The organism is Paenibacillus sp. TAF43_2, from assembly GCF_052113545.1.
Classification (GTDB): Bacteria; Bacillota; Bacilli; order Paenibacillales; family Paenibacillaceae; genus Pristimantibacillus.
On sequence record NZ_JBFRDK010000002.1, the window covers coordinates 1 to 57,671 of the forward strand.

Genomic DNA, 57,671 nt, shown 5'->3' on the forward strand with positions numbered 1-57,671 from the left:
GTTTAACTCTAAAAGCTTACATATGAATTGGTTTAAATGTTAATTTCTTTTAAGGTTGGTTACAACGTCCTAATTAAGATTTGATAAGTTGCTGCCCCGAATATGAACCTTCGTTGCGGGAAAACCGAGTACAATAGTCCTTTCATGTATATGTGGTAGGTCGCAGGTGAGCAAGGCGTGTCTTTCTATTCCAGCCCTGCTCTTTTTACCGATGAATGAAAAAAAGGGTCGAACTCATTAATACTATTAATGCGTGCGCCTTTTGGGTTTTCTTTTTTAGGTATTAAATTTAATTGAACAATATTAATTCTCTAATACTTGTTTTGTTTATTAAATGAACTTGCGGGGAATGAACAGTTACAAGTTAAATTAATATAGAGATAATCAGTGAATCTAATTGGATAATAAGGGAGAACTGGATGTCGTAGTTAGAAGGTACGCTAGATAAATTGTGGGAAAAGGGGTTTGAGGTCTTTTTAGTGAGATTTATAGATTGATTGAAAGGTTTATATAATAGGAAGAAACTCTGTATAGGGTAATTAAATCAAGAATATTTATTCCGCATTTGGTTGTTAGATTGAATAAATATTCCGAGGTGATTATGAGAAGTGGATACAATTTTAGTGGTTTAGTAGTTGGTTGGAAAGGTGAATGATTTCCAATTAAGTACTAACTTACTAAATAACTTTTCAAGGAGTGTTACAGGCATGTATATGAGAATAAAAAGATTGATAGATGTTATTCTTTCTCTAATTGGACTTATAGTTTTGTCATCAATTTATTTATTTCTAATTATTGCTATTAAGCTAGATTCAAGAGGCCCGGTGCTGTTTAGGCAAAAACGTATTGGCATCAACAAGACACATTTCAATATATTGAAATTCCGAACCATGAGAATAGATACACCGAAGGACACTCCAACTCACTTATTAGATAACCCAGAGCAGTATATCACAAAGATGGGGAAATTCCTGAGAAAAACTTCGCTTGATGAGCTTCCTCAGATTTGGAATATATTTGTGGGGCATATGAGTATTATTGGGCCAAGACCAGCACTATGGAATCAGTATGACCTGATTGCTGAACGGGATAAGTATGGTGCCAATGATGTCCCACCCGGTTTAACTGGTTGGGCTCAGATTAATGGAAGGGATGAGCTTCCTATCGAGTTTAAGGCAAAGTTAGACGGCGATTATGTTGAGCAGTTTAGCCTTTGGATGGATGTTAAGTGTTTCTTTTTGACCATTGTAAGTGTTTTGAAGAGTGATGGTGTTGTTGAAGGTGGAACTGGAACGAAAAAAGCTGATATAGAGTCAGTGAAACAATACGTGGGGATCTCAAAATGAACATTACAACTATGATTCATAATGAGAAAGATATGTCATCGCATAACTCTCCTAAGGTATCAATTATTGTAGCAACTTATAGACGAAAAGAAGCACTGAAAAAAGCTTTACAATCTTTAATTACACAGACGTACTCTAATTTTGAAATTATTGTGGTTGATGACAATGCTGATGTTGAATGGAATACTGAAATCGATAATATTGTTAACAGTATGAAGATCTCAGACAATGTGGAAATTATATATATCCAGAACAAGAATAATAAAGGATCTGCAGAAACTAGAAATATAGGAATTATGGTAGCTACAGGCGAGTATGTAACTTTTTTAGATGATGATGATATTTATTTACCCGACAAATTAAGGAAACAAGTTGAGCATATGTCTAAAGAAGGTGCAGACTTTTCACTCACAGACTTATGGCTCTATGATGAAAAAGATAAGCTGATTGAAAAACGCGTTAGAGACTATATCAAAGATTTTTCATCAGAAAGTTTGATGAGATATCATCTAATGTATCATATGACAGGAACAGATGTCATGATGTTTAAAAAGAAATATCTGATAGATATTGGGCTGTTTTCTCTAATTAATGTTGGAGATGAGTTCTATTTAATGCAGAAGGCAATAGACGGGAAAGGGATTTTTAGTTATTTGCCTGGATGTGAGGTTAAAGCTTATGTACACAGTGAAACAGACGGGTTATCTAGTGGGGATGGAAAAATAAAAGGCGAGAATCAACTTTATGAATATARAAAGAAATACTTTGATAGATTAACACAAAAAGAACAAAGGTATATAAAAATGAGACATTAYGCTGTATTAGCTTTTGCGGAGCTCCGAAGAAAAAGGTATTTTTATATGATCAAAAACTTAAGTCTTTCTTTGATATTTTCTCCTACAAAACTTATAAATCTATTTTTAAATAGGAAGTAGCGAAGAAGATACGTTAAATATCACTTAGTAACAAAACTTTATCCACAGGTAGAACTTGAAATTAGCGTATTCTGTTGAATTGCTGAATATTAAGTAATGAATCATACGACCGAAACAGATACTATGTTATTTTTGAAAATATCATACGGAAAATGGTGGATTTGATGCAATTGACGTTGAGGGGAAATTTGATTTAATGTTAAAGGTTATAAAGACAGGGGCGAATTCTCTTATCTTCTGAGATGAGATAGTGCATACAGGTGAGGGTATTCTATCAAGCGGAGATGGAAAAATAGAGGGTAATAATCAGCTATTAAATTTAAATAAAATTTTTTTGTTGAATTGATTATCAAGAGGAGAAAGCTATGAAAAAAATTGGGATATCTACTGTACACACTGGATTTAATTATGGTTCGGCATTGCAGGCATATGCAAGTAAGGTGATTTTGAATGAACTGGGATATCAGGGAATTAATATTTCATTAATAGGTAGTCTTATCAAAGGTAGGGATGTAAGACTAAAGAAAGTCGCTGTTATCGCTATTAGGCTTTTGAAACAACCGCATAATATTAGAAAAAGAGTTAACGTTTATAGTGATAACATGAGTAAACCCTATTCTGAACACTCAAAAGAGTTATTCAAAACTTTTAGACTAAAAAAAATTCAACCATATTACTATACATGGAATCAATTAAAGCGCCTTGCAAAGAGTAATGATTTTAAGGCGTTTTTGTGCGGAAGTGATCAGATTTGGAATGCAGAAGCATTATATGTAGATCCTCAGTATTACTTAAGATTCGCGCCTAAAGAAAAAAGAATTGCATTTGCCCCAAGTTTTGGAAGAGATAAAATTGCTTATTACAATAAGAGTATTATCACAAAATACATTAAGGATATCCCGAATCTTTCTGTGCGAGAAGAATCTGGTGTTTCAATAATTAAGGATTTGACTAATAAGGATGCTGCTCATTTGATTGATCCTACGCTGTTGCTAGATGGAACAAAGTGGGATAAATATTTGAAATTAAAAGAAGACGTGTCAGACAGTGAAAAGTATATATTAGCGTACTTTTTAAATGAACCATCTGATTACGCAATAGAGTGTATCAAGAAATTAGCTCAAAATAATAAACTGAAGGTAATAGCCCTTCCTTATCAAAGGAAAGTGACCGATTGGTTCGATATTGCACCGGATGCCGGACCTGTTGAATTTATCCAGTATGTTAAAAATGCACTTTACGTTTGCACGGATTCGTTTCACGGGACAGCATTTGCCGTTAATTATAGAGTACCTTTTTACACATTTGAAAGACAGTATGGCTCTGCTGGAAAACAATCATCCCGATTGGTTTCATTTCTGAAATTGGTGTCATTAGATGAGCGATTTAATCCAACCATGGAGTTATTAGATTCACCGATTGATTTCAGTAATAGTAAAGTTGTCCTTGAGAAAGAAAGGATGAAATCTGTGGAGTTCCTTATAAATGCGCTACGGTAGATGGAGGGGGAAAATGGTAGGTAATCATGATAATGAAACTTCAAAGTTCCTGGTTTCGATAATCATTCCAGCATATAATGTGGGCAAGTATATAGAAAAGTGTCTTTTATCCATATTAGATCAAACCTATACAAATATTGAAGTAATTGTTGTGGATGATGGATCAACAGACGAAACAGGACAACTTATAGATTGTGTTTCGCAACAAGACAGCAGAATTCGTGTTATACACAAAAAAAATGCCGGGGTTAGTGCTGCAAGAAATAGTGGCATTGAAATATCGACGGGAGATTATTTGGTTTTTGTGGATGGAGATGATTATATTGCACAGGATTATGTTGAGTACATGCTTAGTCTAATTGAAAATACAGGCTCGGAATTCTGCCTTTCAAAATGTTGCTATACCAAGAGTGGTGAGAAGCAAACTGAAAGCGAATATATAAAGAAATTACAATCAGAAGATGCGACAGCACTACTTATATCACCAGATGTTATTGTGGGTTGTTGGAATAAAATTTTTAAACGAAGTTTAATAGTTGACAACAATATATGGTTTTCGACTAATTTATATTATGGAGAAGGACTGACCTTTATTATCACTGTTTCACAAATATCTAAATCTGTTGGTGTAGGAAATCGCAAAGTTTACTATTACAGACGAAACAATGAAGCATCAGCAACAACAAAGTTCGATATCAATAAGTTATATAACGGTGAAAAAGCATTAAACAACATTAGAAAGCAAGTTATATTAAACAGCTCGAAAGTCAAGACAATGCAAGATTTGCATCTCTGTCTTTTTTACTTAGGGGCTGTAGYGAAAATTAAGAAATACGATTTGGAAAAGAAGCATCAGAAAGATTATAAAAAATGGAGCTCTTACTTAAGGCGCAACACTTTTAGACTCATGACAAAAAGGGAAATATCACCTTATAGAAAAATGATGTTGCTTGGTGGTTGTGTAAGTCCTTGGATAATGATGAAACTAGATACTTATAGAAGGCGACAGATATCAGAAAAAAGCGTTGAATAGATGTGAGTGTGAAAAAATTACTAACTCATTTATCTAACAGTAAAATAAAGGGGAAATTCGGAGGTGCATATGCTATCAATTCAAATATTGGTATCAACGATGAGACAAAAAGACTTTTCGTTGATTGAGAAAATGAATATACAAACTGATGCAATAATTATTAACCAATGTGAACACTATGAGTATCATGAATTTAAAAAAAACAATTTTACAGTTAAGTGGTTTGATGTGGCAGAAAGGGGGCTTTCTCGTAGTAGAAATGTGGCACTGTCAAAAGCAACGGGAGATATTTGTCTTTTAGTTGACGATGATGAAATATTGAAAGATGGGTATGCTGATGTTATATTATCCGAGTTTAAAAAAAATCCGATGGTCGGACTATTTACGTTTAATCTTAAATCAATAGGTAATGTGAGTAAGCGGTATATTAATAAGCAAAGGAAAAGATTGCGTTTCTTCAATATTATGAGATACGGATCTGCAAGAATAGCCTTTAGACGTTCGTCAATTATTAATAGAAGGATATGTTTTGCACCAAATTTTGGGACTGGTGCTAGTATTTCGTGCGGAGAAGACTCTTTGTTTTTACATGATTGTTTACAAAAAGGAATAATTGCATATTCATCGCCTGAATATGTTGCGGAAATAGATGATGGGGATGGAAATTCAAGTTGGTTTACAGGCTATACGGAAAAATATTTTATCGATCTAGGAGCTGTTTTTACAGCTATGTCTCCTAGCTTTTGTTATTTATGGATTTTGCAGTTCGTAATTCGTCACAGATCCAAAACTAGCGAATTAGGATTTTATAAGTGTTTGTCGTTGATGATGAAAGGCAAACATTTATATAACAGTATGATTATTGACGAGGTTAATAATATATGATAACAGTATTGACTCCGACGTACAATAGAGGCTATATCCTGAAGAATGCTTATGAGTCTTTATCTAGCCAAACAAATAATGACTTTGAGTGGGTGATTGTGGATGATGGATCAACCGATGAAACTTCACTATTAGTAGAAACTTGGATAAAACAAACACATGATTTTAAAATTTATTATTTTAAGCAACCTAATGGTGGAAAGCATAGAGCTGTTAATTTTGGGGTTTCAAAAGCCAAAGGAGAATATATATTAATACTAGATAGCGATGATTATCTTACTTCTGATGCAATTGCATTTGTTTCAAGTCATTTAAAAGAGGTTGCTGGTAACGATTTCGCGGGGATTTCTGGGTTAAAAGGCTGGAGTAATAGTCATAGTGTAATTGGCGATCAAGATAATGATGATACTTTTATAGATGCTACTAACATAGAAAGAACAAAAAAAGGATTAGAAGGTGATAAAGCAGAAGTGTATAAGAGAGACATTTTATTAGAGTATCCATTTCCTGAGTTTCAGGGGGAAAATTTTTTGAGAGAATCCGCATCATGGGATCGGATTGCTTTGGACGGATATAAGATACGCTGGTATAATCATGTGATTTGTAAGTGTAATTATTTAGATGACGGATTAACCCAAAAAAACAATGTTGAAATGTATGTCAATAACTATCAGGGATTTATTTATTGTACTCAGTTATCACTAAAAACTGCTAGTTTTCCTTATAATTTGATAAAAATAGGTCAGTTTGAAGAAGTGGCAAGGGCCAGTGGTAACTCAAATGGTGAAATTTGTAAAATTTTGAACATTGGGTACTTAAAATTAATAAATGGGATTATATTGTTCAAAGCTAGAAAGATAATTATGACAATCTTAAATAAATAATGCGTGATTATTGGTTACTTAAAATCACTAATTAAAATAATAGCCACGATTTGTTTTGCGGTTTAATTCGCCAGTGATCTTGCATGTAATCTGGACAATAATCCAAAAGGTTGATTCAATTATGAAAATAGACAAAAGTATAGGTATAATAATTACGTATATCCTTATTATTATACCGTTTATTGGAATTGGTGGAATAAACGTTTTATTTAGCAGTGCTATTTTAGATGGGTTTAAAGTATTATCAGTATTTATTTCTATTATATTACTGTTTCGTAAGGGCATTATAAAATTTGACTTCTTTTCAATCTGTTTTGCGTTGTACCAAATGGAAATATTTATGGTAACAACTTACAATCAGGGTTTTAGCTTCGGAGTTATGACGTCGTGCCTGGCTGCTTCGTTATTTGTGTTTTTAATGATTAGGGATTGGGAAAACATATTAAAAGCTATTTCTGCTATTACTGCTGTAATAGTTATTATAAATTTTATTTCAGTTCTACAAATTGGTAGAGACGATTATGCAATGTATTTTGTTGGTACAAAGAATAGACTTTCTATGGTTCTGATTCCCGCGATGCTTCTTCGGGTTGTTTACTCAATAAATAAATATGGTAAGATTAACAATTTTACTATAATACTCTTTATTTTGGCGGCACTTTCAGTAATTATTGCAGGAAGTGGAACAGGAATTGTTGTAGCAGCAGTAGCTGTTATCTTAGCCTTACTTTTTTATAGATTTAGAGTAAATAAAATGATTGTATTATACGGTACTTTTTCTTTTTATTTTCTATTGCTAGTGTTTACTAGTATTTTAGCTCAGAATCAATATTGGATTGAGTTTACTACGTTATTGGGCAAAGATAGCAACCTAACTTATAGGACAGTTATTTGGCAAGGTGTTTTTGACTATCTAAGTAACAACCCATTATTTGGGTATGGAAGAGGTGCAGAAATTATATTTCCGAATGCTTATGGCGGATATAATATTGTTACGGAGGCCCATAATTTTGTTGTGGAAATTTTTTTAGAAGGCGGAATATTGGCTTTCCTTTTGTATATCCTTGGATTTTTTAAAGCTATAAGCCATATCAATATAAAAGATTTAAAAGGGAAATATGTTTTATTAGCTGTCGTAATGGTACTTGTTAATGGATTAACAGAATCAATTAATAATCATATTTTAGTTGTTCTCACAATAGCGTTAGCGAATTGTTATGTGTATGTGAAATCAAAAGATACTGGACAGTCAAAAGTTCTAAGCTTTAAGAGGCCAGCGAATCAGCGTGGCTATCAGTGATTTCCTGCTATGCTTGAATTATTTGGGTTATGGATAAATGCGGGTTGCGAGCAAACAAACGAAAAATACATTTGGGCAAATAAACCATGACCGTTGCTTCGGGGACAATGGTGTTGGAAGGCGTTCTCAGATATCGGAAAAATAGGCTTGGAACGAGGGACGAATAACGTACTGCGACCAGTTGCAACGGGCCCATGGCAATGCAACTGCACATGACGTATCCTTTAATAGCTTTGACAGTTAATCGAAAGTTTTCCTTATCCCGCTCATCGGTTACGGACTCCAGAGGAGGTTCTCCCTTTCTCAAGTAGCGCTTCAGCTTCGGCATAGATTTGCTCCAGAACTGGTAGCTGAATCCGCCGATTACCTGTTTCATTTCACGGAAGGTGCATTCGATCCTGAAGCGGTATCCGTACAAGCAAATGATGTCCGTCCCTCCCAAAGTCAGGACGGTACTCACGAGGATGGACAACTGGTCACCAAACCGAACCAGGACAAAACGCAGTTCCTGGTACAGCCCCTGTCCCCACAGCATATCTAGACACATGTATTGGATGGTTTCTTCCTTCCCATAAATCGTCACTGTAGCTGTTTTAAACTCTGCAGCACGGCTCTGAAACACAGGAAATAGCGATCCAACAGGAACAGGGCTTTCCCGAGTGTCTTGGCAGCCGAAAAGCCCTGTTCGATCATCTGTACAACATACGAATCCTGCGATTCAGAGGGTTCGTTCTAGCTGAATATAGTTTTCACGCCATCCTGCAGATTCATGAACAACGGCAAGCAAAACCACTTTTATGGTGTTCCCATAAGAATGCCAACAGCGCCAAACAGATGACCAAAGATGTATTCCGCCTTGGAGAAATTCTCAGATTCCTRATGAAGTTTCTTGACACCAGGCATCCGCCGAGCTTCCTTTGTCTGCTTCATCCCATCGCCGATAAGTACAGCCATTCCGTTAACATAAAGGAGTGGGGTCATTCGCATCACGACCTGAAGCCACGTTAACCGAAGAGACACTAGAGACCACGCTGAAGAACGAAAGAAATGGATAAGGCACTCATAGTAACGGGGCTGCAAAGACAAATCACGGATGAAGGAGGTCACACCCAGACGATCTGAGCGCAACATGTTGCCGATGGTGGTAACAACAAGCCATTGGTAAGCAGCTCCTCTGGAGCAGCAAGGGCGAAATTGATACAAGATGGAATCGATATATTTTAACATGGTTTGGTGAATCGCTTAAGAATCAGGTAAACTACTAAATGTAATCCTTTTAGCGATTGATCTCCTTTTTTGGTGTGGCAACCTTAGGTTATCATGTCTTCGCTTAATTGGGTTATTTTTCTATGAGAACTTCCCACTGTCCAGAAAAGATAGTAAACATTATGTTTAGATGCCATTATGAGCATTTAGATCACATTAATAGTCTAAGTTGTAGATTCTACTGAAACAAGCTAAAGGGAAAGGTAGGTAAAAAATTGAGGCTTAAACGATTTATAAAAACCGCATTGGTTTTTTTAACTGGTAATGTTCTTATTAAGCTTGTTTCATTTTTGTTATTGCCGTTATATACAAATAATTTAAGTCCTGATCAGTTTGGATCCTATGATTTTGTAATGACCATTATCAATTTGATTGCACCTATCGCTTTCTTTCAAATATGGGATGGGATGTATAGATATGCGTTTGATTACGACAAGAAACAAGATAAACAAAATGTAATTACTAATTCAATTGTCGTATGCTTATTCGGTTGTGTTATCTATTTTTCTTTATTTTCTTTGGTACAACATTTTTTTGAATTCCAGTATTTTGAGTATATTATTATTTATGGTTTGTTGTATGCTCTAAATTATTTGTACACATACACAGCAAGAATATTCTTGGAAAATAAGCTATTTGTGTTTTCAGGCGTTATTGGAACTTTAACAACAGCCTTGCTGAACATAGCGTTTATTGTTGGCTTAGGTTGGGATATTAAATCTATTTATGTTTCATCAATCATTGGTATTATTATTCAATTACTCATAATAGAATTGAAAGTTGGAGTACTGCGCCATTTTAGAATAGGCAAAACGGATTATGCACTAATAGTGCAAATGATTAAGTTTTCATTCCCCCTTTGTATTGCAACGATTTCATACTGGCTTTTGAGCGGATATACAAAGTTTTTAATCATAAATTTTAATGGGGATTCTGCAAATGGTATATATGCAATAGCAAATAAGTTTTCATCTATGATTACACTGCTTGTATCCGTTTTGCAATTTGCCTGGAATGAAACTGCGTATTTAATGACCAATGAAAGTGAACGGAAAAAAAATTATCCTATATTTATAGATATTATGACAACGGGTGTGGCATATGGAGTCGCAGTTTTTATCCTTGTATCTAAAGTTATTTTTCCGTATGTAATAAGCGATCAATATCACGAGGCTATATATCTAGTTCCTGCAACTGTGATAGGAGTAGGTGCAAATTCTTTGGCAGGTTTTTTAGGAACATTATTTATGACAGAAAAGAAAACCAACTACATCCTCATAAGTACACTGCTTTCAAGTTTGGTTAATATTATATTAATGTTTGTTATCAGTATGCGTGAATACTTTAGATATATTAAAAATTTGATTTTACCCAATAAAAGGGGTGAGTAAAATATGTTAAGAGATATTAAAAAAATGATGAAATATATTATAAAGGTTTTTTTACTTTCGATATATAACAGAAAAGCAGGAACAAAGATTTATAGTACAAGAGCTAGTCTTAAAGCAACATACGGAAAAGGAGTATTGATAGCAGAAAATTCTATAGTTACTGATGATGTATCAATAGGAATGAATAGTTATATAAATAAAAATGCAAGTGTAGAAAACTGTGAAATAGGTAACTACTGTTCAATTTCCAGTGGTGTATATATTAATCCCTTTGAACATGATCTTTATAAAAGAACAACGCATCCTTTTGCTGGGGGACCTACAGAAAAAAGAAATAAAGTTAAAATAGGACACGATGTGCTGATTAGTCTTAATGCAATTGTGTTAGAAGGAGTAAACATTGGTAATGGAGCGGTAATTGCAGCAGGCGCAGTTGTAACTAAGGATGTTGAGCCGTATGAGATTGTAGGTGGAGTACCATCTAAGCACATTGGTTGGAGATTTACTGAAGTTGAGCGCAATAAAATCATGCAAACGAATTGGTGGTTTGATGATATTGAAGTGTTAGGAAAGAATTTGGAGTATTTCAACTGTAAAATTAGTGATTTTAAGACTAGGATATAGCTGTAAAAATAATATACGAGGATTATTCTATTAGTTTTGATGTGTTTTGATAGTTGAGTGCTCTTTACAAAAATGGCGGGAAAATGATTTGGAGGAGAGAAATTGATACCTAAAATAATACATTATTGCTGGTTTGGTGGAAGCCCATTGCCAGAAAGTGCCTTAAAATGTATCGAGAGTTGGAAGAAATATTGCCCGGATTATGAAATCATTCAATGGAATGAGACAAATTATGATGTTACCAAAAACAGATATATGTATGAAGCTTATCAAAATAAGAAGTATGGGTTTGTTCCGGATTATGCAAGATTAGATATAGCCTACACCCATGGGGGTATTTATTTAGATACGGATGTTGAATTATTAAAACCGTTTGATGACTTGCTGAAATTGGACGCGTTTTGTGGAGTAGAACAAAATTCTAAATATGTTGCGCTTGGACTTGGTTTTGGTGGTACCATTGGGAATAAGACACTAAAATGTATGCTGGATGCATATAACACGATGAGTTTTATTAAGGATGGGGAGCCTGATTTGACTCCAGCCCCTAAAATTAATACAAAAGCATTGTACTCCTTAGGATATAACTATAAGGAGGGTGTGTTTAATTGTGGAGAACTAACAGTATTCCCTAGTGAATACTTTTGTCCACAAGATTTTGAAACGGGTAAATTAACTATTACTGCTAATACGCATACGATTCATCACTACGATTCTTCATGGTATTCGCCTGTAGAGACATATGCTTTTGATTTGAAAAAGAAAATTCCGAAAATATTACCGAAACGTTTTTCTGGTTATATGGCTCATTTCATTGCACAATGTAAATATAATGGAATAACTTACGCATTTAAAAGGGCGATAAAAAAAATAGTTGCTGGGACCAGATTAAGAGGTCATCGTTGACATGAGGTTTGCCGTGATATTACCGTGTCATAAAGTAGGTGAGATTCCCGCTGAAAAATGTTTAACAAATAACTCATAGCAAGTCTTGGACACCATCGTGTAACTTATGATGTTAAGCTTTGAAATTAGATAGTAGACGGGAAGCGTAAATGGCTAGGTGCTTTATTTGCTATGGGAATTCTGGGCCATTGGTACAATAACGTATTAAAGTGCTAAGCAATAAGTTTTTTGAACGGGGGGATGATTTCGTGAATATATTAGTAACCGGCGGCGCCGGATATATAGGGTCACATACCTGTATCGCTCTTTTTGAAGCAGGACATTCAGTGATTATTGCCGACAATCTTTGCAATAGTAAGCGTGAGACTGTAATGAAGATCATGGATATAGCTGATAGAGAAGTTACTTTTTACGAGATTGATGTAACAGATGCAGAAGCTGTTGAAATTATTTTCAGAAATTACAAGATTGATGGGGTTATTCATTTTGCTGGCCTTAAGGCAGTAGGTGAATCTACAGAGAAACCGCTGGAATATTATTACAATAATATCGTAAGTACAATGGTTCTTACAAAAGCTTGTCAAAAATATGGTGTAACTAGATTTGTCTTTAGCTCATCCGCAACAGTTTACGGGGATAATAAAGTTCCATTTGTCGAGACTATGGATCTTCTACCAACGACTAATCCTTATGGTGAAACGAAAGCAATGATTGAGCGAATCTTAACTGACATAGTCAAAGCAAATCCTGCTTTCTCAGTTTCACTCCTACGATACTTTAATCCAGTAGGAGCCCATGAGAGCGGATTAATTGGTGAAGCTCCTAATGGAATTCCAAATAATCTTATGCCGTATGTAACTCAAGTGGCAAAAGGTAGACTTGAGAAATTACGTGTGTTTGGAAATGACTATCCAACAGTAGACGGTACAGGAGTTCGTGATTATATCCATGTAATGGATCTGGCTGAAGGGCATGTTGCTGCATTGGAAAACCTAACTGAAGGTGTCCATGTTTATAATTTGGGAACCGGAAAAGGTACTAGTGTACTAGAATTAGTGAAAGCTTTTGAAGAAGCTAATAATATTGAAGCCCCTTATGAAATCGTGGATCGGAGACCTGGGGATATTGCTTCATGCTATGCAGATGCTTCAAAAGCAAAGCAGGAACTAGGCTGGACAGCAAAGCGTGACATTATTGCTATGTGTCGGGATGCTTGGCGATTTGAAAAGGGATATGGGGAGTAGTGTGTCTTATTGAATTACCCGCTGGGCCGTCTTATTTGACAACTTGGTGTGTGCTTTTTTCGACTTTATATTTCAATGCGTTAATTTAGTTATGTAAACAAAAGTAAATAGTTTGATAAGTAGGGGGGCAGAATAATATATGACTCAATATCCTACAACATTATATTTAATAGGTAAAGGTTTTGACCTACTCCATAAAGTTAAATCCGGCCTATTCTATGTTCAGGGATTATCTCAAGAGGCGAGATAGGGCACTAAGCCTCGAAATGGATACTTATCTCGAATGAGAGAATTTTTGGTGTGATTTTAAAATAACCTGGCTTTTCTTTCTCGTGAAATGGTTATGGAATTAGTAGATACAATGCTCGATACTTATATGGAAACATTCGATGAGGATGATGACGACTTCTCTTATGCCGATTATTTTGCAGCTATTGAAATGGGGACTCAAGTTATTCCTGATCTGCTCGATAGTTTGTCCCGACGGTTTAAATAATGGATTAAAACATTATATCCTCAAACTGGGAAGAAAGAGCCCTCGATAAGCTATATAATCGTGATGCTTTATACCTGAATTTTAATTACTCTGAGTTTCTTGAAACGCTTTATGGAGTACCTAAAAATAATGACCTATACATTCACAGTGATAGGAGAGGACAGAATAAAAAGTTGATCAGTGCGATCCTAATCTGGTTATGCACGGCACGATCACTTTGTCTGTGAATATGCTTGATTTGCAGGTGTTGTTTCATCCACTTGAAGAACTTTTCAATCGCCCAGCTACTTCGATATATGTCGCTAATTTCGTCATACATAAGATCAAATTGGTTCGTGACCAGATACAGTAAATTGCCTTGTGAGTCTTCGGTTTGAACCATCCGCAGCCTGTGTTTCATGCTCATCTGCTGCGAACCAACCCGTACAATGACGTCTTCGCTGACGCTACTTTCTGATTTGACTTCAAGGGTTTCAAGTGGCTCCATGCAAGCGTAGTTCTTGAGCCGAGTGGCGAAAGGAAATATCGCACTCGCAGTAGCGGTCCAATGCTGCATAGCCGATATAACCACGGTCGAACACATAAGTGACGCTAGGTTCATCAACAAGCTACTCAAGCTGGGTGCGGTCATTCTTCTTAGTTGCCGTAATCGTCGCCTAGTCGGGTATAACATCTTGTTCGCCGAAAAATGCTACTTGCATATGGAGTTTGATGCCAGCCTTTGTCTTGCGAAATATTGACCATTTGTACTCTTGCAAGCATAAGACCACTGTTGAAGAGTCAATGATCTTGATCGAACGACGATAAGTCGGGGCGTAATATTTCGCAAAAATCCGCATGACGAGACGCTCGAACACCTGCTGGAGCAGCTCAGGATTGATCTGTTTGTGCTTACGACTGAGCTGAGTACCGAGATTGATGTGAGCCCAAGTTCCTCTTGAAATGCCTTACTGAGCACATCGTCAGCGATATGCCGAAGTCCTTCTCTGACCTTTAGTTGTGCATGCAAGAACAACTTTAAGTACGCCAAGGTCTTTAACTATTTCACGAATTTATCTTGCTGGGTCTGTGAACGTTCTCGTACATATTGGCGCTAACCATTTACCAAACGATGAAAAGAGCGTATGCTTGTCCATAGGATGATCCTTTTCGATGGATTATGGACAGGGCTACCTACCATATCTATTATAAAGGATTTTTTTTGCTCGTATGGAGATAAAGCAGAATATAATGAAGATTCAGAGAGCATTAGTGCAACACTAGAGCTGCTCAATGTAATTGTCCCATAGTGACATTATCACAGAAAAATAACACGAATTAGATCTAAAAGTCCTATACACCCCTCAACAATTTTGTTACCATACCATTAAACAAAACAACTACATATCCCACACGATAAAGGCAAAACCATTGAAAAGTGGTGACGCAAAGCTACAGGGGCTTATCTTTGAAAAGACTGCCAGCCAGCTACCGAATATCGTGCCTCCCGTCGTGGTTTATGTGGAAACATGGAGGTTATTATTATGTTCATGCGCGCAAACGTTGTACGTGAATGGCATCAGCTCTGTATGGGATTCAATGAATTGCTGTGGGAAGATTGCTTAGATGAGAAAAAGCGCATGGAGATTTATTTGAGAATTGTTTATCACAAAAATAAACTAGCAGCTGTCTCATGAACTAGCACGTAGGGCGTCGTTAACAGGTCTGAAAACGCTATATCCGCAAGCTGACGCCCCGTCACTATGAAGCGTCAGCTTTTTTATTTTAAAATTCTAAGAAGGAGATTCATATGCAATCATTGCTTCTTTAATGGCTCATATGAAACCAAAACAATGAAAAAAACGAACAAAACACTAATGATTATCGCAGGTGCTCTCGTTGTTATCGGCATTGTCATTTATGGAAGCATGAGTCTCTATTCGAAGTTAAATCAGGTAGATGAACTGAATGGGCGTCTTGAAGAAGCTGCAGATAGTAATGCAGGACAAGAGTCGCCGAATGTTACGGAGCAGCCCGATGAACAATCTACTAATCAGACAGATCAGACTTCAGAACCTGATGCTGCTCCATCACAAGAGCCTGATCTAGTTCCAACGACGCAGCCAGATGAAGTCCTAAAACCTAGTCCGAGCGCAACTTTGCCGCCAGATGAAGCGTCTAATAATGTAGACAAGGGACAAAAGCCGGATAAGGGATCTACAAACTCCGAAAATAAGTCCCAGAAGAAAAAAGAGATTGATGCATCGGTTACAGCAAAGCTGGAAAAACTGAAATCTTCGTGTCAAGCAACTAGCAATAGCTTGGTTAAGCAGATTGCGAAAGAGCTTAGCGGGGATGAGGAAGCCACGCTTGCTACTATTCAAAGTAAATACCTGAATAAGGTATTTTCTGCGGAAGCCGATTGCGATGCCAGATTCAATCAATTAATAAGCATTGCCAAGAGCGAGTATAAAGCAGCCGATCTAGGTGAGCAAAGCTTTCCGGATTGGAGCGCGCAATACGAGAGTGCGAAAGCTGGTGCTAGAGCCAATGCGCTTGCAGTAATTGCAAACTCGCTAAACAAGTAAGCTTTACTATTCTGAGGAGGCTCTATGAAAAAGTCACGTATTCTATCTGTTTTTCTGGTTGTAATGATGTTGTCATCTGTACTTGCAACCGCTGCATCCGCAGCAACCGAAACGATTAAGACAAAGACACAGCCCATTAAGCTGCAATTTGATGGACAAGCGCTTAAACTGCCCGATGGACAATATTCATTTATTCATCAAGGAAGTACATACGTACCGATTCGTTATATTTCTTACGCGCTGCTAAAAACAGTGAATTGGGATGGGGCTAAAGCGACGATCTCCGAGCCAACAGAGAAAGAGCTTGCTGCGCTGAAGAAACAATTGCAGAGTGCCGCTACGGGCAGCCAGAAGCCGCAAACGAGCGTTACAATTGCGATACAGCCAGTTAATGCAACTCTTGTGTTTAATGGAAAGACGAAGGCATTGCCGGCTGGTCAATCCCTCTATGCCTATAAAGGCTCGATCTATGTGCCCATTCGTTTCTTGTCAGAATCAGTAGGCACGCAGATTAGCTACGATCCGGTGACGAAAACAGTTAGCGGTGAGTCAGCAGCATATCGAGCTGAGCAAGGTGGCGGCGGAGTCGTTCTTCCAGGCACGGGTGGCGGAACGGGAGGCTCTGGTGGTACAGGCGGTACGGGTAATGCCGGCGGTGGTGGCGTACCAGTTAAACCGACGTATGAGCAAATTACGGCAGAAGCAGAGAACAAGCTCGCTGCGCTGAAAGAAAGCTGCAAGGTAACTCTAATGGATATTGGACTGCAGTATGTAGCGGCAACGGATAAGACAGTTCAAGCTCAGCTTAAAGCTAAAGGACTTCAAGAAGTAGACAATTGCTCTGCAAAATTTGAAGTTATCATGACAGATACGAAAGCTAAGCTGACGACGAATGGGTATAGCACAGACGTTCTTGCTTCCTACAGAGAAGCCTTTAACAAAGAGCTTGAAGCAGGAAGAGCTATTGCAGAGGGTTTGATGTAATAGGAGTTTTCACTTCTTTTTTGTAAAATTAAAGCAGGGGCAGAAGAGGTCGCGATGACTTCTTCTGCCCCTGCTTTGCGTTATCCTTCCAATTATATGAAGTGATAAATACATCTGCTTACATTTAATTATAATTTATCATAGTTATAAGAAACCAACTGCAGCTATAGGGGACAAGGGATCCCATTTAGCCCAAACTCCCTTACATACAAATCTTAAGGCTGGTGAGTCATTAGTTGTACGTTCAGCTTATTGTAGGTTGTCATGCAGATTAAAAATGTATAATGAATTTTCCAATCCAATTCCTGATATATTTTAACACGAAAAGGATTACCCAAATCAAGCAGAGTGATCATTAACAGCAAAAAGCTGCGTTCAAACAGCTTGTTTTGCATGTTTTTTGTCTCCCCTTACAAGAATTTGTTGGAAAATGTAAAAAAATGACTCATTTCACTAGCAAAGCCACTACCATAGTACTAAAATTTGCATTACACTAGCATTACAGACTAACCTAAAATCATACAGTAGTGGTAATGTAGGGGGACTATGGACATATTTAATTTGTTCTACCAATTTAATCAGTGCATTTCTGATCCTGATGCTGAAGTTGTAGTACTCTTACACGGTCTAGGTCTAAATGCTCGTGTGTGGGAGCCGCTGGCTGCGGTGCTAACTGAACGGTATCATGTTGTGCGGTTTGATTTGCGCGGGCATGGGGAGCGATCGCATGACGGTTCTCCGTTAACATGGGAGCTGCTTTGCAATGATCTTGATGACATTTTCCACTTATATAGCATAACGGAAGCACATTTGGTCGGTCATGGACTTGGCGGTAATCTTGCTGCAAGGTATGGAATGAGCCGCCCGGAGCGAGTGAAGTCGTTTGTTCTTATTTCGACGATTGGATTTTATCCTCCGGAGGCAATGGAGCGTTCGGTTGAGCTGCGCCGGAGCTATGCTGAGAACGGTGTGGCAGCTGCACTGGCGGAGCAGATGGCTAGTTTAGTAACCTGTTTGCCTCAGGATAGGGAAGAGACAAGATGGGTAAAAGAGGCGTACTTGCAGTGCGACATGGATGTGTACTTTAAATTAATTGAGCTCTTTGCAGCCGAGAATCCTTTGGATGACTTATCCGCAATTAATAAGCCTTGCCTCGTTATGGCGGGGGACAAAGATACGATTTATCCATCCTATATGTCGAAGATTACGGCGCAGTTTATTCCGAATGCGTTTTCGGTAACGGTGCCTGATGCAGCTAGCTTGGTGTTTATAGATAATCAGACCTATGCCGCTCAGAAGATATTAGATTTCCTATCCAACCCTTTAGGTGGCACGGAGAGCAATCATGTCGGTGATCCGCTGCTTGGGTTAATGAGGATCGATGCCATTAAAATGTTTGGCGATTCCTATAAGAGTACTCCAAGCAAGGAAATGATGCTCGAGGTCAAGCTAATTGGGGCGTTTCGTGTATTTATTAATGGCCAGGAAATACCGAGTGGCTGGCAGCAGCGTAATGCGAAGAGATTGCTTGTTTATTTAATGTTTTACCCGAATCCGACCAGAGAACAGTTATGCGATGCGTTATGGCCACTTGCAGAGATTAGCAAAGCAAGTAATTTGCTGCGAGTTAGTCTTTCTCATTTAAAGGGATTGTTCGATACGGCGGGGACGAATCCGATTGTTGCTAATCGCAGCCATGTTAAGCTGAACGCGGTTGTCGTGTGTGATTTGCTGAAATGGATTCAGTCGCTTGAAGAGGCTCATATGGAGAAAAGGGCATTAAGGAAATTTATTCTTATTAAAGAATTGCTTGTCTATCCTGTAGAAGAAATGCTCGCAGGCTTGTACGATAACTGGGCGGTTCAGGAACGAAGCAGGCTGGAATACATGCTGCTGGGCCTTGTTGAGTCACTCGCGGATAGCTATAAAAAAGATGGCGATTTTGCAGCGGCTAGTCAAGTAATGAGAAGGATAAGCAATATGTATAGCGAGGAACTAAATGGTGATACCGTTCGTAATACGCATGCTCAGGGAGAGGTGAGGGACCATTAATAGAGATACTGTTCTACACAAAATAAAGCTAGAGCAGACGATTGAGCTGCTGCGGCAGGAAATGATCGATAAGCTATTAGTGTGCCAGTCTTATCAAGCTGATGAAGTGTTGGGAGCAAGCAGGGCGCTTGATCTTGTTCTTAATTGCTATGATTGCGTAAGATTTGAGAGAGGCTGCATGAATGAGGAGAATTGTGCATCACGTACATTATTAGATGACGATAGCTCTATTTAAAAATACGTTTACGTTTATTTTGTTTGTATTTATACCAGTAGCTGCCGTTCTCATCCTTGAAAATCCGAATGCCAAACCATTTCAATGGCGTTGATAGCTCAGTAAACATTAAATAACTAGACATGTCTATCGCCCTCATTTCACTTCTTTTTAGTTATAATACCAAACTTTAGGCTTATTGACTATATTGAAATAGGACTTTTATATCATTTATATTGATAATTGATGGATTATATTTCTTTATTTCTCAGTTAAAAATTTCAACGCCGCCGGCTGCTTCACTTTTGCGAGCAAGCCGTTTTTTGGCATGCCTAATTTAGCACGCCTATGCTCGCATTTTGTTTGAGTGTTTTTTTCAAGTATGATAGAGGGATAATAAATTGGAAGCTGGTTGCTTTACAGGAGGTGCAATTGAATATGTATAGACCTGCTAGATGGAAGTGGGCTATTATGTGGGGGCTATTATTAGTAGGGTGGCTCGGGCTTTTATTCCTATTTTCATCCCAAACCTATGAGCAACAAAGTATTCAGCCGTTTTTACGCAGTCACTTTACATACGATCAGCTCGTGAGATGGCTGCCGGATGTTACGCTTACCTATCGAACGAGCATCGTTAATTCACATGATCGGCCTTATAGCTTTATCGAATTTTTGTTTCGAAAGGGCGCACATTTGTTTGTGTATGCGACTTTTGCTGCGTTGATGTTTATGTTCCTGCGAGCATTGACCCGCGGACGCTGGTTCCTTTCCATTATACTTACACTGATAGTTGCCATTGCTGTCCCGGCTATGGATGAATGGAATCAATTAGGCTCTGACGAGCGTACGGGTAACGCAACTGATGTCGTTCTTGATTTTGTAGGTGGATGTGCGGGACTACTTATCTGCTTGTGTATTTTAGGATTGGTGAAGCTGTGGCGTTCAAGGTCAAGGAATAGATCTCAATACCGTTTGTAAGTGATGCAAAAATAGTTGCGGACAAAGCAGGCTGCTATCCATTATAATCGTCTTTGACATTGTATAGATTCGGTAAATGTGGGGGAATTGCAGCTTGCAGCGCTATGAGGAATTAGATTCACTTAGGGGATTGGCGGCATTAGCCGTAATGATTGGTCATTTCTTATTGGTATTTGCGCCTATTGCGCAAAATACGTCGGATCTCAGCTTTTTTGATTACCCGCTTAACCTGTTTAAATACACGCCGCTGCATGCGATATGGGGCGGTCATGAAGCGGTCATTATGTTTTTTCTGCTCAGCGGATTTGTACTTTCCTTGCCGTTTTTCAGCAACCGCCAGCAATCCTATTCAAAATATGTAATTAAGCGGATTTGCCGTATTTACATTCCTTTTCTCGTCGCATTATTGATCGCCATATTAATGAGGGAAATCGTCTATGTATCGAAGCTGACGAATTTGACGAGCTATTATAACAATCTGTGGGTGAACCCCCCTAATGTGACCTCAATCATTCATCATTTGCTGTTTGTAGGAAACTACAATACGACGAGGTATGATCCGATTTTGTGGACACTCGTTCATGAAATGCGTATCTCGTTATTGTTCCCGTTTATTATGTTCATCATTGTAAAAAGCAGCTGGAAGGTAGGGCTGCCGCTGGCACTTGTCTTATCCATTGGCGCTGAAATTATGCTTGAAAATTTTGAAACGAAATATATGACGAACTTTGTGATCTCGCTGCATTATGCCTCTTTCTTCATTATAGGGGCGCTGCTGGCCAAATATCAGAAAGAGCTGAAGTCAGCATTTTCACGATTGCATGGCTGGCGGGTCATGCTGATGCTTGTTATCGGACTGTGTTTTTATTCGTTCAAATGGATCGGTTATGGCGAGGACTTTCATGACATGCTCATGCCGCACAGCGGCGATTGGATGACGGCTATCGGCGCTTCGATCTTCATTATTGCAGCGCTGTCATCCGTTCGTTTATCGAGGCAGCTGCAGCGAAAGCCGTTATTGTTTTTGGGTAAAATCTCATATAGTCTCTATTTGTACCATATGATCATCCTGTTGTCGCTCATCCATCTGCTTAATGGCGAGCTGGAAACCACGTTTATTGTGATACTCGCCTTTGTTGCTTCATTCGGAGCCGGGGCGCTAAGCTACTATTTCATAGAGCTGCCATCCATTCGGTTAGGCAAGTGGCTTACAGGCTGGGGCAAGAAGCATAGTACAGCTGCTGTAAGCGGTAGTGATGTATCATCCGGTGCTTGATCAATAGGGCATTAGGAAGGAACGGTTCCCTTAGTGGGAGCCGTTCCTTTTTTATGAGCAAGCAGGCAAGTGACTAATGTCGAAGGAAGAGCCTGATGTTCGGTGTAATGTTTTGGCGGAAATGCACCCAACCTTACCCATGAGAAAATCGTTGTCTATATTTGCGCGGCGATATGCTCTCGTATTTGGCAAAGCAAGAGGTGAAATAGGCAGCGTGATTAAAGCCGACCTGTTCTCCTATACGGGCGATAGGCAGATCCGTTTGAAGCAGCAGCAGCTTTGCTTGTTCAATCCGGAAACGCATGAGGTAATCGAACGGCGCGCAGCCAAACTCTTTCTGCATGCATCTTGCGATATAAACGGGATGAAAGTTAATGCTGTCTCCCAGCTCCTGCGCGGTTATGCTATCACGATAATGCTCTCGCAAATAGGAAGCTGCCTGCTCTGCGCACAAAATAGAGGGAGAAGGTCCCTCCGCTTCCATCGATGCGGATAAATGCTCGATAACCTCTTGGAATACAAGCTGCTGCTTCCATTTTACGCTGGGAATATGATCATTCATATTAAGCTGAACCAACTGGCGCAGCAGACTGTCCATCTTGGAGGGCTGCAGCAGTTTAGCAAACTGGGGAAGCTGTTTGGCAAAGGTTTGTGCCGTATAAATGTTGGTGCTCTGTATTCTTGTTTTGGAACTGTCAGGCGGTACCTCAGGCATGGATTGATCTGTTATACTCCAGATCCCAGTCGTCTGAAAATGAATCCAGTAATAAGCGGTCTGCTCCTCGCATGCACGCGTTGCGTAATGATGGGCATCCGGCCTGAGAATAAGAGCGTGCCCTGCGCTTACTTCATAATGCTGATCTTCTTCTCCCATGTATAAGCAGCCCCGCGTTACAACAAGCAAATCAAACACATTAATGTTGCATCTGCTTGGATGCTTGCGGCCAGAAGGGGCAACCGTATAACCCCCAATGATATAATGCGGCAGCGGTGGAATCGTCATATGAATGATGGTCATGTTAGGATTTTCTCCTTCAAAAATTGAAGTTTGAATCGTTATAGTTTCAGTTGTAAAAGTGATACATCAAGCTCAGTATAGCATCTATAATTTGATATGACGATTGATGATAAGACAACGGATACGGCCGCCATTAGGCAGCCGATGCAGGAGGACAACAGGATGGCTTTATCTAACAAAAAGATTTCGCTCTGGATGCTGGCATGGCCAATATTCATAGAGCTGTTTTTACAATTTTTGCTCGGTGCGGCGGATACGCTGATGGTGAGCCGGATATCGGATGATGCAGTAGCGGTAGTAGGCTTCTCTAACCAGCTGTTTCAAGCGTTGACGACTTTRTTTATAACGGTCGCGAGTGGAGCGGGCATACTCATTGCGCAAAAAATAGGCTCCAAAAATGGCGAGGATGCTCGCACCATCGCGATAATGGCGGTGAAAGTAAGTGCCATCATTGGGCTTTTGCTTAGCGGGCTGCTCATCCTCATTCCAGGCGAGATCGCTGCGGTGCTGCAGCTTCCAGAAAATTTGATTCCACTGGCAAAGACGTATATCTCGATAGTCGGCGGCGGGATGGTATTGATTGCGTTGATGTCGGCGCTTAGCACATCGATTCGGAATACGGGAAATACAAAGGGACCTATGTATACGGCAATTGGAATGAACGTTGTGCATGTTTTTTTCAACTATGCGTTCATCTTCGGGGCATTCGGTTTTCCAAAATGGGGCTTGATGGGCGTAGCCATCTCAACCGTGTTATGCCGCTTGCTCGCTACGATTGTGCTGTTCATCATGTTCCTTAGCTCTTTTGAACGTACAATTGCTCTTCGTGACTTTAATGTATTTAATCGTAAGCTGTTCGGCGAAATTCTCCGTATTGGATGGCCGCTTGGCGTGAATATGTCTTGCTGGGTGTTTACACAGCTGCTTATTTTCACCTTTTTGGCTATTCTCGGCTCGAATGAGCTGGCGGCAAGGACGTATATGAATACGTTGGAATCGTTTTGCTTCATGCTTGGTTATTCGATTGCACTGGCAGTGCAAATTCAGATTGCCCATCTATTTGGAGCGGGCAAAGTGAAAGAGGCGTACCATATCGCCTTCCGAGCGATGTGGATTGGGCTAGCGGTGGTGACGGTTAACGCGTTTCTTATCTATTTGTTTGGCAAGCAGCTGCTAGGCATGTTTACGGAGAACAAAGAAATCGTGGCGCTAGGCGTGTCTCTGCTCGGAATGAATCTACTGCTGCAGCCGGGCAAAATGATCAATATGGCGCTCGGCAATTCATTAAATGCGGTAGGCGATACCCGTTTTACGATGTGGACTTCGGTATTCTCGATGTGGCTGATTGCAACAGGATTAGCTTATTTTGTGGGAATTCAACTTGGCTGGGGCTTGATCGGGATATATGCCTGCATGATCTTAGATGAGTACATCCGCGGTATATTGTCGTTAATTCGCTGGAGAGGCCAAAAGTTTCTGCGCAGAGCAGAGCGGGATGAGGCAGAAGCGAAGAGAAGTGCAGAGAGCGGCATTGGTGGGAAAACACATAAACAAACCGCGCTGGACATCTAATAAAAGCGTATAATAGAGGAAGGAATAGACAGCGGCTTCGCAAGTGAAGGCTGCTGTTTTCCGTATTCATGGCAAGGGAGCGATTAACGGATATGGCATCGATGGTTATTATGAATGAAAAAATACGCGCCTCCGAGGTGCACTTGACTGGCTTGCGAGGCGAGGATTTAGGCATTGTCTCGCGTGATGAAGCGCTGGCAAAAGCAAAGGAATTGAAAGTGGATTTGGTCTGCACCTCGCTTATGAGCAGTCCTCCGCCATGCCAGCTGGTAGCCAAAGGGCAAGCGAAGAAACAGGCTGGCCAAGAGAAACGTGGGGCAAAAGTAAAGGAGCAGCCAAGCAAAATAAAAGAGCTCCGCTTGACCGCGCATATAGAGGATCATGATTATGATACGAAGCTGCGGCAGGCAGCGAAGCTTCTTGGTTCAGGCAACGGCGTGCAGTTCGTTGTAAAAATTCAAGGCAAGGAAGGTCCCAAAGCGAAGGAGCTGCTGGAGCGCATGCTGAAGGATCTAGAGGAGAGCGGCAAGAAACAATCCGGCATACAAGTAAGCGGGAAGCAAGCGGCGGTGCAGGTGCTGCCTTTATAAAGGTAGGTTGAAGGTGACAGGTAAGCAGCGCTGTAACTATTGCCTATAAAGCCTTTCTAAAGGTGGCGACAACAGGGGTTAACAGGAGGAGGCAACAGCTTTCTCCTAAAGCTGCATATAGGTTAGCTGATAGGGTGATTGATGCGAAGGCTTCTTGGCTTGCATCTATTTTCAAAATTCAAATGTATGCGCTTACTCATTTGTGGTAGCTTRGTAAGTAGAATGGCAATCGTTCCATAATGATCATTAACGGGGTGAATCATTAATGAAGAAAACTTTGCATACAGGACCGATCAAGCTGCCGAAGCTGCCAGACCCTAAGCTGTGGGTGAGCAAAGCACCGTTTGGGCTAGGACGGATTAAGCCGCATCATATTCGTGATACGCTCAAGGTAGCGTGGGATAACCGAGACAGCTTGCCGTATGCGTATCGGATTTTGACGCAGGGTGTATGTGATGGCTGTGCGCTTGGCGTGTCCGGTTTATATGATCAGACGCTGGACGGTCCTCATATTTGTACGACGAGATTGAACGTCCTGCGGCTGAATACGATGCCTGCTATCAAAGGCGATGTGCTGCATGGCGATATTGAGGAGCTGCGAAAGCTCGATAGCACGCAATTGCGCAAGCTGGGAAGGCTGCCGTACCCGCTTATAAGAAGCAAGGGAGAAAGAAGCTTTCGCAGAATTTCGTGGGATGAGGCGCTGGACCGCATTGCTGCCAAAGCGAGGGCGATAGACCCGAAGCAGATGGCTTTCTACTTAACTGCGCGCGGGATAACGAATGAATCCTATTATGTGGCTGCAAAGGCGGCTCGGCTCATTGGGACAAATAACATCGATAACGCCTCTCGGATTTGCCATTCTCCATCCAAAACAGCGATGAAGCGCTCAATTGGGGTAGGCGCCTCTACCTGCAATTATAAGGACTGGATCGGTACGGATGTGCTCGTTTTTTGGGGCAGTGTGGCAGCGAACAATCAGCCTGTATCGACTAAGTATATGTACGCAGCTAAGCGCAAGGGTACCAAAATCATCGTGATCAACCCCTATCGCGAGCCGGCAATGGAGGGCTACTGGATACCGTCTATACCGGAATCAGCTCTCTTTGGCACGAAGCTGGCAGACGATTTCTATCAGGTGAATATCGGCGGTGACATTGCTTTCATGCACGGCGTTATGAAAAGCTGGTTTGAGATGGAGGAGGAGCAGCCAGGCTCAGCGATCGATCATGCTTTTGTAAACGCGCATACGAAGGGGTACGAGGAGTTGAAGGCTCATATTCAGCAGCAGGACTGGGAGCTGCTGGAGAAATCATCTGGGCTGACGAGAGAGCGGATGCAGGCTTTCGCTGCTTTGCTTGCCGAGGCGAAGTCGGGCGTATTCGTATGGAGCATGGGTCTGACGCAGCATCGATTCGGAACGGACAATATTTCGCAGGTTGCCAATCTTGCGCTGCTCTGTGGTTTTCTCGGGCGGGAGCATTGCGGCTTGATGCCGATTCGCGGCCATAGCGGCGTTCAAGGCTCAGGCGAAATGGGGGCTGACCCTTTTAGTCTGCCTGGCGGTGAGTTCAAAGGTGCGGATATCCGCCGTTTAGAGGAGCTTTGGGGCTTCAAGCTACCGGATTGGCAAGGGGACATTGTTGGCGTATCGCTTGAAAACGCAATGTTGAAGGAGCATGCCGATCGTAAGCTGAAGCTGTTCTATACATCAGGAGGCAATTTTATCGAGACGATGCCTGATCCTGAGTTTGTGAAGCGCTGCTTAGAGAGCGTCGAATTGCGGGTGCATCAGGATATCGTGCTGAACAGCTCGACACTTGTAGATGCGCAGGAGGAGGTTATCATTCTGCCTGCCATGACAAGGTATGAACAGCCAGGCGGGGGTACGTCAACCTCGACGGAGCGAATGGTTTATTTTTCACCAACTATTGAAGGGCCAAGGATCGAAGAAGCGCGTGCGGAGTGGCAAATCTATGCGGATTTAGCTGCACGCATTAGGCCGGAGCTCAAAGCGGCTATCACGTTCAAAGATGCTGCTGCTGTGAGGGAAGAGATTGCGATGGCTTCACCGAACTATGAGGGCGTAGAGCTGCTGCGGAACCAAGGTGACGTATTCCAATGGGGCGGGGCATGGCTGTGCGAGGGAGGTTTTTGTCCAACTTCCGACGGGAAGGGCAGCCTGCTGCCCATTGAATTGCCAGAGCTTCGTATACCGGAAGGGCATTTCTATGCAACGACAAGGCGCGGAAAGCAGTTTAACTCTATGATTTATGGCGAGAAGGATGCATTTAACGATGCAGGGCGCTACGACGTGCTGATGAATGAGACGAATTTATCGGAGCTTGCGATCGCCGAAGGAGATGCGATTGTTGTATATAACCGAAGCGGGAGCTTCCATGGCAGGGCGAAACCAGCGGATATTGCGCCAGGCAATATCGAGTTGTATTGGCCGGAAGGGAATAGTCTATTTCCAAAAGGAGTATATGAGCCGTTTGCAGGCATACCAGAGTATAATGCTTCCGTTATCGTAGAGAAGGCTGAAACCTATCATGCCTTTAAGGATACCAAGTATATGGAGAAGCGGATTGTGGAGCTGGAAATCGAGCCGCCGGCGTAGAACTGCTGTGGTCGTAATGATGCATAAGCAAGCTGAGCGTGGAAGGGGAGTATTCGAATGGATCTTTCGAACACGACAAAATGGCGCATACTCAAATACGATAGCAGCGGCCACTGGGAGAAGGATGACGACATCGCTGCGGAATATCCGCTTACTCTGAAGCTAGGCGGTGAGGAATTTGCAACGATGGTATGCTCGCCATCACATTTGCAGGAGCTGGTCATTGGTTTCCTTGCTTCCGAAGGAGTTATACGTGCTGCCGGTCAGGTGAAATCGCTGCGGATTGAAGAGGATACTGGTTTTGCCTATGTTGAGCTAGAGCATAAGCATACGTTAAGTCAGGATCATTACGCGAAACGTTTTATCGGATCATGCTGCGGCAAGAGTAGGCAGTTTTATTTTCACAATGATATGCTGACGGCCAAAACGATCATGACCCGCACCAAAATATCGGCTGAGCAATGTATTCACTTTATGCGCGAGCTTCAGGAGGCATCCTCGGAATTTCGCAGCACGGGCGGTGTTCATAATGCAGCCATTGGAACGCCATCGGAGCTGCTTGCTGTAAGAACGGATATTGGGCGCCACAATGCGCTCGATAAGCTGTTCGGCTATTGTTTGCTGCACCGTGTTCGGACTTCGGATAAAGTGATTGCATTCAGCGGCAGGCTCTCCTCGGAGGCGGTGCTGAAAGCGGCCAAAATCGGCTGCGGCATCATGCTCAGCAAGTCGGCGCCTACTGATCTTGCTCTTCGTTTGGCAGAGGATTTAGGCATTACCTGCGTCGGATTTATTAGAGGCGGAGAGATRAATGTATACACCCATCATGACCGAATCGATTTCGGCGATGGATTGACAGCATGGTAGTGATTGTATATCATTTTAAATGAAAATGATTATCACCATGTGAGAAGAAGGAGTTTATGATGCTTTTACGCTTTTTTTCCTACTACAAGCCTTACAAGAAGCTTTTTCTGCTTGATTTCTGTTGTGCAGTAGTGCTGGCGATTCTTGAGCTGTGCTTCCCCTTGGCAGTCAGCTATGTAATAGATACGCTGTTGCCTGACGAGAACTGGGGGCTTATCGTTACAGCCTGTGCTATCTTGCTTCTGATTTATATTATTAATACACTGTTGCAGTATGTGGTCACCTATTGGGGCCATATGCTTGGTATTAATATTGAGACGGACATGCGGAAGAAGCTGTTCGACCACGTACAGAAGCTGTCCTTCCGTTTCTTCGATAACACGAAGACCGGTCATCTAATCTCGCGTCTTACGAATGATTTATTCGAGATTGGCGAGGTTGCCCATCATGGCCCAGAGGATATGTTCATAGCTGCGATGACGCTCGTCGGAGCGTTCGGCATTATGGCGTATATTAATTTGGAATTAGCCATTCTTACTTTTGTTATTGTGCCAATTATTATCTGGCTCGTTCTGATGTTCAACGGTAAAATGACGAAAGCTGCGAATCGGTTGTTCTCGGATATGGCCGATTTTAATGCTCGAGTAGAGGATACGGTTGGCGGGATTCGTGTTGTTCAAGCTTTCTCGAACGAAAGCCATGAGAAAAAGCTGTTCAAGGTGAACAACCTGCGTTTCCGTGAAGCGAAGCTCATTTCCTACAAAATCATTGGTTTGAACTCTTCGATTACCTACATGCTGATGAGACTTGTATCTGTATTCGTATTGATTGCAGGCACTTGGTTCGTTATTAAAGGTGATCTGAAGTACGGCGAATTTATTAGCTTTGTTTTGCTTACGAACATCTTCTTTAAACCGATTGAAAAAATCAATGCAGTTATCGAAAGCTACCCAAAAGGCATTGCCGGCTTTAAACGTTATGTTCAGCTGCTGGAGACAGCGCCTGATGTTGCGGATAAACCCAATGCGAAAGAGGTTAACCGCCTAAACGGGAATATTGAATATCGGAATGTTACGTTTGGTTATGAAGGCGAAGCGAAGGTGCTTCAAAATATCGATCTTACTATTCGTGCAGGTGAGACGATTGCGTTCGTGGGACCTTCCGGCGCCGGCAAAACGACGCTTTGCAGCTTGCTGCCGCGTTTCTATGAAATTGAAGGCGGAAGCATCTCTGTCGATGGCTATGATACTCGCGATTTGAAGCTGGATTCGCTCCGGAAGCAGATCGGTATCGTACAGCAGGATGTGTTCCTGTTCGCAGGTACGATTAGAGAAAACATCAGTTACGGCAAGCTTGGCGCATCGGATACAGATATTTGGGAAGCCGCGCGCAGAGCGAAGCTGGAAGAATTCATCCACGCGCAGCCGGACGGACTGGAAACGGTAGTAGGCGAACGCGGCGTTAAGCTGTCTGGCGGACAGAAACAGCGGCTTGCGATTGCGCGGATGTTCCTCAAAAACCCGCCTATTCTTATTCTCGACGAGGCAACTTCGGCGCTCGACACTGAAACGGAAGCGGCAATCCAGCAGTCGCTGGCTGAGCTGTCCGTAGGCCGCACAACGCTCGTTATTGCACATCGCCTCGCTACGATCAAAAATGCAGATCGCATCGTTGTTGTAACGGAGCAAGGAATTACCGAGCAAGGCCGTCATGAAGAGCTTGTATCGGCGGGTGGCATTTACAGCCGCTTGCATAAAGCACAGTTTGGCAATAGATAATCTGAATTTGAATGAAGGCTGCCGATATCGTTGAATCGGCAGCTTTTTTTTTATTAACAAAGCAGCCGAGGCTGTTTATCACTAGCAAATAGAGTGAAACAGACAGGCACTGCTACGCATTAAACTCACATATTAATCCTACACACATTAATCCCACACATACGCCAATACAACGTACTCCACTCCCTGCTAAAAGAACACTAAAGGCAAGATCTTGTTTAAATGGTATTCGCAGCGCCTGACAATACTTCTTGTTTGTCTTTCTCTGCGCCTGTTTTCCTTCTCTTATAAATCGACAAGAAGGCCGATGTAACCGCAATTGATAAGGCAGAGTACAATCCGCTTTTAAGCGAAAATACGGATAGGCTAGTGAGGACAACTAAAAAATCGAATGCGAAGTTGGTAATGCCTGGGTTGACGCCATGTTTTTTGTGCAAATAGATGGCCAGTATCGTCGCGCCTCCGAGTGAAGCACCGTTGCGGAACAAGGCGGTGATGCCTGCTCCGATGAATARTCCTCCGACGATCGCTCCGATTAGCGGCGGAATCGTAAAGGCAGGCAAGATATCGTTTATTGCACTTAATGAGGAGAGCAGCGCGATCGCACCAATGGTTTTGAAGGTAAAGGATTTGCCCATGTAAAAGTAGGAGAAAATTAGAAATGGAAGATTGAGCAATAAAAACAAATAGTGGAATGAGACTTGCAGCTGGGGTGATAAGCTTAAAGAGAGTCCTGCTGTTCCTCCAGTTACGATATGTGAATGCTTTAAAATAACTAATCCGCCGGCAGTAACGAAGCAGCCCACTGCAATATGGAGCCATTTGCTGATAATTTCCTTCATTTTGTAATCCAATATGCGTAACATCTCACATGCACCGCCTGCTTAAGTTTGTTACTATAAGAATACAAAACAGCATCAATCGTATATATGATAAACAGAATGAAATTGATGTGAAATTATATAACATTGAACGAATTTTTATTGTTTTTCCTGCAAAATGAAGGAGGTTGTGATCATGGATCAATTGGACCGAATGCTTCTCCAATTGCTGCAGGAGGATGGCCGAGTCACGGTGAGCGAGCTGTCCAAACGATTGTCTCTCAGCCGCCCCAGCATATCTGAGCGTCTGCTGCGCTTGCAGGAGAAAGGCATCATTACTGGATTCGGTGCTCGAGTATCGCCTGCTGCTATCGGCAGAAACATACAGGTCATCATTCAAATGAGCGAATTGAAAGTATTTCCGATGGAGTTTGAGAAGCGCATCATGAACGATGATGAGATTATAGAATGCCACCGGGTAACAGGAACGGTCAGCTATGTTCTGAAAGCAGCGATAACGGGGATGGATGGTCTAAGCGAGCTTGTAGAGAGGCTTATGCCTTTCGGCAATGTCAACACGTCGGTCATTCTCTCTTCTCCTGTTATGAACAAAACCATACTGCCTAAGGAATAAACGATTAACGGAGCAAAGGGGACTTATAGGATGGAACAAACGAAAACATTAATTGAAGCATATAATCAAGCCAGCTATCCGTTAATTGGTCATGGAAAGCGGAATGTACAAGTTCTGAAAGAAGCGCTAGAGCAGTGGGACGCAGAGCAGGATAGCGATATGTACGGAAATGGAGCGATAATTGAGAATTTTGAGGAAAAAATGGCTAAACTGCTAGGCAAGGAATCGGCTGTATTTTTCCCCAGCGGTACAATGGCTCAGCAAATTGCGCTTCGTATATGGTGTGACGAGAAGGGGAATAAGAAGGTCGGTTATCATCCCTTAAGCCATCTAGAAATTCATGAGAAAGACGGCATGAAAGAGCTGCATCATCTTGAAGCTGTCCYGCTGGCGGATGTAGAAAGGCCTGTCCTCCTTCATGATTTGATTGGTCTAGAGGAAAACATCGCTTGTTTGCTGCTGGAGCTGCCGCAGCGCGAAATTGGCGGACAGCTGCCGGAATTTGAAGAGCTTAAGGCTATGTCGGCATTTTGTCGTGAGAGAGGAATTAAGCTTCATCTGGATGGTGCGAGGCTGTTCGAGATACTTCCGTATTATGAAAAGTCTGCTCAAGAGGTGTGCGAACTCTTCGACAGTGTATATATTTCGTTCTATAAAGGAATTGGCGGTATTGCAGGAGCGATATTAGCCGGAGATCGCAGCTTTACAGAGAAATCGAAAATTTGGAAAAGACGCCACGGCGGTGATCTCATCAGCTTATATCCTTATATTATTGCTGCTGATTATTACATGGAGYGGCGCCTTCCGCATATGAAGAAGTATTTCAGGGAAGCGCAGGAGCTTGCTGCTTTGTATAACGGATGCGATGGTGTTAAGACCATTCCAGAGGTGCCTGTTTCCAATATGTTTCATGTTCATACCACAGCAAAGAAGGAACAGCTTGATTCAATCCTAATCGATATCGCAGCGAAAACAGGCATAGGCTTGTCGCAGTCTGTCCGTGATAAAGGCGAGGAAGGCTCCTATTTTGAGGTTAATATTGGCGATCGGTATGATGCGGCCCTTAAAGAAACGCTTCTTGAAGCTTTTCGATTGCTGGACAATAAGCTGCAGCAGAAAGGGGAGAGGGAATAGCATAAAAACTTTTAACTCGATTATGTCTGCACAACATGCTAAGTTTTAAATAGTGGAAAATGAGATAATTTCTGATAAAATTCTCGTTTGTTTCATTAGGCATAAGTGCAGAGGGGGAAATGAGGATGGAAAAGAAGCCGTGTTTAGGTTGTCAGCTGGCCAATCATGAATTAGAGACTCAAACTGTATACGAAAATGAATGGGTGACTTGTCTTCTAGATATAGCACCGCTTAATGAGGGTCATCTGCTCATACTCCCTAAGCGGCATTTTCATGATGTCGATGATTTAGATGAGTTAACCGCTAATGAGATTATGAAAACATCTGCGATGCTGGCAAGGGTGCTAAAGGTGCATTTTCAGCCAGACGGTATAACGATTATTCAAAATGGCGGAAAATTCAACGATTTGACGCATTATCATATGCATGTGTTCCCTCGGTATGATTCGGACGGGTTTGCTTGGGTGGAGCCAGTTGATTATACACATGCAAAGGAGCGTTTAAGCGAAACACGAGAGAAGCTGCTAGTGGCAATCCATGATGTTAGCACATAATGTGAAATGACGCTAAAGAAGGAGTGATCCATTCTGAAAAAAATCATTTTACTCATTGTTTGCTGTTTCCTCGTATTTGGTGGTTCTTATGTCTACTCGAAAGCGAAGCCGCCTTTAACAGCACAGGCGTTCTCTTCAACAAACGATAGACAAATTGTTTTAGTGATAGTCGGCAATAAAAGTGTAATTGGATCTATCGATATTAATGAAGTATTAATAAATGATGGCGCCGTGCCTGAGCGAGTCAAAATACAAGTTAGCAGTCCTGCTAAAGGTTTTATTGTAACCGACCGCTTCGATGAGACGGAAGAAAAGGATTACTCATTTAAGGATCTGAATGAAGTGACCATTCCAACAGGAACATCCCCGCAGGCACAGACGGCCAAAGAGAATAAAGGCAAGGTCGCAGATGCGGATCATACCTATGCCCTAACAATAGGGGATAAGCAAACGATTGAATCGGTCACGATCAAATACAACCACCTCGGGATTTCGCATAAAATAACGATTTCGACGATAAAGGTTCAATGAGCTATACTACGTACAACATAAAGAATGATTAACGAGGTTAGTTTTTGATGAGGCTAAACGTTGGATAGCAATAGGGGTTCCAATTTATAAAATAGTACAGAGGAGGTATGCATTCATATGAAATATTCCTTTTGTGCAGGGGCGGCATCTGTGGGATGTATCATGTTGAGCTGCCTTTTATTGTTTTGGAACCCTTACACGGAAATACCGGTGAGTGATAAAACGATTCTTATCGTGTTTATGATGTTGATCCTTCCAGCTTGTATAGGAATTTTAGCTGCCATTTTGAGAAACCGAATGTTAATGCTAGTGGTACTCATCTGGTCGCTGCCGTATGGCATTTATTTATCTGTAGCATCTATACCGAGTATTTGGAATCTCTATGCAGCGGTACTCATTTTATATGTCATTTCCCTAATAAGGAAAGAAACCGCATATAAAGGGGCATTATAAAGCAAAAAAAGACATGAAAGGACGAGACGAAACAATGGATAAAGCAAATCAAAAAATTAAAACATTTTTTATGTTTGAAGGCAGAGCGGAGGAGGCTATGAACTTCTACACTTCATTATTCGATMAATCCGAAATCATAAGCATCAAGCGATACGGAGCGAATGAGACAGGCCCTGAGGGAACCGTAATGAAAGCTACATTTTCTCTAAAAGGACAACAGTTTATGTGTATCGATAGCGGCGTCAACCATGGCTTTACGTTCACACCTTCAATATCTTTGTTCGTTACCTGCGATACGGAAGAGGAAATAGATCGAGCTTTTGAAAGCTTATCACAAGACGGCAGCATACTCATGCCGCTGGCCGCTTATCCGTTTAGTGAGAAGTTTGGCTGGGTTTCAGATAAGTTCGGCGTTTCATGGCAATTAAGTCTTGAGAAAAGCTGAAGCAGGCAAGAGAGAGATTCGAAGAACGTAGAGTTGAAATTCAACATATTCTGTACCCTGAACGATACATATGTGCGCATTTTAATTCTGAAGTCATGTTTCCCCGAAGAAGTTGATGTTTACATTCCAACTCTTGAATAGTGCTGATGCAGAAGATAGTGGACATATTCCACCGTCTTCTGCATCTCGCTAGCGCAGCTTCAAGTTTGAAGCAGCTATAGCATCTCAACCTTTAGGTCAGGGAAACGACCTTGCAGATCTGCTAAACGATCTAGTAGTGCAGCCTTATCAAATGGATATTTAAAAATGTCCGGATTCGGCTTAAAGGTAATGCTTGTGCCTGTTTCCTTCGTCATGCCTAAGACAAGCAGTTCACTTTGCGGTATGCCATGTTTAAAGTCTTGACGAAATACTTTTCCTTCACGGCGAACCTCTACAGAAAGCTGTTCAGACAAAGCGTTAACTACAGGCATGTTTATGCCTTTTAACCCTTCGGAAGCTACAACGGATGCGCTTTTATTGTAATGCCCAAGCTCCGTAAGCACGGTTTGTACTGGAGTTGTCCTCGACTGAGGGAAGGCTTGAATCGGAATGCCTCGACCATTATCAGAGACGGTAATGCTTGTATCGCTGTGAAGCACGATATATAGCTCCGTACTATAGCCTGCTTGGTGCTCCAACACCGAGTTGTCAATGACGGACCATAAAAGATGATTCGGATCGTACCCCTCTTTATTTTCGCCTAAATACTCTTCAACGTTATTTCTAGCCTCAGTAAGCTCCATATAATGGCTCGTATCGAGCAGATCAGTAATAGCGGTCAACAAAAGCAGCAGCGGAAGCGTTCGATGAGCAGGCAGAGAATACTTGCCTCCACGTTCCTCTTGAACCAAAAGGTCAGCCCCGAGTAAGGCTTTGGTATGGTGGTAAAGCTGCCCCGTAGTTCCCAGGTTTAGTCGTTCTACGATATCTGAGCCGGAGAGAGGCTCCAGCAATACAGCAAGCAGGATGTCGAGCCGCTGCTTATTTCCGAGTGCTGCCAAGATTTTCGCTGCTTTATCGGTGTCAAGACCAAGTAAGTGATGGACTTCTTGCTGCCTAGGGTCCCACCTGAAGCCATTGTGCCCGCGATATTGCCCGGAATAAAAGAGGCTGCCCAAATCATGCGGGGCTTCATCGTTTAATGAGTTCTCATTTAAATTCATAGTTAATGCTTGTTTTGGAGAAGGACGAGTATTAATGACCTGAGTTAACATTTGTTTGAGCTCGTTCATCTCTTTGGTAAGTAAATCGAGCTCAGTTCCGTAGTCTCTAGAAGCTGTCAAACGGCATCACCTCTTAATATTATTGTTTTACGTAATTACGTTATACAATAAATTTAACATAAGTTCAGTCAATTGTAAACAATGACCAAAAACTTTGTGGTACGATGAAGAAATATTTTGATAGCAGGCCTAACACTTAAGGGGGTAAGGGATTGTTTTCGAAAAAGAGGCATGTGAGGATAGATTGGGAATGCTCTATTGAGGACGAAACAGATGCTCGCGTCTGTGTTTATGTCACATTTCCAGATTACTCCCGGTGGGTAGCTAATTTTTATACGGTAAAATGTATCGAATCCATCCGCAACGATCATTTGAGCAGCGGGGACAATACGTTCGTCTGGTTAGAAGAAAATTTGATTATTGTCGATAAAGTAAGTCGAGCACATATTGAGAAAATTATTGATGAGAGTATTGAACAGAATACATTCGAGTATTTGTTTAAATATTTCGGGTCGGTTAAGGCACCGAATGTTAGACAATATCCAAATGGTTTCTTCGAAAGCAGGTCCACAATTGATCCGATTATAATCGGCAGCCAAGCGAGCACACTCCGGGAAATGTTGGAGCATGCCAGTGATGAACTAAAAGAGGGGATTAAACAGTTTCTGTTTGGCGAACGGCAGGTGAGGATCGAGCATCTAAAGCTAGTACCTAAGCTTGAAGCTAAGTCTATGCTTGTGGCTGAGGCAGAGCTTGAGGGTCGTGACATGAAGCGCGAGTGGGAAGACGTTTTTGCAAAGGGTTTGGATGCCCAAGAAAAGACGAATATTTATATGGAACAATATTTATGGCATGTTTTCAGCTATGCAAAAAAACCATGCTTAAGCGATGAACAAGCGGTCGAAGCATTCCGTAATGAGCCTAAAAAGGCATGTTATGTCATCTATCAGCAGCATGATTTAGTGTTGTTTATAAAAGATGCAGCGCGTTTAATGCCTGAGGATGTGGAAGGCGAGCAGGACATCTATATTGTAGATGAGCATTTCAAGTGGACCTATGTGGTAACCCATGAGTCTGAATTAGGACCTTATTTTGTTAAGGCACAGTATACTCGCTAATCGTTACTCCAGGATCGGAGCCGTATTTCATGGTTTCGCCAGAGATCGAAATTTCCTTTACTTCATTGCCCAGTTCATCTACTAATACATGCCTAATGCCTCGCACAGGCCGAGGACTGGACGTTTTATAGATACCATTTTCCGAAATGTTAATTACTTCATATCCTTTTTTCTTAGAGATAGGTGGAGAGCTTGAATCGCCAAAATGAATGACAACAGTGCCATGAAAGCTTTGTGGAATGTGATGGATAACTGGTCTGCTTTTCTCAACCTCTGAGACCAGCATATTTATCGGCAGGTATATGATTACAAGTGAAGCAAGCAAGAAAATGACATAGCCCTTCTCTTTTATAGCAACAAGAGAACCTACAGAGAATACGATTGCAGAGCTGGCAAATAGTAAAATAAACAGTCCGAACTCAGGAGAAAAGAGATTCTGTATTCCCCAAGCCCATCATAACGGTAACGGAAGCTGCGGCAATGATACTTAGAACAATTAGCAGGGCAGTGCGCAGAAAAATAGCCGACTTCCTCCATCGGAACATCAGGGTGTAAAACGGGAGAATAAGAAATAGATACGAAGGAAGCGTCCAGCCGATAAGCTTGCTCGAATCACTTCCGAGGCTCTGATCGTACACGAGCGCCAAATAACCTAAATAAGCGAGTACGCCTGCAAAATAGCTGGCTATAGCAACTAAAACGTAAAATAGCTTTTGTTTCATGGGGACAACACCTCTTCTGTGAGTATGGAAGCTTTGTACCCCTAAAGCATAACGTTATACCGAATATCGCAATAGTTCTATCTTTTGTAGTACCGACCTCACGAAGTGCTTGGAGCAAGTACTTCTCCAATAATTATTAGCCGCAAATAAGGAGGAAGTAACATGAAACGTATCCTTTCAGGAATAAAACCAAGTGGGGAGCTTTGCGGATAGAGATCAAAATCAACAGGAAAATCTCCAGTTAATTTTGCGATTATGCCCGTAAATGCAGAGTTAGAAGGAAATTGTACCGTTAAATCAATGGAAATGGGCTGTTTCCTAAAAAATTGCCTAGATTAGCAGGAGAATTTCCTGTTAACTTGGTTTTTATCTGAGAAAAACGAATTATAGCGGGAGAAATTCCTGTTAGTTTGCTTCTCACGGAGCGGATAAGGCAGGACGATGTCTAGAATGAGTTGTTTGGAATGAGTGAGTTACCAATACAGTAATGAAAAACGGTCAATCCCGCCTTTGCAGTGGGATTGACCGTTTTTTCGTTTGTAACTAAGCGGCTTACACTTCTTTGCGAGTGAAATAAAGTAGGCCAATTGCAAAAAACAAAACAAAGCTGCTCGTTATCGTAATGAGCAAGTTTTCTAATGGGAGCGCAAAAGCGCCGAAATTGTCGCCTTCGAAGCTTAGCATCGCGAGCATTGGTTGTGCCCATGGGTAGAAGGGCGCGAAGCGTTCAGAATTAACGATAAGCATATTAGGCAGCGTAAGCATCACATTAATGACGAGTGGAGCGRCAAAGCTGCTCCAGCTTACAGATACGAGCAGTTGAAGCGCAGCAAGCGGGAGACAGGCAAGCCAGCCGCTGCCAACTCCTTTCAGGAGCATTGCCCACGGAAGCGGGCCGTCAATGCCTTGATAGGTCGCTGCAATGATAACTGCTCCAAGAAATAGCAGCTGCGTTATGGCAAGGAGAACAGCAACTACACTGAATTTGGCGAAGTAGAGTCCGATTCTAGACACAGGCAGCGTAAGAAGCAGCTTCCAGCCTCCTCCTACATGCTCATATCTGCATACGAAAGCGGACAGAATGCCCGTTAATATTGGTAAGAACAGCATAGCATGGAACGAAGCCATCGAAGCAATGAGTAAGGCATATTGTGCGGACGCATCCGGCGAATCAAACGATATTAACATGCCGAGAGCAAGTGACAGCAGCGAGCTGAGCGGGATGAGTATCCAAATAAACGTTTTGAATAACTTAATCCGTTCCGCAGCGACTAAACGTAGGAAACCCATCATTTCAATTCACATCCTTTTTGATGAAATGAAAGGCGCCAACAAGTAGAAGGATRCACCCGAGCAGAAAGCCTCCACCAACGAATAGCTCTCGCTGCGGATCCATATAACCTAGCATCGGCCAGTTTAACGGCAGCAGCTTTGACCAATCCTTTGAAATCAGGCCTGTGAATATGGAGCTGATCGCGATCAACACGCCAAACGTAATAGGAATGGCTTGATTTTTCATGGTCATGCATAGCCATACAAACAGCGCAAGCGCCGGGAGCGATGCGATAAACGGCAGGAAGCAAAGCCGCAAAATATCGATTACTGGCATCTCTTTAAGCCCGAATCGCAACGATAAACCGAGCGCAGCGGTACCTATCGCCAGCAAAACACATGATGAGAGCAGCAGCAGGAAGCTTAATGCAAATTTGGAGCGGAACACGGCACCCTTGGATATAGGAAGGGCGAGCAGCTGCTTCCACGCATTTGTGTTATGTTCGATATTTGCTAGCAGGGAAGAGACAAGTGTCATTCCAAGGAATAGCGAGATTGGAACAAACATTTGGATGTCCTGAAGCAAGACCTCCCAGAGTCTCCCTGCATATCTGTTCGTTAAATAATCATAACGAAGTCCGTAATTAAGAGCTTGCATAGCGATCAATCCGATAGGGCCAATAAAGATAAGAAACCATAGCCCTTTGCCGCGTATTTTCAAAAAATCAGTTGAAAGTGCTTTGAGCATCATAGCTTACCCTCCCCGACAATTTGCAGGAAGAGATCCTCCAGTGATTTGCGTTTCTCCTCGACACGGTAGATAGAGTGATCTCGCTCTACAAGATTTTTGACAATGCGTGCAAGCGCAGGGTTATCGGTATGCTCCAGCATAATGGCGGAACCATTTTGTACAGCGCCCACACCTTGCCGCTGCAAGGCAGCAAGTGCTAGCTCTGGCTCAGACACGACCAGCGATATTGTGCCTTGTGCCTGTTCATGCAAATGACTAATCGTATCTTGGAAGACGAGCTCCCCCTGACGAATAATACCGACGGTTCCTGCTGTAAGCTCAACCTCGCTTAACAAATGACTGGATATAAGGACGGTAATGCCGTGCTGCTTAGGCATTTCTTTAATTAATTCACGAATTTCCAATATGCCGGATGGATCTAGTCCATTTGTCGGCTCGTCGAGCAGCAGCAGCTCCGGGCTGCCAAGCAATGCGCTTGCGATACCTAGTCGCTGCTTCATTCCAAGCGAGAAGCCTTTCACTGGACGACGCGCTTCCTTGGCCAGTCCAACGATGTCGAGCACTTCAGCAATTTTGGATACAGGAGCACCGAGTATGCGGCGAATAGCTTCTAGGTTGTCGACGGCGCTTAAATGACCATAATACGAAGGGTATTCGACGAGCGAGCCGACCCGGCGCAATATAGATAACCTTTCTTTGTTCAAAGATTTCCCGAAAATATGAACCGATCCGCCCGAGGGCTGGATCAATCCGAGCAGCATGCGGATTGTCGTCGTTTTACCAGCGCCATTCGGCCCAAGAAAGCCATATATATCTCCTTTTGCAATTTTCAAATTTAGATTGGACACCGCATAACGCCCTTTATAACGTTTGCTTAGTCCCTTCGTTTCGATTACCCATTCATTCACGTTAATCACCTCAGTACTTACATTAACGGGTGAAGGTTAAACGAAGAGCTCCCCAAGTTTAAATTTTGTTTAAAAATTAAAATTCAATTTGAATAAATGAAAATGGTTGTTCCGCTAGCTTGAGTATCCCTATGCCATTCGAGCTTCATTTCTTTCAGAAGATAATCGACAATAGCTAGCCCAATGCCCGCACCTTTGCCCATCGGAGCAGCCTCCTGCCCGTTACCGTGATCACGAATAACGAGAGCGGATTGACCTCGGTAACTCTCAACTGTAATGCCAATGTACTTGCCGCCGCTCGCATGCCTCGTCACATTTTGAAATAAATTATCCAGCACGCGGCGGAAACCTGCCTTATCGACAACACGAAGCATAGCGCCATCAGGCAGCTCCACATCAGCGACGATTCCTTCCTGTTCCCAAAGGGGATACCAAGACGCAGCGCTCTCACGAACTAATCGCAGCAGATCTAGTGGCTCCAGCTTAAGCGGATATCGTCCGCTTGTCATGAGCGTGTAAGAAAGCAAATTTTCAATGAGGCTGTCTAAGCTGATTATTTTTTGCTCCATTTGCTTTACAGCTGTTTGAGCATTCAAACTTAACGGTTCCTTATGCAACGAATACAAATGGCTGTTCATGACGGTTAATGGCGTCCTCAGATCATGCGACAGGCTGGCGATGAGCTGCTTGCGAAGCTCCTCCTCTGCACGCTCGCGCTCCTTGCTCTCCTTAAGCTGTTCAACCATCTCATTAAAAGCTGTCTCCAGCTGCCCAATCTCATCATTTTTCTTAATAAGGATTGGCATCGGAAGACCGTTGTCGCCATGCAGCGTCATCGCTGATTGCAGACTGAGCAGACGTTTGCGAATATGCCGGAAGAAGAGCAGGGATATCAAGAAGAAAAAGGCGAACATAATAAACAGAAACGCCAAATAAAAGGGTGTGCCTGAACCGATTGGCTTATTAACCTGAATGATGGAGCGCTGCAGCTGCATCACCATGAACCCAGGCTCCTTATGGTCTGCGCCAAGGAAGGATACGACCGTAAAGGGATCGCTGTCGATGCTTGCTTTCATAAATTGAATGGAGCTGGCAGGTGTCCACCTGCTTGGAAGCTGCTCTTGTACAGGAAGCTGCAGCCTTGTTGATCCAGCAGAGTCAACCCAGAAGAGGGAAGCCTCGGGGTAAGTTTGCTTTAGCTCGCGCAATCTTTTGTCGATTTGAGCGGGATCCTTCTCCGTTAACTCGGCAGCTTGCTTATGCCATATTGCAGTTAATTCTTTTCCGCTGCCATACTTTAAATAGTCCATATTAGCGGTTTGCGTATTTTCTTGAATGAGTATATAAAGAATAGAAGCTATCGGAAATATGATTGGAATAAACAGAAAAGCAAACAAAATGATAAGCAGGTAACGAGATAACAAGGTTTGGCGAAACTTCATGCCTCCCGCGTGTGGTTTGGGCTTCTTCATGCGCGCACCCGATAGCCAATGCCGCGTACCGTTTCAATAATTTCAGGTGCAGCGGGGTTTCGTTCGATTTTTTCCCTCAAATAGCGGATATGAACCATCAACGTTTTATCTCCATCAATAAAGGATTCTCCCCATACGGCCTCATAGATTTGCTCTTTCGTAAGCAGTTGTCCCAAATGGCGAAGCAGATAGCTGAAAATGTGAAACTGCTTGCCTGTCAGCATAATTTCTTCCCCGGTCTCGCGGTTTTCCACCCGGTTTTGCTGCTCATAGACTAATAGATGCTTAATAGCCAAAGGCTCAGCAAGGCGTGCGCCTGACCTGCGAAGGAGCACTTCGATGCGTGCGGTCAGCTCGTCGGGATGGAAAGGCTTGGTGAGGTAGTCGTCAGCGAACTGCAGCCCTTGCAGCTTATCATCGATGGAAGTGCGCGCTGAAAGCATAAGAATCGGGACATCCGGCGCTGCTTTTTTCAGCCGTTGTCCAATAGTAAAACCATCGAGCCCCGGCAGCATAACGTCTAGGATGACGAGTCTGCAGCCTGCAGCGGCCTCGAGCGCATGCTCGCCATTTTTTAACCATTCAACCTTATAGCCCTGCTCTTGCAAATGCTGTGAGACAAAGCTTCCAATTTCGATATCATCTTCAATATATAGCAGTGATGCAGTCATTTTTATAAATTTCCTTTCGTTCATTCATTTTGATTCCTTATTTTAACTGGTCTGCTTCGATTATACGGCAGAGCTAGGCGGAATGCATACCATTAAGCAACGTTTGATGTGGATCAGCAATAGGAATTTATTTGAAAATAAAGAAAGGGACCTAGCCGACAATGGCTAGATCCCTTTATATTCATTGCTTGGTCAGCCCTTGCTTCCAGGCTCCCGTGCTTTCTTTCCTTTTTCCCACCTAAATACTTTGTTTAACACTTTGAATACCCACTTTGATTCCTTAGTTAGAAGTGGTCCCAATATCGCCAGAATGAGTACATACAGGGCAGCGAATGGCTGCAGGAGCTCAAGCAAGCCGCCTGCTTTGCCGAGGTTCGCCATAATGATGGAGAACTCGCCGCGAGATACGATGGTCAAACCTATATTAGCCGATGCCTTCGGCGTTAAGCCAGCACTTTTACCGGCTAACATGCCTGCCAAGAAGTTGCCGAATAGTGTAACGGCAACCGCACCAAGTGACAGCCAAACGGCTCCTCCAAGTGCGAATGGGTCGATGGTCAGTCCGAAGCTGAAGAAAAATAAAGCGCCGAAGAAGTCACGGAAAGGCAAAATCATATGCTCAATTCGCTTCATGTGAACAGTCTCAGCTAGTACTAAGCCTACAAGCAAAGCGCCGATCGCTTCAGCTACGTGAATCGTTTCAGAGAAGCCTGCTACGAGGAACAGGAAGCCGAATACGAGCAGCAGAAAAAGCTCGTTCGAGCGAATATTGAGAATTTTGTTCAGAAGCGGTGCAGCCTTCCTGCCGATAATCAAGAAGAGCAGCATGAATCCTAATGCATAGGAAGCAGACAGGAGTACTCCGCCTAAAGATGACGAATCACTGAGCACGAGTCCGGAGAGCACGGAAATATATACAGCAAGGAAGATATCCTCGAACATAATGATGCCGAGAATCATTTCTGTCTCCGGGTTGGCAGTCCTCTTCAAATCGACGAGCACCTTTGCGACGATAGCACTCGATGAGATTGTTGTAATGCCGGCGATGACCATTGTTTCCGCTACAGGGAAGTCGTTGATCCAGCCAAATAATAAGCCAAGTGAAAAGTTGATCAGAATATAGATCGTTCCGCCTACCGCTATTGAGCGACCCGATTTCATTAATCGACCCACAGAAAACTCCAGACCTAAATAGAACAGGAGGAACAGCACGCCTAGCCGCCCCATGAATTCAATTAGTTCTGCACTATGAATAAACCTAAAGTCCAGTATGCCTACGTGCGGAGCATGTGGACCTACGGCCATGCCGATTAAAATATAAAACGGGATGACGGAAAATCGAATTTTTGCAGCTAACAGCCCGACTAAGGCGATGAGTATAACAGCAAGACCGATCTCCAGCACCATGTGATCCATAATTAACGGCTCCCATTTTGCAGCATCAGCTTAAGTAGCTTCAGATGCTGGCGTTCACCTGCAACGATGAGGGTAGTATCTGCTTTGAATATATAGTCGGGGCCGGGATTAATATGTTTTGCTTCCTTCTCAACCGCAGCGATAATGGTCGCTCCAGTCGTTTGGCGAATATCGGCCTGGCCGATTGTTCTGCCAATGCATGCGGCGTTTGGTTCAATCTTGTACCACTCAATCGTTAAATCATCGAGTGCGACTTCAATCGTTTCAAGCGCTTTCGGCTTGTAAGTCATACCGCCAATGATGGCAGCGACTTGTCTTGCTTCTTCATCCTCTAGGGTAACCATGGAAATGCTATCATCTGGATCCTCATAGTCAAAGTGATACATCTCACGGCGTCCGTCATCATGAATAATAATGACAAACTTATCGCCGCTCCTCGTCATAACTTGGTACTTTCGGCCAATGCCGGGCAGATCGGATTCTCTAATATTCATTGTGTATGCCTCCTCATTTGTTGTTAGTATACGAACAAAATGAGAGCATTAACCAACGAAATGGGAAGTGAATTTAATCGGAGTCATGAGCAGATCGCGCAATCTCTGTCGATAAGTAGTGACGAGTGCGGATAGGGTTGTGGAACGCCAATAAATAAGCATGAGAGCATGCATATAGGCGGCAACGAGTGCGTTTTCAGGTAAAAATGTTGTGGCAGTGGTGCTCTGTTTGCGTACGGTTGACGTCGCATATTTGGCTGCCGCAGTAATGCGGCTTGCACCAGCTGTTAACTCAAACATATTGCCTGCTTGGTAGGCGAACAGCGCTGCGAGCAGCAGCGGAACAATAAGGAACAAGTTCATTAAATGCTTGCGGCTAATAGGGCTGAAATCATGTATGCCATTGTTCATCTGTCCACCTCCAAAAGATTTCGTTAATATAAGTATAACTTATAAATTGAAATTTAAAAAGGCGATGTTACATATTAACAAAGAAAAAAAGATTATTGCCCTCTATTCCCAGCTGTTTAATAAATTGACGATAAACCATAAGCGTTATAAAATAAGTAAACGATTTTTTTAAGGCGAAATAGAACGTAAAAGAGAGAAAGAAGGTTGAAATGGATGGGAGCAGAAGTGAAACAATTGTCACCGCTCGTACAAACGCTTGGTTTGAAGGAGCATATCGAGGGTGGATGGTACAAAGAAATTTGGAAAGCTGGTTTCACAATACCGCAGGAGGTGCTTGGAGCTCCTTATTCAGGACCACGCTTCGCAGCTTCATCGATTTATTTTATGCTGCACCCAGGTGAGTTTTCAGATTGGCATAAAGTTTATTCAGACGAGCTGTGGATGTGGCATTCGGGCAGTCCATTGATGCTGACACTTGGCGGTACCGAAGATGCGCCGGAAACTAGGAAAGAAATTATTGTTGGACCTGATGTGCTGGCAGGTCATCAGCCGCAAGCATTAGTGCCGGCTAACGAATGGCAAATGTCCCACCTGCTAGGGGACGAGCCTGTACTCGTTTCATGCGTTGTAGCTCCGGGTTTCCATTACGATGACTTTCAGCTCATAAAAAAATAAATTTCTTTTATGAAGTAAACGATTAAGAGCCATCCGAGCAGGGACACTCCCTTGCCGGATGGCTCTTATATTGCAATTAATAGGCTTCTTCCTCAACCTTCTGTTTCTCTAAATGAATGGATTCAATAAACAGCGTTGTAAGCTTAGGGTCCCATTGTGTGCCTTTGCCGTCTTCAAGGATGGAGAGTGCGCGCTCATACGTCATCCCCTTCCGGTATGGCCGATCGGAGGTCATCGCGTCGAAGGCATCAGCAATAGCGATTGCACGGCCAAACAAAGGAATATCCGTACCTGCAAGACCATCGGGATAACCTTTGCCATCATAACGCTCATGATGGGAGCGTACCCCTGGCAGCAAGGCAGCCATCGCATCCGCAGGCTCAATTTGCTTCAATATATTTTCTCCGAGTACAGGGTGGAGCTTGATTTGATCAAATTCTTCGTCGGTCAGCTTACCTTCTTTGAACAAAACATCGTCACGAACACCGATTTTTCCGATATCATGAAGGAGTGCTGTTTTGTGCAGCAGATCAATCTGCTGCTCAGACCATCCGTCGAGGCGGGCGATTTGAACAGAAAAGTGGGCTACTCTCGTTGAATGGCCTGCTGTATAGGCATCGCGCGCGTCGAGTGCTGCCGCGAGTGTCATAAAATAGCTCTGAAGCAGCTGATTGTTGCGCTGCTCACGTTCCTTTAGGCCGTTAACCATATGGTTGAAACCAGCAATAAGCTTGGAGAATTCATCGGAATACACATCTGCTGCGCTCGCTTCAAAGTTGCCGGATTCAACGCTGATCATGCCGGCTTGGATCGTTTGTATCGGATCTTCGATGCTGCGCGAGAGCAGTGAAGCTCCTAAAAGTGAGTAGAGAACGCCGATAATAAGAATAATGCCCGCCCATTGCCAATAAGCTAAGCTGCTGCCTGCTTGCGAGCTATCAAGCCTTATTTGCGAAGCTAGTCCGAATAACAATAAGGGCAGCGCTCCAATTAGAAAAGCACTCAGTCGAAACTTCGTGCGGATGGATACAAGCACTTTGCCGCTCAGAGTAATTTCTTCTTTATATCGTTCACGATGTTGATTGCTGATATGTATGATAAGAGGCCGAATGGCTTTGGTCGTCAAGAAAAATTCAATCATGGCGTGCATGCTGGCAATCATGAAACATACAGCGACAGCGATCCCGATATAAAAATAGGGAATGCTTATAAAGCCGAGCTTAATAAAAAGGAAGGCTAAACTGACAGCTGGGATTACGATGCCGAGAAAATGCGGACCAAACGTACGCTTAACTGATAATATCGGAAACGTATGTGTCTGGAGATAAGCTGTTTTTAGCTGATCAGAAGTTGGCTTCTGTCCTTGAAAGAGGAGCTGAATGGGTCTGAGATGCCGATAGAAGACGAAAAGTTCACAAACAAGCATAATAATAAGAGATATAATCATGAGAGCGCCTATCGCTACGCTTTCATTAGAAGGAATCGACAATGTAGAAAATACGATGACTCCCCCAACTCCGACTACGGCGAGTGTAGATCCGAAGAGATAGTTGCGCAGGAGCTGGTAAAGGAAAGAGGCATATACAGGGTCTATCTTTCGTTTTTGCTTCGTAGATGTATTCATATGCCGAGACCTCATTTCCACAGTTTCTTCCATACTAGTTCACAGTACCTATAGTATAGATCGGCATTTTTTAATTTGGATATTAGCGATATGGGAGAATTAGGAACGACTATTAGCAACAAGAGAGGAATTAATAAGGTGAAGGAATCACTCTGGACCAAACCGTTTGTTTTGTTGATTTTGTCTAATTTATTTTTGTTCTTATCGCTAGAGATGCTGCTGCCTACACTTCCGATGTTTGCGGCAAATAAAGGCGGATCGGATGCTGAAATCGGACTCATTATTGGTTTATTTACTTTTTCAGCTGTTTTATTAAGACCTTTTGTTGGTATGGCTTCAGATAAGTTTGGCAAAAAGCTGCTGCTTCTCGTTGGTGTAGCCATTTGCTTAATCGGTACGGCTAGCTATTACGCAGCAGTGACGATTACGATGATGCTTATGCTGCGTATCGTACATGGTGTAGGCTTCGGTATTTCAACGACCTTGTACGGAACGGTTGCTTCAGATATCATACCTGCCTCCCGCAGAGGAGAGGGCATGGGGTTTTTCGGTACAGGAAATGCTATAGCCATTTCGCTCGGACCCTTCCTCGGCATATGGTTGATGGAGGAGTTTGGCTTCTCCGTACTGTTTATCGTCGGTGCATGTATACTGCTGATTGCGATGGTTTGTACGGCCTTCGTCAAAGGTGACACCAAGGAGGAGAGGGCAAAGGCGCAAATAGCGTCCGCCACGGAAACCTCGTTCATGCTGCGGTTTATTGAGCCGAAAGCACTTATGCCTTCTTTATTAGGACTGCTTGTAGGTTTGTCTCTGGGCGGTGTTATCAGCTTTATCACATTGTTCGGCAAAGAAACAGGCGTACAAAATATAGGGTTCTTCTTCCTTGTACTTGCTATAAGCGAATTTTTAATACGTTTTATCAGCGGACGGATTTTCGATTCGAAGGGGAGATTTTGGGTACTGTTTCCAGCGGCAATATCTTGTATCGTGGGCTGCATAATCCTTTATATGACGAAATCTACTGGAACATTGCTGCTTGCTGCGGTGTTTTATGGAGCGGGCTTCGGGGCTATTTTCCCTGGCTTGCAGGCTTGGGTAATTGACAGGGTGGAGCCGCAGCGAAGAGGAGTAGCGACTGCAACTTTTTATAATGCATTCGATATCGGAATCGGAAGCGGAGCCATGCTGCTTGGTCTAGTTGCGACATGGTCGAATTATGCGACGATGTATCTCGTATCCAGTTTGTTCTTCGTCATTTACTTAGTTGTATATTTTGTATATGAGAAGCAGCTTAAGCAAGCGGGTTTGGCGGAAATAGTAAAGCGATCGTAGCCGAGAAAAAACAGCAGCGACGATCGCGTGGAATTAGTGTGATACGTATCGATCTTTTCCTTCGCGCTTCGCCTGGTACAGCGCTTTGTCCGCATGGGTAAACAGCTCATCTTGCTTTGCGGAGCAGCCGGGATTCCATGTGGCTGAGCCCAAGCTTATCGTAACCTGCTGGCAGCCGGATAATTCTGCATGCGGTATTTTTAATTGTCTGACCGCTTCCAGAAGCCTAGATGCAATATTGGCGGCGCGCTCTTCACTCGTTTGAGGTAAAATAAATCCGAATTCCTCGCCCCCATAGCGGGCGACAATATCAAGCGGACGCTTCAGGGCGCTCCGCAATGCGGCGGCGATTTGTCTGAGACATTCGTCGCCTTTTTGATGCCCGAACGTATCATTGAATAATTTGAAGTTGTCGATATCGCCCAGCATGAGAGTGATCGGCATATGGTGATGCTGCGCTTCCAGCCATTCTTTGTTCCAAGTTTCATCAAACACTCGCCGATTTGCAATATTGGTCAACTCATCCACATGCGAGAGCTTATGTAATAATTGATATTTCTCAATCATTTTCAACTCATTTTCTTTGCGAGGGGTTACGTCTCTGGAGACAGAAACGATCGTCTGCGTGCGGTCACCATCATGGTAAATGACGCGGGAGGTCGTTTCGAGCCAGCGATAGATGCCTTCTTTGCGCCGCATGCGATAAGTAATGGTATTGGCTTCAACGTTGCTGTAAATGAGCTCTTGATTCTCAAGCATTCTCCCTCTGTCATCAGGATGATACAAAACAAACGGTGACGATCCAATTAGCTCATCATCGCGAAAGCCTAGCAGCATATAGCAAGCAGGGGATACATAAGTAAATAGCCCATCTCGATCATGCTTGGAGATCATGTCGCTTGAATTCTCAGCAAGCAGCCGGAAGCTCTTCTCGCTCTCCAGCAGCTTGTCAGCGATTCGCTTCCGCTCTGTAATTTGGCGAAAATGAACGGAGAGTCCAAATTCGGACGGGTATAAATTCGACTCAAACCAATTATTAAGCCGTGGAATAAATTGCTCGTACATGCGGTGTTGATTGGTTTCCATAGACAACCTATATTCTAGATGGCTTATGGACTCTGCGAGCCAAGGGAATAGCTCCCATATGCTATAACCAATCAGTTGTTCCTTGTTTCGCTTAAATAGTTCCTGAGTCGCATTGTTCGTATAGATAAACCTAAATTCATGATCCAGTGAGAAAAATGCATCTGAGATACTCTCCAAAATAGTGGAGATACGCATCGTAAGCTGCCTTACTTCCGACACGGCTTGCGTCTTCTCTGTAATGTCCATCATTTGCGATATAAAATGACGGGGGACGCCATGCCTATCATATACAAGGGATACGGAAAGAAGCACGGTTACAATGTCGCCGGTCTTTTTGAAGTATCTCTTCTCCATTTGAAAGGTGTCGATTTCGCCCTCGAGCAGCTGTTTCACGTAGCGGTAATCCTCTTCCAAGTCATCCGGATGGGTAATTTGGCCAAACGTAAGCTTGATAAGCTCTTTCTCCTCATAACCCAGCATCGTTTGAGCGGAAGGGTTGGCTACGATAAAACGACCATCTAAATCTACTAATGCCATGCCTATWGAGGCATAATGAAAAGCGCTGCCGAATAAATCAGCTTCGCGCTTTGATTTCGAAAACAAGGTCAAGCTGCGCACCTCTCTGCGGTTCAGACTGGATAAGTTTGTTAGTACATAGTAAAGAATAGAACACAACCATCCGTTTGTCCACATGACTTCTGTAGGAAAGATCGTCTGCAAAAAAGTAAGCATGTGGTATTTTCGGCGCTATATTATTGTTGTTTTGAACAAAGCTTCGTATAATGAAACGTATCATGCGTATCTCGCCCATTCGTTTGGATAGGATAGGGATGAGGCGTACAGGCAGAGCAATGTTTGGAGCAATCAAAATGATAGAGGAGGAGCAGCAAAATGAGCAACGATATGAATTTATCGCCGGCTGATATAGCGGCGATGATCGATCATACAATACTTAAAGCCGATGCAACAAAGGATGAGGTACTTCAAATTTGCCGCGAGGCTAAGCAGTATCAATTTGCAACGGTTTGCGTAAATGCAGGCTGGGTAGCAACAGCTGCTGAAGAACTAAAGGGATCGGGAGTAGGCATAACGACAGTCGTTGGTTTCCCATTAGGAGCGACGATGACGGCATCTAAGGCAGCAGAAGCGAAGTTTGCTATTGAAGCTGGAGCAACGGAAGTGGATATGGTATTAAACATCGGCTTGATGAAATCAGGCGATCTTGAAGGCGTTAAGCGTGATGTTGAGGGTGTAGTTGCGGCGGTTAAAGGACAAGCCCTGCTTAAAGTTATTCTTGAAACGGGACTTTTAACGGATGAAGAAAAGGTTGTCGCATGTGAAATTTGCAAACAGGCTGGCGCAGATTTCGTGAAGACATCGACGGGTTTTGGCAAGGGAGGCGCTACGGTAGAGGATATCGCGCTGATGCGCCGTACGGTAGGTCCTGACCTCGGTGTGAAAGCTTCCGGCGGCGTACGCGACCGGGAGACTGCTCTGCAAATGTTCGCAGCGGGCGCTACGCGTATTGGAGCAAGCTCTGGCATCGCTATCGTTACAGGCGGTCAAGGCGAAGGCTATTAGTTCGTTGCTCCTAAAAAGAAAAGAGGGAAGCCTTGCACCATGGAACCGAACCCATGGCTTGCAAGGCTTCCCTCTTTTTTTTGCTTAATGATTCCAATGCTACACAAGCTTAATGGCTGAATCGTTCGTCCAAAGAGACGAGACTTAACGTTCGCAGCTAATCGTCATGTTGGCATGCAGCTCTTCACCAGCGTTCAGCATGACAAGCTCCTCTTGACGGTTAAGCTCGCCATTCTCAGCCATCCATGGCTCTACACATACGAAAGGCCGATCCTTAACGGACCAAAGGACCATATATTTGAAAATGTCATCGTAAGTTAGACGAACGCGAGCGCCTTGCAAAGCGACGAAGGAGATTTCGCTCTTCTTCGCATCGAGCAGGCATACGGATTCAACAAGTCCTTCCAAGTCGATAACACCATCAAATGGTTTCTCTACATTATCGTTATAATCGACATAGCGGGTAGCATCGCTTTCATAAGCGATCTTCTTACCCRAATCAATGGCGAAATAAGGATGGAAGCCCGCATAAAAAGGCATCGCAGCAGCTTCGCTTAGATTGCGGTACAGCTGACGCGTATGTAATTGACCATCCTGCAGTACATAGGTAAACAACAATTCGAATGCAAAAGGGTAGGAGCGCAGCGTTTCTTCATTGCTTTGCAGGCGGATTGTAATCGAAGCCTCACCATCCGATTTTGTACTGACAACATCCCATACAGCAGTACGGGCAACGCCGTGATTAGCCATCGTGTACGATTGACCGTTCCACTCATAAGTTTGGTTAGCAAGCTGCCCGCTAATTGGGAACAGGATCGGATTGCCTCCGCGGATATTGGCGGTTGGGTTCTCAAACGTCGATTTGTCCAAATAAAAGAGCTCTAATCCATGCAGCTGGCAGCCGATAACGATACCGCCGCGCTCTGGACATACGATGATGCGGGATTGCGTGCTTTCTTCCGTTAATTCATACAAGGTATACGTATCCTTATAGCTGCGTACTTCGTAGTTGCTCACTTGTTTCCCTCCAATAATAGGTACATGGCATATTTCACCATCATATCATAATCGCAATACACGCTACCTCACTATTTATGTCCTAAATCACGCCTACAGAGTCATTTCGCCCTCCCCGCCATCCGTATGACTATCCCTAACCGATCGATCGCCTGTTTTAAAATGGTCGAATCTAGTAAAACAATCATCTACGCCAATTGATAGTCATAGAATAATATATATTAACTTCAGAAGAATGACATAAAATTGAAGAGGCTCATCTGTCTTTCTGAAGCCAAAGCCTCCCTGAAGCCCATCCCTCCGGGCGAAAGGGGGGCTTTTTATTGCGAAAAAAGGACTGTGCCCACAGGTTATAAATAACCTATGAAGCACAGTCCCTTTAAAAAAAGCATTAGCTATTATTCAGCTTTTGGAGCGTCAGTAGCTGCTGGAGTCAGTGTGTTCGTGATTTTTGCTTTTGCACGAATTTCGGTCATCCAAGCTTCGGATAGCTCATTTGCTTCTGTAGCAACAAGCTGGTTCTTAATTTCTTCTTTTTTCTCTTCGAACGTTGGAACAACAGCAGCTTTCTCAGCTGTTTTCTTAATAATGTGGAAGCCGTTTTCGGTTTGAACAACACCGCTGATTTCATTGATTTTTAGAGCAAAAGCAGCAGCTTCAAACTCAGGAACCATTTTTCCTTTTCCGAATAGGCCAAGATCTCCGCCATTATCTTTCGAACCTGGGTCGATCGATTTCGCTTTTGCAATTGCAGCGAAGTCGCCGCCTTGCTTAAGCTCAGCTAGAATAGCGTCAGCCTCTTCTTTTGTAGCTACCAAAATGTGTGAAGCTTGAATTTGCTCAGGCGTGCCAAGCGCAGCTTTGTTTGTATCATAGAACTGTTGAATTTCTTCCGCAGTTACATCTGTTTTTGGCTCCAAAACTTTACGAATCGTTAGATTGATTTTTGTATCGCTTTTCAAGTTTTCAAGCGTCATGTTGTACTGAGCAAGTGCATTATTGAACTGCTCGTCCGTACCAAAGCTCTTCTTGATCAGCGCAATTTCAGCATCCACGTCAGCGTCTGTAACTTTGACGTTATTTGCTTCTGCTTCTTGGAAGATCAGCTCTTGTGTAATGATGTTCTCAAGTGTAGCCGGACCGCCTGCTTTAACTAGCTCATCGTAAAGTCTGTCTTTCCCTATGTTGACACCGTTGACAGTTGCCACGGTTTCATTGCTTGATCCAAATGGCGGTTTAATTAATACGACGATCAGCAAAATAGCCAGTACTGCTGAGACGATCAACCATGCTTTACCGCTTCCGCCTTTGGGAGCCTGATGAACGCTCTCCGAATYTAGGGCAGCAGCACGAACCTCGTCGTTTGATGCTTCAGGAAGCTCTTCGTTTAATTCTTGTTGAAGCTCCTCTTCGATAGCTGTATCTTGATCCGAAAGCTTGTCCTGCTCTTCTGTCTGTTCGAGCTCGTAACGTTCTTCCTTCGCAGTCAATTCGTTTTCTGCGTCTTTGTTTGGCTGCGATTCCTTGTTATTCATTCCATAAACTCCCTTCAATTTACCTGTCTTCAACTACTATAACAAAACAAGATTGAAAAAACCTTAATCTAAAATAAAAATATATGTTGTCGGCTCGAATTATCCGTATTTCCGCGAAATTTCACTATTTATAGGTTGACTGCGTGATGATATGATAGTAAAAGACGAATATCCAACATTATCCTACAAGTTTCATGTTGGTTTTTGATGGAGCTTTACATTTTGCGCCTCCCACAGGCGGTATGTTTACCAGCAAATACATATAAAGAACGACATCTAGGAGGAATAAGCTTGCGCAAAAATATGTGGGTATACACACGTTTAGTTTTATTAATGCTTTTGCCGTTGGCAGGCTATTTCGCGTTGCGAGGTTCGGAGCTTGATAAGAGCATTAACGCACCTCAAGAGCATTTTTATATCGTCAGTCTCGTAGCATTGATCTCACTGATCCTTGCTATTGCTGTAGGATTCGTCGCGATTACCCTTCGCAATATTAAGATTAGTTTTCTATCGTTATCTTATGTATCATTATCTGCATTGTTTGTTCTGCATGGCTTATCTACCCCTGGTTTTTTAACGCATCACTCAAGTACTGCAGGCAGCACTGCTCAGCTTAGCGTTATACTGGCCGTTGTATGGTTGTGGTTGTCCTCTATATCTGTAGATCGTCCTCTCATCAAATGGTTTGCGCAGCTGCAGCGAATGCTTTTGCCCTTATGGATATCCTTGCTTCTTGCCCTTTGCACCATCCTTTGGTTTCATCCGAATCTTATTCTGTTTCTACATTTTAAGGAATTGCCGATGAAATGGGCCGCAAGCCTATTTACGATCGCTTTGAATGGCTGGACAATATATCGGTATTTGCAAGCGTACATATCCTCTCGTTTTCCATTGCAGCTCGCCATCGTGTACAGCTCAGGRTGGATGATTATTGCACAGCTGATTATCGTTAGTGGCGAGGCTTGGAATATAAGCTGGTGGCTTTACCATTTCCTATTGCTTGCTTCTGTTATCGTCATGGTTGGGGGTATAGTGAATCAATATGTCAGTTCGAAGTCCATTACAGCCTCTATTAAGCTGATGTTCCGCGCCAATCCGCGCGATTGGATTAATACCTATATGTCTTCAAGCGTTCGAGAGCTGGTGATGACAACGGAAGCACGTGATTCTTACACAGCAGGCCATAACTATCGGGTAGCTCTCTATGCTTTGAAGCTGGGCGAGGAGCTCTCGCTCAGCTCAGCTGAATTAAGAGCGATTGCGCAAGGCGGATTAGTTCATGACGTCGGCAAATTGCGAATACCGGATACGATTTTGAACAAGCCAGGCAAGCTTACACCAGAGGAACGTGAAATTATTGAGGTGCATCCTATATCGGGCTACGATTTGTGCAAAAGATTAGGTTTTATGCCGGAGGAGCTTTCTGTTATAAGGTCTCATCATGAGAAGTGGGACGGCAGCGGCTATCCTGATCAGCTTGCAGGTGAACAGATACCGCTGCTTGCACGGGTCACTGCCGTAGCGGATGTTTATGATGCCTTGACTTCGTCACGTTCTTACCGAGAGGCGATGTCGCATGAGGCGGCTATGGAAATTATTCTAAAGGAGAGCGGGCGACATTTCGACCCCGTGTGCGTTCAGGCATGGGAGCGCCTTGTTCGGGAGCAAACGAGCTTTTTCGAGGAAACCGTCCGCAACAGTCCGCATTTGAAGCTGGAGAAAAGGCTGATCAAATAGTTGCATTTCCATTTGGCAAGCTGCAGTTGTACAATATACGGGAAGCAGCTTGTTGTTGATTAATAAGCACAATAAGCGATTCCAATAACGGTTTGGGGGAATATTGAACATGACTTATTTAGCGGCTAATAATCGGTATGAGAGCATGAAGTATAACCGTGTCGGACGAAGCGGCTTAAAGCTGCCGGCAATTTCCTTAGGATTGTGGCATAATTTCGGCGGCATTGACCGTCATGAGAATGGGCGTGCCATGGTACGCCGCGCATTTGATTTAGGCATTACGCACTTCGATCTTGCGAATAACTATGGACCGCCTGCGGGCTCAGCGGAAGAAATGTTTGGCCAAATACTTAAACAAGATTTTGCAGCATATCGAGATGAGCTTATTATATCAACCAAAGCTGGCTACTATATGTGGGAAGGCCCTTATGGCGAATGGGGCTCGCGCAAATATTTGATTTCCAGCTTGGATCAGAGCTTGAAGCGGATGAACCTTGATTATGTCGATATTTTTTATCACCATCGTCCAGATCCGGATACCCCGCTTGAAGAAACGATGGGGGCTCTTGATCATATTGTGCGCCAAGGAAAAGCGCTGTATGTCGGCGTTTCGAATTACAATCCAGAGCAAACAGCTAAAGCGGCCGCTATTCTGAAGGATCTAGGTACGCCTTTCCTTATTCATCAGCCATCCTATTCGATGTTCAATCGCTGGATCGAGAACGGCTTGCAGGATGTATTGGATGAAGAAGGCATTGGCTCGATCGTATTTTCTCCGCTTGCTGGAGGCTTGCTGACGAATCGTTATTTGAACGGTGTTCCTGCCGATTCACGCGCTGGAGGACCAAGTGTGTTTCTGAAGGCGGATCATATTACAGACAGCACATTGAATAAAATTAAGCAGTTGAATGAGATTGCACAGCATCGCGGACAATCGCTTGCCCAAATGTCTCTTGCTTGGGTACTCCGAGGCGGAAGAGTAACTTCGGCTTTGATCGGAGCAAGCCGTGTTGAACAAATTGATGATAATGTTGCAGCACTACGCCGTCTTGATTTCAGCGACGATGAGCTTAGCCGTATTGAATCGGTGCTTGCAGCCGAATAGCTTAGTATAAATGATAATGAGACGCTAGAGCAGCTAGCCGCAGTGTTGCGGCATGCAGAATCTAGCGTTTTTTTATTATCCAAATAATAGTTGAAAGAGATATAATAGTGTCAAAGTCAGGCAGATTTGGCTCATGCGTAGCGAAAGGTGGAAGTGGTTTGAAAAAAATGTCGTTGCGTACAAAAGGTTTGATCCTGATTGTTCTCATTTCTTTTTTCCCGCTGTTAATTGCCGGAATAGGCAACTATTCTGCGGTCAAGGATGCAATGCTTAAATCCGAAATCGAGAAAACAAGCAGTATGCAAAACAAACGTGCAAACGAATTGGCGTCATGGATGGCTATCCGCAAGGCGGAGGTTATTGTGATGAGCCGAACAGAGGTTGTCCGTTTTGGCACAGATGAGGAGCGTCTTCATTATTTTGGACGCGAGCTCGTTCGCGGGGGCTTTATCTATCACTCGATTGGGTATATTGATGAATCGGGCATAAGCCTGCGTACCGATGGTATTAGAAGAGATATGAGCATGGAGTCATTTTTTCAGGAGTCGATTACAGGCAAAGTGGTCATTACGGACCCAT

At 42.9% G+C, this 57,671-nt stretch carries 61 protein-coding genes and 1 riboswitch (1 of these 62 running past the window's edge); of the genes, 39 read left to right on the top strand and 22 right to left on the bottom strand.

The window, feature by feature from the left end:
• The first annotated feature begins 707 nt into the window (after positions 1 to 707).
• The 7 genes from AB4Z17_RS00640 to AB4Z17_RS00670 all read left to right on the top strand — a co-directional run bounded on the left by AB4Z17_RS00640 (position 708) and on the right by AB4Z17_RS00670 (position 7,882).
• Positions 708 to 1,346 (top strand): sugar transferase, encoded by a 639-nt coding sequence (locus AB4Z17_RS00640; protein WP_441957481.1) that lies wholly within the window; start codon positions 708 to 710, stop codon positions 1,344 to 1,346.
• Positions 1,343 to 2,281 carry a glycosyltransferase family 2 protein gene (locus AB4Z17_RS00645; RefSeq protein ID WP_441957483.1) on the top strand — a complete coding sequence of 313 codons (939 nt, stop codon included), beginning with the start codon at positions 1,343 to 1,345 and terminating at the stop codon, positions 2,279 to 2,281. Before AB4Z17_RS00640 ends, AB4Z17_RS00645 begins: the two co-directional genes overlap by 4 nt.
• A 365-nt stretch (positions 2,282 to 2,646) precedes the next feature.
• Positions 2,647 to 3,780 carry a polysaccharide pyruvyl transferase family protein gene (locus tag AB4Z17_RS00650; protein WP_441957485.1) on the top strand — a complete coding sequence of 378 codons (1,134 nt, stop codon included), beginning with the start codon at positions 2,647 to 2,649 and terminating at the stop codon, positions 3,778 to 3,780.
• A 13-nt stretch (positions 3,781 to 3,793) separates the two neighbouring features.
• Entirely contained in the window at positions 3,794 to 4,813 is a 1,020-nt protein-coding gene (locus AB4Z17_RS00655) for a glycosyltransferase family 2 protein (protein ID WP_441957487.1), read from the top strand.
• Between the two features lie 99 nt (positions 4,814 to 4,912).
• Positions 4,913 to 5,698: a glycosyltransferase gene (locus AB4Z17_RS00660; protein WP_441957488.1), complete on the top strand. Its 786-nt coding sequence runs from the start codon at positions 4,913 to 4,915 to the stop codon at positions 5,696 to 5,698.
• Positions 5,695 to 6,582: a glycosyltransferase family 2 protein gene (locus AB4Z17_RS00665; RefSeq protein ID WP_441957490.1), complete on the top strand. Its 888-nt coding sequence runs from the start codon at positions 5,695 to 5,697 to the stop codon at positions 6,580 to 6,582. The genes AB4Z17_RS00660 and AB4Z17_RS00665 overlap by 4 nt, the downstream gene beginning before the upstream one ends.
• A gap of 121 nt (positions 6,583 to 6,703) precedes the next feature.
• Positions 6,704 to 7,882 carry an O-antigen ligase family protein gene (locus tag AB4Z17_RS00670; protein ID WP_441957492.1) on the top strand — a complete coding sequence of 393 codons (1,179 nt, stop codon included), beginning with the start codon at positions 6,704 to 6,706 and terminating at the stop codon, positions 7,880 to 7,882.
• Between the two features lie 7 nt (positions 7,883 to 7,889).
• Here AB4Z17_RS00670 and AB4Z17_RS00675 read toward each other — a convergent pair whose 3' ends face one another.
• Both AB4Z17_RS00675 and AB4Z17_RS00680 read right to left on the bottom strand, forming a co-directional pair.
• Positions 7,890 to 8,504, bottom strand: a complete 615-nt coding sequence (locus tag AB4Z17_RS00675; RefSeq protein ID WP_441957494.1) for a hypothetical protein — start codon at positions 8,502 to 8,504, stop codon at positions 7,890 to 7,892.
• Positions 8,505 to 8,677: 173 nt separating this feature from the next.
• Entirely contained in the window at positions 8,678 to 9,109 is a 432-nt protein-coding gene (locus AB4Z17_RS00680; protein ID WP_441957496.1) for a hypothetical protein, read from the bottom strand.
• 254 nt (positions 9,110 to 9,363) lie between these two features.
• Between AB4Z17_RS00680 and AB4Z17_RS00685 the strand changes: the two genes are divergently transcribed.
• The 6 genes from AB4Z17_RS00685 (at position 9,364) to AB4Z17_RS00710 (ending at position 14,036) form a co-directional block, all read left to right on the top strand.
• Entirely contained in the window at positions 9,364 to 10,539 is a 1,176-nt protein-coding gene (locus tag AB4Z17_RS00685) for a lipopolysaccharide biosynthesis protein (protein ID WP_441957498.1), read from the top strand.
• 3 nt (positions 10,540 to 10,542) lie between these two features.
• Complete coding sequence (locus AB4Z17_RS00690; RefSeq protein ID WP_441957500.1) at positions 10,543 to 11,163, top strand: CatB-related O-acetyltransferase; 621 nt, start codon at positions 10,543 to 10,545, stop codon at positions 11,161 to 11,163.
• A gap of 102 nt (positions 11,164 to 11,265) precedes the next feature.
• On the top strand, positions 11,266 to 12,069 hold the full coding sequence (locus AB4Z17_RS00695; RefSeq protein ID WP_441957502.1) for a glycosyltransferase family 32 protein: 804 nt from the start codon (positions 11,266 to 11,268) through the stop codon (positions 12,067 to 12,069).
• Positions 12,070 to 12,317: 248 nt separating this feature from the next.
• On the top strand, positions 12,318 to 13,313 hold the full coding sequence (galE, locus tag AB4Z17_RS00700; RefSeq protein WP_441957504.1) for a UDP-glucose 4-epimerase GalE: 996 nt from the start codon (positions 12,318 to 12,320) through the stop codon (positions 13,311 to 13,313).
• A gap of 343 nt (positions 13,314 to 13,656) precedes the next feature.
• Positions 13,657 to 13,809: a hypothetical protein gene (locus AB4Z17_RS00705; RefSeq protein WP_441957506.1), complete on the top strand. Its 153-nt coding sequence runs from the start codon at positions 13,657 to 13,659 to the stop codon at positions 13,807 to 13,809.
• Between the two features lie 14 nt (positions 13,810 to 13,823).
• Positions 13,824 to 14,036, top strand: a complete 213-nt coding sequence (locus tag AB4Z17_RS00710; protein WP_441957631.1) for an AbiH family protein — start codon at positions 13,824 to 13,826, stop codon at positions 14,034 to 14,036.
• On the opposite strand, the gene AB4Z17_RS00715 is transcribed toward AB4Z17_RS00710, so the two are convergent.
• Complete coding sequence (locus tag AB4Z17_RS00715; protein WP_441957508.1) at positions 13,952 to 14,296, bottom strand: transposase; 345 nt, start codon at positions 14,294 to 14,296, stop codon at positions 13,952 to 13,954. The two genes, AB4Z17_RS00710 and AB4Z17_RS00715, sit on opposite strands and share 85 nt — an antisense overlap.
• A gap of 903 nt (positions 14,297 to 15,199) precedes the next feature.
• A riboswitch (cyclic di-GMP riboswitch) is annotated at positions 15,200 to 15,284 on the top strand.
• Between the two features lie 48 nt (positions 15,285 to 15,332).
• Between AB4Z17_RS00715 and AB4Z17_RS00720 the strand changes: the two genes are divergently transcribed.
• The 3 genes from AB4Z17_RS00720 (at position 15,333) to AB4Z17_RS00730 (ending at position 17,360) form a co-directional block, all read left to right on the top strand.
• Positions 15,333 to 15,485 (top strand): hypothetical protein, encoded by a 153-nt coding sequence (locus AB4Z17_RS00720; RefSeq protein ID WP_430055687.1) that lies wholly within the window; start codon positions 15,333 to 15,335, stop codon positions 15,483 to 15,485.
• A 156-nt stretch (positions 15,486 to 15,641) separates the two neighbouring features.
• Positions 15,642 to 16,376, top strand: coding sequence for a hypothetical protein (locus AB4Z17_RS00725; protein WP_441957510.1), 735 nt, complete (start codon positions 15,642 to 15,644; stop codon positions 16,374 to 16,376).
• Between the two features lie 24 nt (positions 16,377 to 16,400).
• Positions 16,401 to 17,360 carry a copper amine oxidase N-terminal domain-containing protein gene (locus AB4Z17_RS00730; RefSeq protein ID WP_441957512.1) on the top strand — a complete coding sequence of 320 codons (960 nt, stop codon included), beginning with the start codon at positions 16,401 to 16,403 and terminating at the stop codon, positions 17,358 to 17,360.
• A 215-nt stretch (positions 17,361 to 17,575) separates the two neighbouring features.
• On the opposite strand, the gene AB4Z17_RS00735 is transcribed toward AB4Z17_RS00730, so the two are convergent.
• On the bottom strand, positions 17,576 to 17,755 hold the full coding sequence (locus tag AB4Z17_RS00735; RefSeq protein WP_441957514.1) for a hypothetical protein: 180 nt from the start codon (positions 17,753 to 17,755) through the stop codon (positions 17,576 to 17,578).
• A gap of 151 nt (positions 17,756 to 17,906) precedes the next feature.
• Between AB4Z17_RS00735 and AB4Z17_RS00740 the strand changes: the two genes are divergently transcribed.
• A complete protein-coding gene (locus AB4Z17_RS00740; RefSeq protein WP_441957516.1) occupies positions 17,907 to 19,412 on the top strand; it encodes an alpha/beta fold hydrolase in 1,506 nt (501 codons plus the stop codon).
• A gap of 40 nt (positions 19,413 to 19,452) precedes the next feature.
• Positions 19,453 to 19,647, top strand: a complete 195-nt coding sequence (locus tag AB4Z17_RS00745) for a hypothetical protein (RefSeq protein ID WP_441878029.1) — start codon at positions 19,453 to 19,455, stop codon at positions 19,645 to 19,647.
• On the opposite strand, the gene AB4Z17_RS00750 is transcribed toward AB4Z17_RS00745, so the two are convergent.
• Positions 19,640 to 19,771, bottom strand: a complete 132-nt coding sequence (locus AB4Z17_RS00750; RefSeq protein ID WP_256710911.1) for a hypothetical protein — start codon at positions 19,769 to 19,771, stop codon at positions 19,640 to 19,642. The two genes, AB4Z17_RS00745 and AB4Z17_RS00750, sit on opposite strands and share 8 nt — an antisense overlap.
• A gap of 293 nt (positions 19,772 to 20,064) precedes the next feature.
• Between AB4Z17_RS00750 and AB4Z17_RS00755 the strand changes: the two genes are divergently transcribed.
• Together AB4Z17_RS00755 and AB4Z17_RS00760 are read left to right on the top strand one after the other, a co-directional pair.
• Positions 20,065 to 20,604, top strand: a complete 540-nt coding sequence (locus AB4Z17_RS00755; RefSeq protein WP_441957633.1) for a VanZ family protein — start codon at positions 20,065 to 20,067, stop codon at positions 20,602 to 20,604.
• 94 nt (positions 20,605 to 20,698) lie between these two features.
• Positions 20,699 to 21,880 (top strand): acyltransferase family protein, encoded by a 1,182-nt coding sequence (locus tag AB4Z17_RS00760; protein ID WP_441957518.1) that lies wholly within the window; start codon positions 20,699 to 20,701, stop codon positions 21,878 to 21,880.
• Positions 21,881 to 22,013: 133 nt separating this feature from the next.
• Here AB4Z17_RS00760 and AB4Z17_RS00765 read toward each other — a convergent pair whose 3' ends face one another.
• Complete coding sequence (locus AB4Z17_RS00765) at positions 22,014 to 22,898, bottom strand: AraC family transcriptional regulator (protein ID WP_441910543.1); 885 nt, start codon at positions 22,896 to 22,898, stop codon at positions 22,014 to 22,016.
• Positions 22,899 to 23,060: 162 nt separating this feature from the next.
• Between AB4Z17_RS00765 and AB4Z17_RS00770 the strand changes: the two genes are divergently transcribed.
• From AB4Z17_RS00770 to AB4Z17_RS00790, 5 genes are all read left to right on the top strand, one after another.
• A complete protein-coding gene (locus tag AB4Z17_RS00770; protein ID WP_441957520.1) occupies positions 23,061 to 24,470 on the top strand; it encodes an MATE family efflux transporter in 1,410 nt (469 codons plus the stop codon).
• A 101-nt stretch (positions 24,471 to 24,571) separates the two neighbouring features.
• Complete coding sequence (gene infC, locus AB4Z17_RS00775) at positions 24,572 to 25,060, top strand: translation initiation factor IF-3 (protein ID WP_441957635.1); 489 nt, start codon at positions 24,572 to 24,574, stop codon at positions 25,058 to 25,060.
• A 265-nt stretch (positions 25,061 to 25,325) separates the two neighbouring features.
• Complete coding sequence (locus AB4Z17_RS00780; protein ID WP_441957522.1) at positions 25,326 to 27,680, top strand: FdhF/YdeP family oxidoreductase; 2,355 nt, start codon at positions 25,326 to 25,328, stop codon at positions 27,678 to 27,680.
• 57 nt (positions 27,681 to 27,737) lie between these two features.
• Positions 27,738 to 28,547, top strand: a complete 810-nt coding sequence (gene fdhD, locus AB4Z17_RS00785; protein ID WP_441957524.1) for a formate dehydrogenase accessory sulfurtransferase FdhD — start codon at positions 27,738 to 27,740, stop codon at positions 28,545 to 28,547.
• A gap of 59 nt (positions 28,548 to 28,606) precedes the next feature.
• The gene (locus AB4Z17_RS00790) at positions 28,607 to 30,325 is read left to right on the top strand and encodes an ABC transporter ATP-binding protein (RefSeq protein ID WP_441877792.1); all 1,719 of its coding nucleotides are present in this window, start codon (positions 28,607 to 28,609) and stop codon (positions 30,323 to 30,325) included.
• A gap of 218 nt (positions 30,326 to 30,543) precedes the next feature.
• On the opposite strand, the gene AB4Z17_RS00795 is transcribed toward AB4Z17_RS00790, so the two are convergent.
• Entirely contained in the window at positions 30,544 to 31,191 is a 648-nt protein-coding gene (locus tag AB4Z17_RS00795) for a YitT family protein (RefSeq protein WP_441957526.1), read from the bottom strand.
• Between the two features lie 151 nt (positions 31,192 to 31,342).
• On the opposite strand from AB4Z17_RS00795, the gene AB4Z17_RS00800 reads away from it, so the two are divergent.
• The 6 genes from AB4Z17_RS00800 to AB4Z17_RS00825 all read left to right on the top strand — a co-directional run bounded on the left by AB4Z17_RS00800 (position 31,343) and on the right by AB4Z17_RS00825 (position 34,897).
• On the top strand, positions 31,343 to 31,780 hold the full coding sequence (locus AB4Z17_RS00800) for an Lrp/AsnC family transcriptional regulator (RefSeq protein WP_076268444.1): 438 nt from the start codon (positions 31,343 to 31,345) through the stop codon (positions 31,778 to 31,780).
• A gap of 30 nt (positions 31,781 to 31,810) precedes the next feature.
• Positions 31,811 to 32,914 carry a threonine aldolase family protein gene (locus AB4Z17_RS00805; protein WP_441957528.1) on the top strand — a complete coding sequence of 368 codons (1,104 nt, stop codon included), beginning with the start codon at positions 31,811 to 31,813 and terminating at the stop codon, positions 32,912 to 32,914.
• Between the two features lie 125 nt (positions 32,915 to 33,039).
• The gene (locus AB4Z17_RS00810; protein WP_441910537.1) at positions 33,040 to 33,468 is read left to right on the top strand and encodes an HIT family protein; all 429 of its coding nucleotides are present in this window, start codon (positions 33,040 to 33,042) and stop codon (positions 33,466 to 33,468) included.
• Positions 33,469 to 33,630: 162 nt separating this feature from the next.
• Positions 33,631 to 33,999 (top strand): hypothetical protein, encoded by a 369-nt coding sequence (locus AB4Z17_RS00815; RefSeq protein WP_441957530.1) that lies wholly within the window; start codon positions 33,631 to 33,633, stop codon positions 33,997 to 33,999.
• A gap of 117 nt (positions 34,000 to 34,116) precedes the next feature.
• Positions 34,117 to 34,452: a hypothetical protein gene (locus tag AB4Z17_RS00820; RefSeq protein WP_430055655.1), complete on the top strand. Its 336-nt coding sequence runs from the start codon at positions 34,117 to 34,119 to the stop codon at positions 34,450 to 34,452.
• Positions 34,453 to 34,486: 34 nt separating this feature from the next.
• A complete protein-coding gene (locus AB4Z17_RS00825; RefSeq protein WP_441957532.1) occupies positions 34,487 to 34,897 on the top strand; it encodes a VOC family protein in 411 nt (136 codons plus the stop codon).
• Positions 34,898 to 35,112: 215 nt separating this feature from the next.
• On the opposite strand, the gene AB4Z17_RS00830 is transcribed toward AB4Z17_RS00825, so the two are convergent.
• Positions 35,113 to 36,222 (bottom strand): ATP-binding protein, encoded by a 1,110-nt coding sequence (locus AB4Z17_RS00830; protein WP_441957534.1) that lies wholly within the window; start codon positions 36,220 to 36,222, stop codon positions 35,113 to 35,115.
• Between the two features lie 152 nt (positions 36,223 to 36,374).
• Here AB4Z17_RS00830 and AB4Z17_RS00835 point away from each other — a divergent pair, with 152 nt between their 5' ends.
• A complete protein-coding gene (locus tag AB4Z17_RS00835) occupies positions 36,375 to 37,280 on the top strand; it encodes a DUF4275 family protein (RefSeq protein ID WP_441957536.1) in 906 nt (301 codons plus the stop codon).
• On the opposite strand, the gene AB4Z17_RS00840 is transcribed toward AB4Z17_RS00835, so the two are convergent.
• The 10 genes from AB4Z17_RS00840 to AB4Z17_RS00885 form a co-directional block, all read right to left on the bottom strand.
• Positions 37,258 to 37,605: a DUF6843 domain-containing protein gene (locus tag AB4Z17_RS00840; RefSeq protein ID WP_441957538.1), complete on the bottom strand. Its 348-nt coding sequence runs from the start codon at positions 37,603 to 37,605 to the stop codon at positions 37,258 to 37,260. The genes AB4Z17_RS00835 and AB4Z17_RS00840 overlap by 23 nt on opposite strands.
• Before the next feature lie 94 nt (positions 37,606 to 37,699).
• The gene (locus AB4Z17_RS00845) at positions 37,700 to 38,002 is read right to left on the bottom strand and encodes a hypothetical protein (RefSeq protein ID WP_441957540.1); all 303 of its coding nucleotides are present in this window, start codon (positions 38,000 to 38,002) and stop codon (positions 37,700 to 37,702) included.
• 552 nt (positions 38,003 to 38,554) lie between these two features.
• Positions 38,555 to 39,295, bottom strand: a complete 741-nt coding sequence (locus AB4Z17_RS00850) for an ABC transporter permease (RefSeq protein ID WP_441957542.1) — start codon at positions 39,293 to 39,295, stop codon at positions 38,555 to 38,557.
• Position 39,296: 1 nt separating this feature from the next.
• Positions 39,297 to 40,025: an ABC transporter permease gene (locus AB4Z17_RS00855; RefSeq protein WP_441957544.1), complete on the bottom strand. Its 729-nt coding sequence runs from the start codon at positions 40,023 to 40,025 to the stop codon at positions 39,297 to 39,299.
• Entirely contained in the window at positions 40,022 to 40,933 is a 912-nt protein-coding gene (locus AB4Z17_RS00860) for an ATP-binding cassette domain-containing protein (protein ID WP_339206451.1), read from the bottom strand. The genes AB4Z17_RS00855 and AB4Z17_RS00860 overlap by 4 nt, the downstream gene beginning before the upstream one ends.
• 83 nt (positions 40,934 to 41,016) lie before the next feature.
• Positions 41,017 to 42,375, bottom strand: coding sequence for a HAMP domain-containing sensor histidine kinase (locus tag AB4Z17_RS00865; protein WP_441957547.1), 1,359 nt, complete (start codon positions 42,373 to 42,375; stop codon positions 41,017 to 41,019).
• Between the two features lie 26 nt (positions 42,376 to 42,401).
• Positions 42,402 to 43,076 carry a response regulator transcription factor gene (locus AB4Z17_RS00870; RefSeq protein ID WP_076268628.1) on the bottom strand — a complete coding sequence of 225 codons (675 nt, stop codon included), beginning with the start codon at positions 43,074 to 43,076 and terminating at the stop codon, positions 42,402 to 42,404.
• A gap of 192 nt (positions 43,077 to 43,268) precedes the next feature.
• A complete protein-coding gene (locus AB4Z17_RS00875; protein WP_076268433.1) occupies positions 43,269 to 44,492 on the bottom strand; it encodes a cation:proton antiporter in 1,224 nt (407 codons plus the stop codon).
• A 2-nt stretch (positions 44,493 to 44,494) separates the two neighbouring features.
• Positions 44,495 to 44,986, bottom strand: coding sequence for a cation:proton antiporter regulatory subunit (locus AB4Z17_RS00880; RefSeq protein WP_339206454.1), 492 nt, complete (start codon positions 44,984 to 44,986; stop codon positions 44,495 to 44,497).
• Positions 44,987 to 45,034: 48 nt separating this feature from the next.
• Positions 45,035 to 45,397, bottom strand: a complete 363-nt coding sequence (locus AB4Z17_RS00885) for a hypothetical protein (protein ID WP_430055634.1) — start codon at positions 45,395 to 45,397, stop codon at positions 45,035 to 45,037.
• Between the two features lie 213 nt (positions 45,398 to 45,610).
• Between AB4Z17_RS00885 and AB4Z17_RS00890 the strand changes: the two genes are divergently transcribed.
• Positions 45,611 to 46,072 carry a cupin domain-containing protein gene (locus tag AB4Z17_RS00890; RefSeq protein WP_441910527.1) on the top strand — a complete coding sequence of 154 codons (462 nt, stop codon included), beginning with the start codon at positions 45,611 to 45,613 and terminating at the stop codon, positions 46,070 to 46,072.
• Between the two features lie 76 nt (positions 46,073 to 46,148).
• Here the strand turns inward: AB4Z17_RS00890 and AB4Z17_RS00895 are convergent, their stop codons facing one another.
• Positions 46,149 to 47,696, bottom strand: coding sequence for an HD-GYP domain-containing protein (locus AB4Z17_RS00895; RefSeq protein WP_441957549.1), 1,548 nt, complete (start codon positions 47,694 to 47,696; stop codon positions 46,149 to 46,151).
• Between the two features lie 90 nt (positions 47,697 to 47,786).
• Here AB4Z17_RS00895 and AB4Z17_RS00900 point away from each other — a divergent pair, with 90 nt between their 5' ends.
• Positions 47,787 to 49,031, top strand: coding sequence for an MFS transporter (locus AB4Z17_RS00900; protein ID WP_441957551.1), 1,245 nt, complete (start codon positions 47,787 to 47,789; stop codon positions 49,029 to 49,031).
• A gap of 33 nt (positions 49,032 to 49,064) precedes the next feature.
• Here AB4Z17_RS00900 and AB4Z17_RS00905 read toward each other — a convergent pair whose 3' ends face one another.
• Positions 49,065 to 50,849, bottom strand: a complete 1,785-nt coding sequence (locus AB4Z17_RS00905) for a PAS domain S-box protein (RefSeq protein ID WP_441957553.1) — start codon at positions 50,847 to 50,849, stop codon at positions 49,065 to 49,067.
• A gap of 50 nt (positions 50,850 to 50,899) precedes the next feature.
• Between AB4Z17_RS00905 and AB4Z17_RS00910 the strand changes: the two genes are divergently transcribed.
• A complete protein-coding gene (locus AB4Z17_RS00910) occupies positions 50,900 to 51,040 on the top strand; it encodes a hypothetical protein (protein WP_441957555.1) in 141 nt (46 codons plus the stop codon).
• Complete coding sequence (gene deoC, locus AB4Z17_RS00915; RefSeq protein WP_441957557.1) at positions 51,009 to 51,698, top strand: deoxyribose-phosphate aldolase; 690 nt, start codon at positions 51,009 to 51,011, stop codon at positions 51,696 to 51,698. The genes AB4Z17_RS00910 and deoC overlap by 32 nt, the downstream gene beginning before the upstream one ends.
• A gap of 144 nt (positions 51,699 to 51,842) precedes the next feature.
• Here the strand turns inward: deoC and AB4Z17_RS00920 are convergent, their stop codons facing one another.
• Together AB4Z17_RS00920 and AB4Z17_RS00925 are read right to left on the bottom strand one after the other, a co-directional pair.
• Positions 51,843 to 52,715: an aldose epimerase family protein gene (locus AB4Z17_RS00920; RefSeq protein WP_441957559.1), complete on the bottom strand. Its 873-nt coding sequence runs from the start codon at positions 52,713 to 52,715 to the stop codon at positions 51,843 to 51,845.
• Positions 52,716 to 53,113: 398 nt separating this feature from the next.
• On the bottom strand, positions 53,114 to 54,250 hold the full coding sequence (locus tag AB4Z17_RS00925; RefSeq protein ID WP_441957560.1) for a peptidylprolyl isomerase: 1,137 nt from the start codon (positions 54,248 to 54,250) through the stop codon (positions 53,114 to 53,116).
• A 291-nt stretch (positions 54,251 to 54,541) separates the two neighbouring features.
• Between AB4Z17_RS00925 and AB4Z17_RS00930 the strand changes: the two genes are divergently transcribed.
• The 3 genes from AB4Z17_RS00930 to AB4Z17_RS00940 form a co-directional block, all read left to right on the top strand.
• Positions 54,542 to 55,987 (top strand): HD-GYP domain-containing protein, encoded by a 1,446-nt coding sequence (locus AB4Z17_RS00930; RefSeq protein WP_441957562.1) that lies wholly within the window; start codon positions 54,542 to 54,544, stop codon positions 55,985 to 55,987.
• A gap of 109 nt (positions 55,988 to 56,096) precedes the next feature.
• Positions 56,097 to 57,092, top strand: coding sequence for an L-glyceraldehyde 3-phosphate reductase (gene mgrA / locus AB4Z17_RS00935; RefSeq protein WP_441957564.1), 996 nt, complete (start codon positions 56,097 to 56,099; stop codon positions 57,090 to 57,092).
• Positions 57,093 to 57,259: 167 nt separating this feature from the next.
• Positions 57,260 to 57,671 carry the 5' end (the start) of a response regulator gene (locus AB4Z17_RS00940; protein ID WP_441957637.1) on the top strand. It continues 3,437 nt past the right edge of the window, so only the first 412 of its 3,849 coding nucleotides appear in the window; its start codon is at positions 57,260 to 57,262; its stop codon lies beyond the right edge, outside the window.

What these genes read in the sequence shown, in the direction of transcription:
- AB4Z17_RS00640 (WP_441957481.1), top strand. Translation starts at nt 708, where the DNA reads ATGTATATGAGAATAAAAAGATTGATAGATGTTATTCTTTCTCTAATT.
- AB4Z17_RS00650 (WP_441957485.1), top strand. Translation starts at nt 2,647, where the DNA reads ATGAAAAAAATTGGGATATCTACTGTACACACTGGATTTAATTATGGT.
- AB4Z17_RS00660 (WP_441957488.1), top strand. Translation starts at nt 4,913, where the DNA reads ATGAGACAAAAAGACTTTTCGTTGATTGAGAAAATGAATATACAAACT.
- AB4Z17_RS00665 (WP_441957490.1), top strand. Translation starts at nt 5,695, where the DNA reads ATGATAACAGTATTGACTCCGACGTACAATAGAGGCTATATCCTGAAG.
- AB4Z17_RS00670 (WP_441957492.1), top strand. Translation starts at nt 6,704, where the DNA reads ATGAAAATAGACAAAAGTATAGGTATAATAATTACGTATATCCTTATT.
- AB4Z17_RS00690 (WP_441957500.1), top strand. Translation starts at nt 10,543, where the DNA reads ATGTTAAGAGATATTAAAAAAATGATGAAATATATTATAAAGGTTTTT.
- AB4Z17_RS00705 (WP_441957506.1), top strand. Translation starts at nt 13,657, where the DNA reads ATGGAATTAGTAGATACAATGCTCGATACTTATATGGAAACATTCGAT.
- AB4Z17_RS00715 (WP_441957508.1), bottom strand. Translation starts at nt 14,296, where the DNA reads ATGGAGCCACTTGAAACCCTTGAAGTCAAATCAGAAAGTAGCGTCAGC.
- AB4Z17_RS00720 (WP_430055687.1), top strand. Translation starts at nt 15,333, where the DNA reads ATGTTCATGCGCGCAAACGTTGTACGTGAATGGCATCAGCTCTGTATG.
- AB4Z17_RS00725 (WP_441957510.1), top strand. Translation starts at nt 15,642, where the DNA reads ATGAAAAAAACGAACAAAACACTAATGATTATCGCAGGTGCTCTCGTT.
- AB4Z17_RS00730 (WP_441957512.1), top strand. Translation starts at nt 16,401, where the DNA reads ATGAAAAAGTCACGTATTCTATCTGTTTTTCTGGTTGTAATGATGTTG.
- AB4Z17_RS00735 (WP_441957514.1), bottom strand. Translation starts at nt 17,755, where the DNA reads ATGCAAAACAAGCTGTTTGAACGCAGCTTTTTGCTGTTAATGATCACT.
- AB4Z17_RS00740 (WP_441957516.1), top strand. Translation starts at nt 17,907, where the DNA reads ATGGACATATTTAATTTGTTCTACCAATTTAATCAGTGCATTTCTGAT.
- AB4Z17_RS00750 (WP_256710911.1), bottom strand. Translation starts at nt 19,771, where the DNA reads ATGTCTAGTTATTTAATGTTTACTGAGCTATCAACGCCATTGAAATGG.
- AB4Z17_RS00755 (WP_441957633.1), top strand. Translation starts at nt 20,065, where the DNA reads ATGTATAGACCTGCTAGATGGAAGTGGGCTATTATGTGGGGGCTATTA.
- AB4Z17_RS00765 (WP_441910543.1), bottom strand. Translation starts at nt 22,898, where the DNA reads ATGACCATCATTCATATGACGATTCCACCGCTGCCGCATTATATCATT.
- infC (WP_441957635.1), top strand. Translation starts at nt 24,572, where the DNA reads ATGGTTATTATGAATGAAAAAATACGCGCCTCCGAGGTGCACTTGACT.
- AB4Z17_RS00780 (WP_441957522.1), top strand. Translation starts at nt 25,326, where the DNA reads ATGAAGAAAACTTTGCATACAGGACCGATCAAGCTGCCGAAGCTGCCA.
- AB4Z17_RS00790 (WP_441877792.1), top strand. Translation starts at nt 28,607, where the DNA reads ATGCTTTTACGCTTTTTTTCCTACTACAAGCCTTACAAGAAGCTTTTT.
- AB4Z17_RS00800 (WP_076268444.1), top strand. Translation starts at nt 31,343, where the DNA reads ATGGATCAATTGGACCGAATGCTTCTCCAATTGCTGCAGGAGGATGGC.
- AB4Z17_RS00810 (WP_441910537.1), top strand. Translation starts at nt 33,040, where the DNA reads ATGGAAAAGAAGCCGTGTTTAGGTTGTCAGCTGGCCAATCATGAATTA.
- AB4Z17_RS00820 (WP_430055655.1), top strand. Translation starts at nt 34,117, where the DNA reads ATGAAATATTCCTTTTGTGCAGGGGCGGCATCTGTGGGATGTATCATG.
- AB4Z17_RS00845 (WP_441957540.1), bottom strand. Translation starts at nt 38,002, where the DNA reads ATGAAACAAAAGCTATTTTACGTTTTAGTTGCTATAGCCAGCTATTTT.
- AB4Z17_RS00865 (WP_441957547.1), bottom strand. Translation starts at nt 42,375, where the DNA reads ATGAAGTTTCGCCAAACCTTGTTATCTCGTTACCTGCTTATCATTTTG.
- AB4Z17_RS00870 (WP_076268628.1), bottom strand. Translation starts at nt 43,076, where the DNA reads ATGACTGCATCACTGCTATATATTGAAGATGATATCGAAATTGGAAGC.
- AB4Z17_RS00875 (WP_076268433.1), bottom strand. Translation starts at nt 44,492, where the DNA reads ATGGATCACATGGTGCTGGAGATCGGTCTTGCTGTTATACTCATCGCC.
- AB4Z17_RS00880 (WP_339206454.1), bottom strand. Translation starts at nt 44,986, where the DNA reads ATGAATATTAGAGAATCCGATCTGCCCGGCATTGGCCGAAAGTACCAA.
- AB4Z17_RS00885 (WP_430055634.1), bottom strand. Translation starts at nt 45,397, where the DNA reads ATGAACAATGGCATACATGATTTCAGCCCTATTAGCCGCAAGCATTTA.
- AB4Z17_RS00890 (WP_441910527.1), top strand. Translation starts at nt 45,611, where the DNA reads ATGGGAGCAGAAGTGAAACAATTGTCACCGCTCGTACAAACGCTTGGT.
- AB4Z17_RS00895 (WP_441957549.1), bottom strand. Translation starts at nt 47,696, where the DNA reads ATGAATACATCTACGAAGCAAAAACGAAAGATAGACCCTGTATATGCC.
- AB4Z17_RS00900 (WP_441957551.1), top strand. Translation starts at nt 47,787, where the DNA reads ATGGGAGAATTAGGAACGACTATTAGCAACAAGAGAGGAATTAATAAG.
- AB4Z17_RS00910 (WP_441957555.1), top strand. Translation starts at nt 50,900, where the DNA reads ATGAAACGTATCATGCGTATCTCGCCCATTCGTTTGGATAGGATAGGG.
- deoC (WP_441957557.1), top strand. Translation starts at nt 51,009, where the DNA reads ATGAGCAACGATATGAATTTATCGCCGGCTGATATAGCGGCGATGATC.
- mgrA (WP_441957564.1), top strand. Translation starts at nt 56,097, where the DNA reads ATGACTTATTTAGCGGCTAATAATCGGTATGAGAGCATGAAGTATAAC.